Source organism: Mucilaginibacter sp., assembly GCF_028287845.1.
Classification (GTDB): Bacteria; Bacteroidota; Bacteroidia; order Sphingobacteriales; family Sphingobacteriaceae; genus Mucilaginibacter.
This window is the reverse complement of sequence record NZ_JAQBOW010000162.1, coordinates 57,672-115,342: the sequence shown is the minus strand read 5'-3', so window position 1 is coordinate 115,342 and position 57,671 is coordinate 57,672. Positions and strand designations below refer to the sequence as shown.

Annotated in this window: 45 protein-coding genes (2 of these 45 cut by a window edge); 30 read left to right on the top strand and 15 right to left on the bottom strand. The window is 41.0% G+C overall.

Going from position 1 to position 57,671, the window contains the following annotated elements; genetic code table 11:
* On the bottom strand, positions 1-1,407 hold the 5' portion of the coding sequence (locus JWP71_RS16480; protein WP_299502207.1) for a hypothetical protein. The gene continues 1,380 nt to the left of window position 1, outside the view; 1,407 of the gene's 2,787 nt are visible here — the first part of the coding sequence; it begins with the start codon at positions 1,405-1,407; its stop codon lies beyond the left edge, outside the window.
* A gap of 71 nt (positions 1,408-1,478) precedes the next feature.
* Between JWP71_RS16480 and JWP71_RS16475 the strand changes: the two genes are divergently transcribed.
* The 8 genes from JWP71_RS16475 (at position 1,479) to atpG (ending at position 7,342) form a co-directional block, all read left to right on the top strand.
* Entirely contained in the window at positions 1,479-1,709 is a 231-nt protein-coding gene (locus JWP71_RS16475) for an AtpZ/AtpI family protein (protein ID WP_299502205.1), read from the top strand.
* A gap of 44 nt (positions 1,710-1,753) precedes the next feature.
* Complete coding sequence (locus tag JWP71_RS16470) at positions 1,754-2,092, top strand: hypothetical protein (RefSeq protein WP_299502203.1); 339 nt, start codon at positions 1,754-1,756, stop codon at positions 2,090-2,092.
* A 32-nt stretch (positions 2,093-2,124) separates the two neighbouring features.
* Entirely contained in the window at positions 2,125-3,204 is a 1,080-nt protein-coding gene (gene atpB, locus JWP71_RS16465; RefSeq protein WP_299502201.1) for a F0F1 ATP synthase subunit A, read from the top strand.
* Between the two features lie 46 nt (positions 3,205-3,250).
* Positions 3,251-3,460: an ATP synthase F0 subunit C gene (atpE, locus tag JWP71_RS16460; protein ID WP_299502200.1), complete on the top strand. Its 210-nt coding sequence runs from the start codon at positions 3,251-3,253 to the stop codon at positions 3,458-3,460.
* A 95-nt stretch (positions 3,461-3,555) separates the two neighbouring features.
* Complete coding sequence (gene atpF, locus JWP71_RS16455; protein ID WP_299502198.1) at positions 3,556-4,047, top strand: F0F1 ATP synthase subunit B; 492 nt, start codon at positions 3,556-3,558, stop codon at positions 4,045-4,047.
* A 125-nt stretch (positions 4,048-4,172) separates the two neighbouring features.
* Positions 4,173-4,718, top strand: a complete 546-nt coding sequence (gene atpH / locus JWP71_RS16450) for an ATP synthase F1 subunit delta (RefSeq protein ID WP_299502195.1) — start codon at positions 4,173-4,175, stop codon at positions 4,716-4,718.
* A 34-nt stretch (positions 4,719-4,752) separates the two neighbouring features.
* Entirely contained in the window at positions 4,753-6,330 is a 1,578-nt protein-coding gene (gene atpA, locus JWP71_RS16445) for a F0F1 ATP synthase subunit alpha (RefSeq protein ID WP_299502193.1), read from the top strand.
* Between the two features lie 124 nt (positions 6,331-6,454).
* A complete protein-coding gene (gene atpG, locus JWP71_RS16440; RefSeq protein ID WP_299502191.1) occupies positions 6,455-7,342 on the top strand; it encodes an ATP synthase F1 subunit gamma in 888 nt (295 codons plus the stop codon).
* Positions 7,343-7,568: 226 nt separating this feature from the next.
* Here the strand turns inward: atpG and purD are convergent, their stop codons facing one another.
* Positions 7,569-8,843, bottom strand: coding sequence for a phosphoribosylamine--glycine ligase (purD, locus tag JWP71_RS16435; protein WP_299502189.1), 1,275 nt, complete (start codon positions 8,841-8,843; stop codon positions 7,569-7,571).
* 202 nt (positions 8,844-9,045) lie between these two features.
* On the opposite strand from purD, the gene secA reads away from it, so the two are divergent.
* The 5 genes from secA to JWP71_RS16410 all read left to right on the top strand — a co-directional run bounded on the left by secA (position 9,046) and on the right by JWP71_RS16410 (position 16,386).
* Entirely contained in the window at positions 9,046-12,360 is a 3,315-nt protein-coding gene (gene secA, locus JWP71_RS16430; protein WP_299502187.1) for a preprotein translocase subunit SecA, read from the top strand.
* Positions 12,361-12,458: 98 nt separating this feature from the next.
* Complete coding sequence (locus tag JWP71_RS16425; RefSeq protein WP_299502185.1) at positions 12,459-12,908, top strand: SPOR domain-containing protein; 450 nt, start codon at positions 12,459-12,461, stop codon at positions 12,906-12,908.
* Entirely contained in the window at positions 12,905-14,089 is a 1,185-nt protein-coding gene (locus JWP71_RS16420; RefSeq protein WP_299502183.1) for a M20 family metallopeptidase, read from the top strand. Before JWP71_RS16425 ends, JWP71_RS16420 begins: the two co-directional genes overlap by 4 nt.
* Before the next feature lie 43 nt (positions 14,090-14,132).
* On the top strand, positions 14,133-15,059 hold the full coding sequence (locus JWP71_RS16415) for a hypothetical protein (RefSeq protein ID WP_299502181.1): 927 nt from the start codon (positions 14,133-14,135) through the stop codon (positions 15,057-15,059).
* Between the two features lie 613 nt (positions 15,060-15,672).
* Complete coding sequence (locus tag JWP71_RS16410) at positions 15,673-16,386, top strand: hypothetical protein (RefSeq protein WP_299502179.1); 714 nt, start codon at positions 15,673-15,675, stop codon at positions 16,384-16,386.
* 586 nt (positions 16,387-16,972) lie between these two features.
* On the opposite strand, the gene asnS is transcribed toward JWP71_RS16410, so the two are convergent.
* The gene (gene asnS, locus JWP71_RS16405; RefSeq protein WP_299502177.1) at positions 16,973-18,409 is read right to left on the bottom strand and encodes an asparagine--tRNA ligase; all 1,437 of its coding nucleotides are present in this window, start codon (positions 18,407-18,409) and stop codon (positions 16,973-16,975) included.
* A gap of 117 nt (positions 18,410-18,526) precedes the next feature.
* Between asnS and JWP71_RS16400 the strand changes: the two genes are divergently transcribed.
* The 4 genes from JWP71_RS16400 (at position 18,527) to JWP71_RS16385 (ending at position 23,104) form a co-directional block, all read left to right on the top strand.
* Positions 18,527-19,387 (top strand): DMT family transporter, encoded by an 861-nt coding sequence (locus JWP71_RS16400; protein ID WP_299502175.1) that lies wholly within the window; start codon positions 18,527-18,529, stop codon positions 19,385-19,387.
* Positions 19,388-19,749: 362 nt separating this feature from the next.
* Entirely contained in the window at positions 19,750-21,669 is a 1,920-nt protein-coding gene (gene dnaG, locus JWP71_RS16395; protein WP_299502173.1) for a DNA primase, read from the top strand.
* Positions 21,669-22,043 (top strand): YraN family protein, encoded by a 375-nt coding sequence (locus JWP71_RS16390; RefSeq protein ID WP_299502171.1) that lies wholly within the window; start codon positions 21,669-21,671, stop codon positions 22,041-22,043. The genes dnaG and JWP71_RS16390 overlap by 1 nt, the downstream gene beginning before the upstream one ends.
* Complete coding sequence (locus JWP71_RS16385) at positions 22,040-23,104, top strand: glutaminyl-peptide cyclotransferase (protein WP_299502169.1); 1,065 nt, start codon at positions 22,040-22,042, stop codon at positions 23,102-23,104. The genes JWP71_RS16390 and JWP71_RS16385 overlap by 4 nt, the downstream gene beginning before the upstream one ends.
* 3 nt (positions 23,105-23,107) lie before the next feature.
* Here JWP71_RS16385 and tnpA read toward each other — a convergent pair whose 3' ends face one another.
* Both tnpA and pgi read right to left on the bottom strand, forming a co-directional pair.
* Positions 23,108-23,542: an IS200/IS605 family transposase gene (gene tnpA, locus JWP71_RS16380; RefSeq protein WP_299502167.1), complete on the bottom strand. Its 435-nt coding sequence runs from the start codon at positions 23,540-23,542 to the stop codon at positions 23,108-23,110.
* 205 nt (positions 23,543-23,747) lie between these two features.
* Entirely contained in the window at positions 23,748-25,394 is a 1,647-nt protein-coding gene (pgi, locus tag JWP71_RS16375; protein WP_299502165.1) for a glucose-6-phosphate isomerase, read from the bottom strand.
* A gap of 253 nt (positions 25,395-25,647) precedes the next feature.
* Here pgi and JWP71_RS16370 point away from each other — a divergent pair, with 253 nt between their 5' ends.
* The 5 genes from JWP71_RS16370 (at position 25,648) to JWP71_RS16350 (ending at position 29,913) form a co-directional block, all read left to right on the top strand.
* Positions 25,648-26,082 (top strand): hypothetical protein, encoded by a 435-nt coding sequence (locus JWP71_RS16370; RefSeq protein WP_299502163.1) that lies wholly within the window; start codon positions 25,648-25,650, stop codon positions 26,080-26,082.
* A gap of 244 nt (positions 26,083-26,326) precedes the next feature.
* A protein-coding gene (gene prfB / locus JWP71_RS16365; RefSeq protein ID WP_299502161.1) for a peptide chain release factor 2 occupies positions 26,327-27,419 on the top strand; the annotation gives its coding sequence in 2 pieces (ribosomal slippage) (positions 26,327-26,386 and positions 26,388-27,419; 1,092 coding nt in all).
* An 82-nt stretch (positions 27,420-27,501) separates the two neighbouring features.
* The gene (locus JWP71_RS16360; protein ID WP_299502159.1) at positions 27,502-28,407 is read left to right on the top strand and encodes an alpha/beta hydrolase; all 906 of its coding nucleotides are present in this window, start codon (positions 27,502-27,504) and stop codon (positions 28,405-28,407) included.
* 33 nt (positions 28,408-28,440) lie between these two features.
* Positions 28,441-29,346, top strand: coding sequence for an alpha/beta hydrolase (locus JWP71_RS16355; protein WP_299502157.1), 906 nt, complete (start codon positions 28,441-28,443; stop codon positions 29,344-29,346).
* Positions 29,347-29,433: 87 nt separating this feature from the next.
* Positions 29,434-29,913 (top strand): universal stress protein, encoded by a 480-nt coding sequence (locus JWP71_RS16350; protein ID WP_299502154.1) that lies wholly within the window; start codon positions 29,434-29,436, stop codon positions 29,911-29,913.
* Positions 29,914-29,940: 27 nt separating this feature from the next.
* Here JWP71_RS16350 and JWP71_RS16345 read toward each other — a convergent pair whose 3' ends face one another.
* Positions 29,941-31,230 (bottom strand): HAD-IB family phosphatase, encoded by a 1,290-nt coding sequence (locus tag JWP71_RS16345; RefSeq protein WP_299502152.1) that lies wholly within the window; start codon positions 31,228-31,230, stop codon positions 29,941-29,943.
* Between the two features lie 161 nt (positions 31,231-31,391).
* On the opposite strand from JWP71_RS16345, the gene JWP71_RS16340 reads away from it, so the two are divergent.
* Positions 31,392-32,126: a DUF4136 domain-containing protein gene (locus JWP71_RS16340; RefSeq protein ID WP_299502149.1), complete on the top strand. Its 735-nt coding sequence runs from the start codon at positions 31,392-31,394 to the stop codon at positions 32,124-32,126.
* Between the two features lie 73 nt (positions 32,127-32,199).
* Here JWP71_RS16340 and JWP71_RS16335 read toward each other — a convergent pair whose 3' ends face one another.
* Complete coding sequence (locus JWP71_RS16335; protein ID WP_299502147.1) at positions 32,200-38,568, bottom strand: putative Ig domain-containing protein; 6,369 nt, start codon at positions 38,566-38,568, stop codon at positions 32,200-32,202.
* Positions 38,569-38,612: 44 nt separating this feature from the next.
* Complete coding sequence (locus tag JWP71_RS16330) at positions 38,613-38,828, bottom strand: hypothetical protein (RefSeq protein WP_299502144.1); 216 nt, start codon at positions 38,826-38,828, stop codon at positions 38,613-38,615.
* Between the two features lie 332 nt (positions 38,829-39,160).
* Here JWP71_RS16330 and JWP71_RS16325 point away from each other — a divergent pair, with 332 nt between their 5' ends.
* Entirely contained in the window at positions 39,161-42,901 is a 3,741-nt protein-coding gene (locus JWP71_RS16325; RefSeq protein ID WP_299502142.1) for a S8 family serine peptidase, read from the top strand.
* A gap of 399 nt (positions 42,902-43,300) precedes the next feature.
* On the opposite strand, the gene JWP71_RS16320 is transcribed toward JWP71_RS16325, so the two are convergent.
* Positions 43,301-43,792 (bottom strand): hypothetical protein, encoded by a 492-nt coding sequence (locus tag JWP71_RS16320; RefSeq protein WP_299502139.1) that lies wholly within the window; start codon positions 43,790-43,792, stop codon positions 43,301-43,303.
* Positions 43,793-43,908: 116 nt separating this feature from the next.
* Between JWP71_RS16320 and ggt the strand changes: the two genes are divergently transcribed.
* The 4 genes from ggt to JWP71_RS16300 all read left to right on the top strand — a co-directional run bounded on the left by ggt (position 43,909) and on the right by JWP71_RS16300 (position 47,739).
* Positions 43,909-45,585 carry a gamma-glutamyltransferase gene (gene ggt, locus JWP71_RS16315; protein ID WP_299502136.1) on the top strand — a complete coding sequence of 559 codons (1,677 nt, stop codon included), beginning with the start codon at positions 43,909-43,911 and terminating at the stop codon, positions 45,583-45,585.
* Between the two features lie 67 nt (positions 45,586-45,652).
* On the top strand, positions 45,653-46,093 hold the full coding sequence (locus JWP71_RS16310; RefSeq protein ID WP_299502340.1) for a MarR family transcriptional regulator: 441 nt from the start codon (positions 45,653-45,655) through the stop codon (positions 46,091-46,093).
* 115 nt (positions 46,094-46,208) lie between these two features.
* Complete coding sequence (locus JWP71_RS16305; protein ID WP_299502133.1) at positions 46,209-46,733, top strand: FKBP-type peptidyl-prolyl cis-trans isomerase; 525 nt, start codon at positions 46,209-46,211, stop codon at positions 46,731-46,733.
* Between the two features lie 97 nt (positions 46,734-46,830).
* Positions 46,831-47,739 carry an FKBP-type peptidyl-prolyl cis-trans isomerase gene (locus JWP71_RS16300; RefSeq protein ID WP_299502130.1) on the top strand — a complete coding sequence of 303 codons (909 nt, stop codon included), beginning with the start codon at positions 46,831-46,833 and terminating at the stop codon, positions 47,737-47,739.
* Positions 47,740-47,837: 98 nt separating this feature from the next.
* Here JWP71_RS16300 and JWP71_RS16295 read toward each other — a convergent pair whose 3' ends face one another.
* The 6 genes from JWP71_RS16295 to dapF form a co-directional block, all read right to left on the bottom strand.
* Positions 47,838-48,758 (bottom strand): TIGR01777 family oxidoreductase, encoded by a 921-nt coding sequence (locus tag JWP71_RS16295; RefSeq protein WP_299502127.1) that lies wholly within the window; start codon positions 48,756-48,758, stop codon positions 47,838-47,840.
* A 93-nt stretch (positions 48,759-48,851) separates the two neighbouring features.
* Positions 48,852-51,743, bottom strand: a complete 2,892-nt coding sequence (locus JWP71_RS16290) for a DEAD/DEAH box helicase (RefSeq protein ID WP_299502124.1) — start codon at positions 51,741-51,743, stop codon at positions 48,852-48,854.
* A 207-nt stretch (positions 51,744-51,950) separates the two neighbouring features.
* Positions 51,951-52,514 carry an isochorismatase family cysteine hydrolase gene (locus tag JWP71_RS16285; RefSeq protein ID WP_299502121.1) on the bottom strand — a complete coding sequence of 188 codons (564 nt, stop codon included), beginning with the start codon at positions 52,512-52,514 and terminating at the stop codon, positions 51,951-51,953.
* 28 nt (positions 52,515-52,542) lie between these two features.
* Positions 52,543-53,820, bottom strand: coding sequence for an MFS transporter (locus JWP71_RS16280; protein ID WP_299502118.1), 1,278 nt, complete (start codon positions 53,818-53,820; stop codon positions 52,543-52,545).
* A 64-nt stretch (positions 53,821-53,884) separates the two neighbouring features.
* Complete coding sequence (locus tag JWP71_RS16275) at positions 53,885-54,502, bottom strand: TetR/AcrR family transcriptional regulator (RefSeq protein ID WP_299502116.1); 618 nt, start codon at positions 54,500-54,502, stop codon at positions 53,885-53,887.
* 324 nt (positions 54,503-54,826) lie between these two features.
* A complete protein-coding gene (gene dapF / locus JWP71_RS16270; protein WP_299502114.1) occupies positions 54,827-55,618 on the bottom strand; it encodes a diaminopimelate epimerase in 792 nt (263 codons plus the stop codon).
* Between the two features lie 197 nt (positions 55,619-55,815).
* On the opposite strand from dapF, the gene JWP71_RS16265 reads away from it, so the two are divergent.
* A complete protein-coding gene (locus JWP71_RS16265) occupies positions 55,816-57,363 on the top strand; it encodes a Do family serine endopeptidase (RefSeq protein ID WP_299502111.1) in 1,548 nt (515 codons plus the stop codon).
* Between the two features lie 78 nt (positions 57,364-57,441).
* Positions 57,442-57,671: the 5' end (the start) of a class I SAM-dependent rRNA methyltransferase gene (locus JWP71_RS16260; RefSeq protein WP_299502338.1), read on the top strand. Its footprint extends 958 nt past the window's final position; 230 of the gene's 1,188 nt are visible here — the first part of the coding sequence; its start codon is at positions 57,442-57,444; its stop codon lies beyond the right edge, outside the window.

Here is a 57,671-nt window from a genome sequence, read left to right as displayed (position 1 = left end):
AGCTGTGGCATTATAAAAATAAAAGCTGCTGCCTGTAGCTGGTTGGCCGGTTGGCGTAGCATTAGTATTAAGCGGCTTAGTTGCTGCAGCAATACTATTATTATTGGCTGTTATAGCCTGTTGCTGCAGAATTTGGGCATTAACCATATTGTCAATACGTACCGACCGTGTTTTTTCGTCTAGCTTAGCCAATATTTGCAAAGTATCTTCGCGGGCAATTATCTGTAATTTATCAACAATAATCTGCAGGTTATTGCTTTTCTTTTGTATGGTTTGATAGCCGGGATAGTTTGGCGAAAGATTAGTTAGCGTGCTGTCATAGTATTTTTTAGCACTTACATAATCGCCCTTGTCATTAAAGTCAATATCTGCTATGCGCAGGTAGGAGAGGCCCTTTTGGTTTTGATTTTTTGAGCTGTTACGTACCGATAACTTATAATATTTTATGGCATTGTTAATGTCTTTATTAACTTGGTAAAGCTGGGCAACCTGGTAATATATCTGGTCCTGGAAATCTTTATTATTCTCGTTTTTGAGCAAACTCAATAAAAGGCTTGTACGGTTCATCTTAATTCCGTTCCGCACATCCTCTATACGTATGCGATTAAGATTGGCATTAAATGCCATCTCGAACTCGGCATTGCTTTTAACAATACGGGTATAGCTTATTAAAGCCTCATTGTTTTCATGATTTAATTCTTGTAGTTGCCCAAGAATAAACGTCCAGCGTAATTTCTGACTGTTGTTTTTACAATAAAGTATAGCCTTTTTAGCTGCCGCTTCTGCGCCGACATAGTTTTTGGTATTAATATCATATTGTAGGGTTGCCGCATACACATCAGCCGGAATGGTTTTTTTAGGATTGGCGTTTTTATAAACCGTATCTAAAGCCAGTTTGGCTTCGCGCGTGTTATTTAAGTATAATAAGGCCCGTACCTTCCACGCTGCTGCTTGTTGTGTAAGGCTAACTTCTTCGGGGAATGAGCGAATTACGTAGCTAAAGAACTCGACAGCGTCAAAAAACTTTCCGGCCAAAAAATTGGCCTTACCCAGCACCATATATGCATCGCCCACATAGTGGCTCTGTTCTTTTTCGTTAATAATGGTGTTGGCTTTAATTATTGCGGCATCCAGATCTTTATCAGATGTGGTGCTATGTGGTATAGTGTCCCGGTAAACGCTTAATATACCGTCGTACGAATCAATATAACTGCCTGCATAGGTTTCCTGCTTTTGCCTTAACAACTCGTTTGCATTATATAATATATTATAATGAGCAGTTAAATTTTGCATGGCGCGGTTAAAGTTTGTCTTTCTCTCGAACGAGCAGCCTGCTATGGCAAATACCATTGCAAACAGAAAAAAGTTAACTTGCTTATTTACAGGGAATATGTAGTTTCGCCTCAAGATCGAACAGTGGTTTTAAAAGCCTTGCTAATTTAGTAAAGATTATGCAATAGGATTTAATAAATTTGCGCATGGCTAAAAATGAACCTACCGGCAATTCGGATGATAACGGCCCGGGAACCAATTATTCTAAGTTTATAGGCATTGCTTTCCAGATGATAGCTATTATTGGTTTGTTTACCTTTGCCGGCTATAAAATTGATGAAGCGGCAAACCATGCCACTAAATGGGCAACCGCCGCATTATCATTAACCGGTGTTTTTATTTCATTATTCATTATTATCAGATCTTTAAAAAATTGAAAATTCTTACTAAAATTTACCCTTTTATAATATTTACAATAATAATGGCAGCAGGGCCTTTGTATCTAATATATTCAGGCAATCAAAGTTATTTAATACCTCAGTTTTGGGGGCTGTTTGCATTTATATCTATATTAACATTAATTGTGTTGATAGCTATCCTTGTAGGGCAAGCCATAGATCCCGAAATGTATGCCCAATATTTTATGGGTGCTACCGCTTTTAAGCTGTTTGCCTGCTTAATTTTTATCCTGGTTTTTGTACTAAAACATAAGGTGGACAAGGCTGTTTTTATGGGTAATTTCTTTTACTTATATTTCTTAAATACGGCCTTTGAAGTTTATGTTTTGTTGCGTAACTTGCGCAACCAAAATTTAAAGTAAAAAACTTTATTTAGATGTATAAAAGGTCAATTTTGAAATCAAAAATTTTTACACTCCTGCAGATTTTCTGCGTTTTTTTAGTACTAACGGCGTTTTCTGCACCGGTATTTTCGCAAGAAAAAACCTCTGAAAGCGTTGAAAACGCGGTTGAAAAAAAGTTTGAACCAAGCGAGGTTATTTTAGAACACATTGCCGATTCGCACTCTTTCCATATTTTAGGAAACACGTCTGTTCCGTTACCGGTTATTTTGTATACCGATAAAGGTTTTGAGGTTTTTTCGGCAGCTCGTTTTGAGCATGGTAAAGCAGATTATGTTGGTAAATATTACACCTATCGTTTAATAAATGATAAAGTAAATATTGTTGGTGCAAATAATACTTTATTAGCAAGCGCCACCATATTAAAGTTGAATAGCTCGCTGATAGATTTTTCTATTACCCGCAACGTAATAAGTATGTGGATGTCTATCCTGTTTTTAGTTATTATATTTATTGCGGTATCATCAGCCTATAAAAAGCGCCAGGGTCAGGCGCCAAAAGGCTTACAGTCTTTTATGGAGCCAATTATTCTTTTTGTAAGGGATGATATTGCCCGCCCAAACATCGGTTATAAATACCGCAGGTTTATGCCTTTGCTGTTAACGGTATTTTTTTTTATATGGATAAATAACCTGATTGGCTTAGTGCCTTTCTTTCCCGGGGGGTCAAACCTTACCGGTAATATAGCAGTAACATTTGTACTGGCGTTAATAACTTTAATACTGGTTAATTTAAACGGCAACAAACATTACTGGAAACATATTTTTGTTCCGGCTGATGTGCCTGTTTGGATATGGCCGTTATGGTGGGTTATAGAGTTGGTAGGTATTATATCGCGTCCGTTTGCGTTAATGATTCGTTTGTTTGCCAACATTACGGCGGGCCACATTATTGTGTTAAGCTTAATATCATTAATATTTGTTTTCAAATCTTTATACATAGCACCGGTATCAGTTGCATTCGTAGTATTTATGGATGTGTTGGAATTATTGGTTGCTGCATTGCAGGCTTTCATTTTTACGTTGTTAACCGCCTTGTTTATAGGTACGGCAATTGAGGAAGCTCATCATTAATTAGTAAATAACTATAATACATATATTAACTTTTAAATTTAAAACAATGATTGGAAGTATCGCTGCACTTGGTGCAGGTTTATCAGTAATCGGAGCCGGTATCGGTATCGGTCAAATCGGTGGTAAAGCCGTTGAAGGTATTGCCCGCCAGCCGGAAGCTGCTTCAAAAATCCAAACTGCCATGATCATCGCTGCCGCCCTTGTAGAAGGTGCTGCTTTGTTTGGTGTGGTTGTATCATTCTTAGGCTTGAAATAATCAATCCTTAAAGAAGAAACATAACCTTACCTGTAGCGGTTGGCAACAGGTAAGGTTATTTAAAAAGTTGAATTAAAAATTTCTAAAATATAAAAATGGAATTAGTTACCCCCGAAATTGGCTTAGTATTCTGGACTACGGTATCATTTTTAGTGCTGTTTTTCCTGCTTGCTAAATTTGCCTGGAAGCCTATTATGGGCGCCATTGATGATAGAGAACGCTTTATTGAAGACTCATTGCGCAAAGCTGAAGCCGCTAAAGATGAAATGGCCCGTTTAACTAATGAAAACGAAGTGTTGTTAAAGCAGGCACGTGTTGAGCGTGATCTGATACTACATGAAGCTAAAAAAGTTAAGGACCAGATTATTGGCGATGCTAAAGAAGCTGCACATACAGAAGGTGCGCGCATGATAGAGCTTGCCCGTGTTGAAATTAACAACCAAAAAGCTATTGCTATGGCTGATGTTAAGAACCAGGTAGCTTCATTATCATTAGAAATTGCTGAGAAAGTATTGAAACAGCAATTTGCAGATCAGGCAAAACAAGACGAGTTGGTGAGCCAGCTTTTAAAAGAAGTAAAATTATAATATCGAATTTCGGATTTTCGATTTCGGATTTAGAAGTTGGAAATTGAAGTTTGAATAAATAATTAAATACGTGAATTAAAGGATAAGTAAATTCGAAATTGAACATCCGAAATCCGAAATAAAAAATGTCAGAATTAACGGTAGCAGCCAGGTACGCCAAATCATTGATTGATCTTTCGCAAGAGCAAAACGCTTTGGAAGATTTAAATAATGATATGGTATTTTTCCTGAAAACCTTAAAGGCAAACCCGCAGCTAATTGCAGTTTTAGGTAATCCTATCATATCTCATCAAAAAAAATTAAATATCCTGACCGGGTTATTTGAAGGTAAGGTGAATAAAATATCTATCGCGTTTTTTAAGCTGATGATAAACAAGGGTCGTGGCGAAGTTTTATACGCTACAGCGCACGAGTTTATTAACCAGTATGACTTTATAAAACACATTACCCAGGCTACAGTAGTATCAGCTACGCCATTATCAGCAGCTAACAAGGCTAAGATATTGGCCGAGGTAAAAGCAACGGTAGGCGGCGAAGTGGTATTAGAAGAAAGGGTAGATGCAACGCTGATTGGCGGTTTTGTATTAACCGTTGGCGACAGGCAGATAGATACCAGTATTGTAAGCAACTTAAAGAAATTGAAAAAGAACTTTGCCCAAGGCATTGTTTAATAAAATAAATAAAATCTCAAAATTAAAATAAACTATGGTAGAGGTAAGACCAGATGAAGTATCGGCAATTTTGCGTCAGCAGTTGGCGGGTTTCAAGTCAGAATCTGAATTAGAAGAAGTGGGTACCGTACTCCAGGTGGGTGATGGTATTGCACGCGTTTACGGTTTAACAAAAGTGCAATCAGGCGAGTTAGTTGAGTTTGACAATGGCTTACAAGGCATTGTATTAAACTTGGAAGAAGATAACGTGGGTGTTGTATTGTTGGGACAGAGCGACGAAATTAAAGAAGGCGATACTGTTAAACGTACCCGTAAAATTGCCTCTATAAACGTAGGTGAAGGTATGCTTGGCCGTGTTGTTAACACGTTAGGTGCACCTATTGATGGTAAAGGACCAATTGCCGGACAGACTTATGAAATGCCTTTAGAGCGTAAAGCTCCGGGTGTTATCTACCGTCAGCCGGTTACAGAGCCTTTGCAAACAGGTATTAAAGCTATTGATGCCATGATCCCTATCGGCCGCGGACAACGTGAGCTGGTAATTGGCGATCGCCAGACAGGTAAAACTGCGGTGTGTATTGATACCATCATCAACCAAAAAGAATTTTATGATGCCGGTAAGCCGGTTATCTGTATATATGTAGCTTGTGGCCAAAAGGCTTCTACAGTTGCAAACATTGTACGCGCGCTGGAAGAAAAAGGTGCTATGCCTTATTCTATCATTGTTGCTGCTAACGCTTCAGACTCTGCAACCATGCAATTCTTTGCTCCGTTTGCAGGTGCCGCTATCGGCGAGTATTTCCGCGATACCGGTCGCCCGGCATTAATTGTTTATGATGACTTGTCTAAACAAGCGGTTGCTTATCGTGAAGTATCTTTATTATTACGTCGTCCACCAGGCCGTGAGGCTTATCCGGGCGACGTGTTTTATCTGCACAGCCGTTTATTAGAACGTGCCGCCAAGATCAACGCCAATGATTCTATCGCGCAAGCGATGAATGATTTGCCGGAGTCTATCCGCAGCATAGTAAAAGGTGGCGGTTCATTAACAGCTTTGCCTATCATTGAAACACAAGCAGGCGACGTATCAGCCTATATCCCAACCAACGTAATTTCAATTACCGACGGACAAATATTCCTGGAGTCTAACTTGTTTAACGCTGGTGTTCGTCCGGCTATTAACGTGGGTATTTCGGTATCACGTGTAGGTGGTAACGCGCAGATCAAATCAATGAAGAAAGTAGCAGGTACTTTAAAACTTGACCAGGCACAATACCGTGAGCTGGAAGCTTTCTCAAAATTTGGATCAGACTTAGATGCTTCTACTAAAAACGTACTTGATAAAGGTGCGCGTAACGTAGAGATACTAAAACAAGGTCAGTATTCGCCGGTATCTGTTGAAAAACAGGTAGCCATTATTTACTTAGGTACTAAAAACCTTATGCGTGCTGTACCGGTAAATAAAATACGTGAGTTTGAAAGCGAATTTACAACCCAGTTAGAAATGCGTCATCCCGAAGTGCTTGCTGCATTAAAAGCAGGCAAGTTTGATGACCAGCTAACAAGCGTACTGGAAACAGTAGCTAAAGAACTGGTAGCGAATTACAATTAGTAGCTGGTATCAAGTAGTTAGTATCAAGTAACAAGATTTGATTCTTACTTGATGAATAAAGTGATTAGTATTGGGTATTTAAGTCTTGCTACTTGATACTCGATACTTAATACTCAAAAAAAGAATGGCTAATTTAAAAGAAGTAAGAAACAGGATATCGTCGGTATCGTCAACGCAGCAGATCACCAAGGCCATGAAAATGGTTTCGGCAGCTAAGTTGAAACGTGCTACCAACGCTATTGTACAATTACGCCCATATGCAAGTAAGCTGAAGGAATTATTGTCAAACTTGTCTGCAAGTTTAGAGGATGGTTCGTCGCCTTTTTTACAGCAGCGTGAGCCTGTTAAGGTATTGATAGTAGCAGTATCATCAAACCGCGGACTGGCAGGTGCTTTTAACGCTAACGTTATGAAAACTGCAAATAACCTGATTGCCGAGAAATACAGCGAGCAGTTAAAAGCGGGTAACGTTTCTATAGTTGCTATCGGTAAAAAATCGCAGGAGTTTTATGAGCGCCGTAAATACAATGTTATTGGTAACAATAATGAGCTGTACAATAACTTAAACTTTGCTAATGCCTCGTTAATTACCGAAAGCATTATGGAAGGCTTTTTAAAAGGACAGTATGACCGTGTTGAAATTGTGTACAACCACTTTAAAAACGCGGCAATGCAATTTTTGATAACCGAGCAATTGTTACCGGTACCAAAAACCGAGCTTAAAAAAGACGAAGTAAAAACAGCGCAGGTTGATTATATACTGGAGCCATCACAAGAAGAAATTGTTGCAGAGCTGATACCAAAAAATATCAAGATACAATTGTATCGCGCGGTATTAGATTCTGTAGCTTCTGAGCATGGTGCCCGTATGACCGCAATGGATAAAGCAACAGAAAACGCAGGCGACTTGTTGAAAGCATTAAAATTAGCTTACAACCAGGCCCGCCAGGCAGCTATCACCACCGAGCTTACCGAAATTGTAAGTGGCGCAGCGGCGTTGTCATCAAATTAAAAATAATAAGTTTAGATATTAGAAAGGCTTCCTGATTTCAGGAAGCTTTTTTTATTTTCACGCGTCATTGCGAGGAACGAAGCAATCTCTGCACATGCAAATCAAATTGCAGGATGTCTGTTAGTAGTATTATACAATAAATGAAATCTATCTTATTGAATGTCTGTTGTAGAGATTGCTTCGTTCCTCGCAATGACGCGGTTGTTATGGTTATGGTAAGGCTGGCTTATATCAAATCAAACCCAATATCTTTCCTAAAATAGCAGCCGTCATAATAGATCCTGCTGGCATCGGCAGTAGCTTGTTGCAGCGCATCAAACATATTATCTTGTAAGGATGTAATTGCTAAAACACGGCCACCGGTTGCTAATATATCTTCGCCTTGTTGTGTTGTACCTGCCTGGAAAACGTGCGAACCGCGTACATTCTCCATACCGCTGATAGCTTTGTTCTTTAGATATTCGCCGGGGTAGCCGCCTGCAACACAAACTACTGTTGCAGCAACTTTGTTGGATATGATGAGTTCTTTCTCGTTTAGGTTTCCTTCGGCTACGCCTAACAGCAGCTCAACAAAATCGGATTCTATGCGTGGTAAAACACTCTCTGTTTCCGGGTCGCCCATGCGGCAATTGTATTCTATCATGTAGGGGTCGCCGCCGCAATTCATCAGGCCAATGAAGATAAAACCCTTGTAAGGGATACCTTCCTGTTTTAAACCTTCTATAGTAGGGATGATCACCCTATCTTCAACCTTTTTAATAAACTCGGCATCCGCAAAAGGAACCGGGGAAACAGAACCCATGCCGCCGGTGTTTAAACCGGTGTCGCCTTCGCCAATACGTTTATAATCTTTGGCTGATGGTAATATTTTATAATTATTGCCATCGGTCAATACAAATACCGATAGCTCTATGCCTTGTAAAAACTGTTCAACCACCACTTTCGAACTGGCGTCGCCAAACTTGGCTTCGGTAAGCATTTCTATTAGCTCTTGTTGGGCCTCTTGTACGGTAAGGCAAATTAATACGCCTTTGCCCGCAGCCAATCCATCGGCTTTTAAAACTATGGGTAGGCCTATGGTTGGTAAATAATCAAAACCCTCCTGTAAAGTATCGCGGGTAAAGGTTTTTGATGTGGCTGCAGGGATGTTGTGCCTCTCCATAAACTGCTTAGAAAAATCCTTGCTGCCCTCTAACTGTGCACCCTCGGCCTGCGGACCAATAACCGGCACGTTTTTCAACTGTTCATCCGCCAGGAAAAAGTCATGAATGCCTCTAACTAAAGGTTCCTCAGGGCCAACCAATACCAAATCAATGCTATTAGTTAAAACACATTGTTTAATGCTTTCAAAATCGTTTACGGCAATGTTTACATTGGTGCCGTATTGACCGGTACCCGCGTTACCGGGCGCAATAAAAAGTTTACTGCATTTTGGGCTTTGTGCTAATTTCCAGGCGAAGGCGCTTTCCCTTCCGCCCGAGCCGAGGATCAGGATGTTCATAGGGGGCAAAGATAGAAGTTTAGTAACAAGTAGCTAGTATCAAGTAGCAAGATGATTATAATGTTAAAATACCTAAATTTTACCTGATACTTGCTACTAGTTACTTGATACTCCCCTGCAAAACCTTACCTTTGCCTGTCATAATGGCTTTATAATTACGCTGGCGCAATTATTGAGTTTATGCCATCATATCAAATTAAATATGTTAAATTTCATAAGTAAGCTTTTTGGAAGCAAATCAGAGCGCGACGTAAAGGCTATTTTGCCTTTGGTTGAAAAAGTTAAGGCCGAGTTTGCCAAGCTTGATCAGATAAGTAATGATGAGCTAAGAGCCAGGACATTGGATTTTAAGGAAACCATTAAACAGGGATTAGCTAAAATTGACGATGAGATACAGGCAATTAAAGATCAGACCGAGAACAACCCGGATATGGATGTGCAGGTGAAAGTTGACCTGTATACCCAGGCAGATAAGTTGCAAAAGGACCGTGATGCAGCGCTGGAAGTTATACTATTAGATTTATTACCTGAGGCTTTTGCCGTTGTAAAGGAAACTGCCCGCAGGTTAAAAAATAACGCGACCATTGAGGTTACCGCCACCCAGTTTGACCGTGATCTTGCCGCTAAAAAGCAAAATGTTATTATAAAAGGCGATAAAGCTATTCACCATAATAAGTGGCTGGCTGCAGGTAATGAAGTTACCTGGGATATGGTACATTATGATGTACAGCTAATTGGTGGTATTGTATTGCATCAGGGTAAAATATCAGAGATGGCAACAGGCGAGGGTAAAACACTGGTAGCCACACTGCCTGCTTACTTAAACGCTTTATCTGGACAGGGTGTACATATAGTAACGGTGAATGATTACCTGGCACGTCGTGACTCGGAGTGGATGGGCCCGTTATATGAGTTCCATGGTTTATCGGTTGATTGTATTGATAAACATGAGCCAAATACTGAAGAACGCCGCGCCGCTTACATGTCTGATATTATTTTTGGTACCAATAACGAGTTTGGTTTTGATTACCTGCGTGACAATATGACACGCAGCCCCGAAGAACTGGTACAGCGCAAACTGCATTATGCCATGGTGGATGAGGTCGATTCGGTTTTAATTGATGATGCCCGTACACCTTTAATTATTTCAGGCCCAATCCCACGTGGAGATGAGCACGAGTTTTATGAGTTGAAACCGCGAATTGAGCGTTTGGTTAACGCACAAAAAAGTTATGTAAATGGTGTTTTAAATGAAGCTAAAAAAGCTATAGCCGAAGGCAAAACAGGAATTGATGAAGGTGGTTTAGCTTTATTGCGTGCCTTTAGAGGTTTGCCGAAAAGTAAGGCTTTAATTAAATATTTAAGTGAAGGCGCTAACAAGCAGGTTTTATTAAAAACCGAAAACTACTACATGCAGGACCAAAATAAGGAAATGCCTAAAGTAGATGCTGAGCTGTTTTTTATTATAGATGAAAAAAATAACCAGGTTGAACTGGCCGAAAAAGGTATTGAACTAATCACCTCATCGGGCGAGGACCCTAACTTTTTTGTGATGCCTGACGTAGGTACGGAAATAGCGGAGATTGAAAAATCTGATTTGCCTGCCGAAGAAAAGATAGCCCGGAAAGACGAATTGATGCGCGATTTTTCTATCAAGTCTGAGCGTATACACTCGGTTAACCAGTTGTTAAAAGCCTATACTTTATTTGAAAAGGATACCGAATACATTCTTGACGATGGTAAGGTAAAAATTGTTGATGAGCAAACCGGCCGTGTGCTGGATGGCCGTCGTTATTCAGATGGGTTGCACCAGGCTATTGAAGCCAAAGAAAATGTGAAAGTAGAAGATGCTTCACAAACCTTTGCAACCATCACCCTGCAAAATTACTTCAGGATGTACCACAAGCTTTGCGGTATGACGGGTACTGCCGTTACTGAAGCAGGTGAGTTCTGGGAAATATATAAACTGGATGTGGTTGAAATTCCAACCAACACGCCAACCAGTCGTTCGGATATGCACGACCTGGTTTACCGTACCGTTCGCGAAAAATACAATGCCGTTGCCGATGAGATAGTAAAACTAACCCAGGCGGGCCGCCCGGTACTGGTGGGTACAACTTCGGTTGAAATATCCGAGTTGCTAAGTCGTATGCTAAAATTGCGCGGTATTAAACACAATGTATTAAACGCCAAAATGCACCAGAAAGAAGCCGATGTTGTGGCTGAAGCAGGTAAAACAGGCACGGTTACTATTGCCACCAACATGGCTGGTCGTGGTACGGATATAAAATTAGGCCCCGGCGTTAAAGACGTTGGTGGTTTGGCTATTGTAGGTACAGAGCGCCATGAGTCGCGCCGTGTGGATAGGCAGTTGCGTGGTCGTGCGGGCCGCCAGGGTGATCCCGGATCATCACAATTCTTTGTGTCGTTAGAGGATAACCTGATGCGTTTATTCGGGTCAGAGCGTATATCAAACCTGATGGTGCGTATGGGTATTGAGGAAGGCGAGGTTATTCAGCACTCTATGATATCAAACTCTATAGAGCGCGCGCAGAAGAAAGTGGAAGAAAATAACTTTGGTACACGTAAGCGCTTGCTGGAGTATGATGATGTGATGAACTCACAGCGTACCGTTGTTTATACCAAACGTAAAAATGCGCTGTTTGGCGAACGTTTAGATGTGGATTTAAACAACACCATTTTTGATGTGGTTGAAGACATCGTAACCGAATATAAAGAAGTAAACAATTACGAAGGGTTCCGTTTAGAGGTTATCCGTTTGTTTTCTGTTGATACTGAGCTTACGCAGGATGAATTTGCAGGCACTTCGTTAAACGCGTTGGTTGACAGAACGTTTGCCGACATTACCGAATTTTACAAACGCAAATCAGAGGCCATAGCCCAGCAAGCTTTCCCGGTTTTAAAGGATGTTTACAATACCCGTGGTAACATTATAGAAAACATAGTGGTACCGTTTAGCGATGGAGTACATGGTATACAAGTTGCTGTTCCGCTAAAAAAAGCTATCGAAAATAATGGTATGGAAGTGGTAAAATCATTCGAAAAAAATGTTACCCTGTACCTGATAGATGATGCCTGGAAAGAGCATTTGCGCGAAATGGACGAACTGAAGCAATCTGTACAAAACGCTGTATACGAACAAAAGGACCCGTTGTTGGTTTATAAGTTCGAAGCGTTTAATTTGTTCCGCCAGATGCTGGCTACCGTGAATAAAGAAATTGTAAGTTTCTTATTTAGGGGCGGCATTGCATCGCAACAAGCGCCGGATGAAGTGCAGGAAGCAAAGCCGCAGCCTAAAACTGATATGCGTAAAATGCGCACCTCGAAACCAGAATTGGTACACGAAGGTGCCGGTGGCTTGCCCATATTTGACGATACGCGCGAGCAGCAAAAATCAATGCCAATACGTGTTGAGCAAAAAATAGGAAGAAATGACCCTTGCCCTTGCGGTAGCGGTAAAAAATATAAAAGCTGCCATGGCGTAGGTCAGGCATAGGCAATATCTGAACCCTGATTAAAGGATTTAAGGATTGCCTGATTATTAATCGTGGTAATCAATTAATCACAAAAATCAAGGTTCAGAAAATTTAGACAATGAAAAACGCACCTGTATATAAAGCAAATTTTAGCAATATACTCAGGTGCATTTTTTTTATAGCTATTTTTGCCCCGGCTATAGCATACGCGCAAGAACGTGGTACGGTTGAAGTAGTGAAAGATCCACGGATAGATACGTTCATGGCCCGGCGAACAAATTTAAAAGGCAGCATGGCGGCGGTTTATGCATCAAGCTATGGTTACCGGGTACAAATTTATAGTGGTTCGAGCCGTAAAGACGCGTATGATGTGCAGGCAAGATTTACTGATACACACCCCGGTACGCGTACCTATATTAGTTATAGCGAACCCAATTATAAAGTACATGCCGGCGATTTTAGGACACGCCTGGAAGCCGAAAAATTGAAACAGGAACTGGGGCGCACATTTACCAGCCTTTTTATAATAGAAGAAAAAATAAATCCTCCAAAAGCAGATACCCAATGATTAAGCAGAAGATACAGGAGTTATCAAAAAATATTTTTAATGACGTTGTAGCAAATCGTCGCCATATTCACAGTCATCCTGAGCTTTCATTTCAAGAAGTAGAAACATCAGCGTTTGTTGCTAAAAAGCTGGACGAGCTGGGCATTGGGTGGGAGCGTATGGCCGATAACGGTTTGGTAGCATTAATAACGGGAGAAAAGCCATCAGATAAAGTAGTTGCCCTGCGTGCAGATATGGACGCTTTGCCAATAACTGAGGCTAATGATGTTCCCTACAAATCCCAAAACGCGGGTGTAATGCATGCTTGCGGGCATGATGTACATACGTCATCATTATTAGGCACAGCAAAAATTTTGACAGAGCTAAAGAGCGAATTTGGTGGTACCGTTAAACTTATCTTTCAGCCTGCCGAAGAAAGATTGCCCGGAGGAGCCAGCTTAATGATAAAAGAAGGCGTATTAGAGAATCCAAAACCTGATGCCGTATTGGGCCAGCACGTAATGCCTTTTATTGATGCCGGTAAATTTGGTTTCCGTTCGGGTCAATATATGGCATCGACAGACGAGTTATACGTTACCGTAAAAGGTAAAGGTGGTCACGGCGCGCAGCCCCAATCAAACATCGACCCCGTAATTATTACCGCGCATATATTAATTGCGCTGCAGCAAGTAGTGAGCCGTATGGCCGCCCCTACAAATCCTACGGTGCTATCATTCGGTAAAGTTATTGCCAATGGAGCAACCAATGTTATCCCTAACGAGGTTTATTTAGAAGGTACCTTTAGGGCGCTGGATGAAAAATGGCGTGCCGAGGCACATATCAAAATGAAAAAAATGGCCGAAGGCATTGCCGAAAGCATGGGCGGAAGCTGTGATTTTAAGATATTGAACGGTTATCCCTTTCTGATAAATGAACCTAAACTAACAGCGGCTACCCGCGCGCATGCCGAAGATTATTTGGGTAAAGAAAACGTGCTTGATCTGGATATATGGATGGCTGCCGAGGATTTCGCCTACTACTCGCAAGTGGCTGATGCCTGCTTTTACCGCATGGGTACCCGTAACGAAAGCCGTGGTATCACCTCTGCCGTACATACGCCAACGTTTGATATTGAAGAAAAAGCTTTAGAAAACAGTATTGGTTTGATGGCTTACCTGGCTGTTAAACAATTGGGTAATTAATAAGTACATGGTTCATGGTTAATAGATCATGAAATTCGACTAAATGAAAAATACTATATTCTTAGCTTTAAGCTTTCTGCTTTTAGCTTTCAGTTCAAAAGCCCAGCAGCGCCGTTTTAACCCCGATACGGTATTAACAGTGGTAATTGATTCGGCGGTAAACATCAGATCGCACCGGTTAAACGCGCAGGACTTTATTGATGCCGTAGTGGCCGATACCGGTTTTTACAAAGCCTTCCGCAATATGAAACGCTACGGTTTTACTGCCGAAAACGACATCTATACTTATGATAAAAACAATAAGATTGATGGTGAGTTACACCGGAAAGTAAAACATATTATAGTAGGGGGTAAGCATAAAACCGAATACTTGTTAAAGCAGGATAAAGGCAATGTTTATAAAAAGAACGGCAAGTACCAGTTGTATACAGTTGAGATGTTCGACTATATTTTTAACAATGCCTATAATTCTGATTTTACACATACCGACCCGTTGCCGGGTTCGGAAGGGAAGAATGGCTCCTATAAGGATAAGCTAAAAACACTGATATTCTCTCCGGGGCGAAAGGTGACAGGCATACCTTTCCTGAGCGGAAAAACCGAAATATTCGGGAGTGATATGCGGCAATATTATTATTATGAATTTGCCCGTGGTAAATATTTAGACTCCATACCCGTTTATCGTTTTAAGGTGATCAAGAAGCCAAGCGTATCAGACGATGACGTAATGATAAGGGAGCTTACCACCATATTTGATATGCGTACATTTAAAATATTGGGCCGTTATGTTGACATGAAATACAGCAATATCCTGTTTGATTTTGATGTGAAAATGAACATTGAGCTGCTACCCTATAATGGCGAATTGCTACCCGCCAAAATAAGCTACCAGGGCAACTGGAACGTACCATTCCATAAAGAAGAGCGGGCCAGCTTTTTGATCTTGCAAAAGGATTATCATCATAATTAATACATGAATTAAAAGCGTGTCACCCACCCTGTGAAGGGCGAACGTAGGCTTACTCAGGGAGAAATCATTGCGAATGTAGCGTGGCAATCTCTGCGAGTTCATTCAATAAATTGGCGGTATGCTTGGTTTGAGCATCGTCCCACTCAATCGCCGCGGGGTGGCTTTTTGTTCTTTTCCTTGATGAAAAGAACCAAAAATCAAGTCAGACGAGAGGCTTCGTTGCGCTCTGGGCCTTTACCCGGCAAAGCAAGTAAAACCACGGGCTACGTTCTTTTGCCCCGCTTTTGCTACGCACTATCCCACACTTCTGCAAAAGCCCTGATGCCCTCCAGCCCACAGCCCAACTTGTTTTACCTGCTTTCACCCGAAGCTTTTCGTCTGACGTTTTGGTAAAAACCAAGATTTTGGTAATGGTGAGCAATCAAAAAAGAAGCGATGGCCTGTCAGCCCACGCGGCGGGGAGTCTGGCCCAGTGAGCTGGCAGCGATTGGGCTGACTTGATCTTTTGGTTGCTTTTGTATCAAGAGGAGACTATATACCTGTTAGACCATGAGATATAATTCTTTATCAACTGATTTGGATTATTACATTAGTAGTCTAAATCTAAAAACACATGGATTTCCTCTTATACTTTTCTTACGTAGGCGCACTTTATGGACTTTTAAAAGTGATTTACGATATGTATAAATCTAAGAAATGGGTTGTAATTCGTAAAAGTCACGAATTTGTGATATTGATTATATCAGTCATTGTTGCTACATGTTTTTCTATTCCGTGGAGTAAAATACATTACGGGGATGAAAAACCGAAAATAATTTATGTCCAATTGCCTGTAAAAAAAGAAGGCTTATTTAAAAAATCGCCCGAAAAAAATCTAAAAGAAACCACCGATGTACCACACCAAATGTTTAAACCAAAATTAGTACACAAGGGAGCAATTGAAACCAAAAAGATTGCAGACACACCAAAAAGCACATCCAAATATGATTTAAGTCACGCTCAACTGAGCCAAAGTGCTGTTGGCGACCACGCTTCTGTAACTAACTATGGCAAGCCCCAAAGGCATTATGAAGAAAATGAACGAAAAATTAAAATCACATTGCAATCCATGAGCATAGACACCCTTGTAATAGATTTTGATATGGGGAATCCAGAAGAAAAAATATTAGCAATGGAGACCTATAACGCATTAAAACAACAAAAATATAAATTAACATGGTTGGCTATCATGTATGGTGGAATCCCTCCACAGTCTACAAATGGTGATGACTTTACAATTGATAAAGACAAAAAAGGGGTTTTACATTTAGTCGTAATGGCTAAATAGGAAGTTGCTTTTCTTTTTTTAACTGTTCGTGTGCCATAAAAAAAAGCTCTTGGGTAGGGCTTTTAAGTCTATAGGAATAAGTCTTTCGATTTAAAGAAACTCCTTTACATCCATACCTAACACATCCGCAATACTCTTTAAGCTAAGTATGTGGCAGTTTCTTTCACCTCGTTCTAAGAAAGAAAGGTTAGACATATCAATCTTGCTTAGCCATTTGATCTATAGGTATTTTCTTTGCTCTACGGGCTAACCTTATCTTTTGCCCCATTTCTAATAAGTATGCTTTGTTTTCCATTATTTAGCTGTTAATCTTTTCCTTTGTAAAGTACCCTCGCAGTTAGCTAAAGCATCTGCAAACCTTTCGTCTTAGTCTCCTATCAAGACAAAAGTAACAGCCATCCCGCGGCGATTGAGCGGGTGGATGCTCACATTGTGCACCAAGGCCAAATTACTGCAAGAACACAACGATGTAGTATTTTTATTACGTGTAGGGTGAACTATATACGTCGCGCGGCAGACTCTTCGCTATGCTCAGAATGATAGGAAGTAAAATCAACGAAATCCAATAATCACCCTAATCAACGGTCTAAAATTCCGCGTTCTTAGGGAACCTCGGGAAAGGTATCACATCCCTAATATTACCCATACCGGTTACAAACAGCACCAAACGCTCAAAGCCCAGGCCAAAGCCGGCATGTTCGCAGGCGCCAAAGCGGCGGGTATCTAAGTACCACCAAAGTTCTTCTTTTGGAATGTTCATTTCGTCCATGCGTTGCTCCAGTTTATCCAAACGTTCCTCGCGTTGTGAGCCGCCTACAATTTCGCCAATACCCGGGAACAAAATATCCATCGCACGTACAGTTTTACCGTCATCATTCTGGCGCATGTAAAAAGCTTTGATCTCTTTTGGATAATCGGTTAAAATAACCGGTTTTTTAAAGTGCTTCTCTACCAAATAACGCTCATGTTCTGATTGCAGATCGGTGCCCCAGCCTTCAATCGGGTATTGAAACTTCTTCTTTTTATTTGGGGTCGATTCCTTTAAAATTTCTATAGCTTCGGTATAGGTTAAACGTTCAAAATCGTTGCTCAAACAAAACTGTAATTTTTCGGTCAGCGTCATTTCGGAGCGTTCGTTTTGCGGCTTTTGTTTTTCCTCTTCCAGTAAACGCTGGGTTAAAAACTCAATGTCGTCTTTGTTCTTATCTAAAGCATAAGCAATTACATATTTAAGCAAGGCCTCGGCAGTATCCATATTATCTACCAGATCGCAGAAAGCCATTTCGGGCTCTATCATCCAAAACTCGGCCAGGTGGCGGGTAGTATTAGAGTTTTCTGCCCTGAAAGTTGGGCCGAAAGTATAAATATCGCTCAATGCCATCGCGCCCAATTCGCCCTCGAGTTGCCCCGAAACGGTTAAGTTGGTGGCGCGGCCAAAAAAATCTTGTTTATAATCAACTTCCCCTGTATCCGTTTTAGGGACATTCAGCAAATCGAAGTTAGTAACGTGGAAAGTCTCTCCCGCGCCCTCCGCGTCTGATGCGGTAATGATAGGCGTGTGCAGGTAAACAAAACCTTTATCCTGGAAAAACTGGTGCACCGCAAAAGCCAGGCTGTTACGCACACGGAATATCGCCCCAAAAGTATTGGTACGGAAACGCAGGTGCGCTATCTCGCGTAAAAACTCCAGGCTATGTTTTTTGGGTTGCAACGGGTATTTCTCGGGGTCGCTGTCACCTAATATTTCAATGGTATGGGCTTTAACTTCAACGGTCTGTCCCTTACCTAAAGAAGCAACCAAACGGCCAAATACACTTATGGCGGCACCGGTTGTTAAACGCTTCAGCAGGGCAGGGTCGGCGTTTTCAAAGTCGACAACTACCTGTATATTATTATTGGTTGAGCCATCATTTAAAGCTATGAACTGATTATTGCGGAAGGTTCGTACCCACCCTTTTACGGTTACATCAATATCGGTTGTTGTGCTTTCTAATAATGCTTTGATCTTTATACGCTGACTCATTTTGTAATGAAATTTAGAGCGGCTAAATTACGATAATTTGATGTATGTTCCTTGCTTAGACTTAGAAGTTTTATAAACTTCGTAAGTCTTTAACTTCTTTATTAAGTTTGCGTAATCATGAATCCCAAACTTAGCCTAGCTATCGGCATCCTCTGTATATCGTTTTCGCCCATACTGGTAAAACTGGCTGATGCTTCGCCGCTGGTTTGCGCGTTCTACCGTATTTTCTTCGCCTGGATATTTTTACTGCCCTATTGCCTGTATAAAAAAAACCTGAAAATGGAACGTAAAAACATCGTCCTTGCCCTAATAGGCGGCGTTGTTTTTGCCAGTGATATTGCCGTTTGGAACCTGTCGCTTAAACTGATAAGCGCTACTGTCTCCACCTTATTATCAAACCTAGCGCCGGTTTGGGTAGGATTATTAAGCTATTTGTTATTCAAAAAGAAATCAGGCTCGTTGTTCTGGATAGGTACAGCTATCGCTGTTACAGGTATGGTGATTTTAATAGGGATTTCTAACCTGCTGCACTTGCAATTTAATATAGGGATTGTACTCGCGGTTGCGTCAAGCTTACTTTATTCCATTTATATTTTAATAACCAAGGATATTTTAAAGCGCATCAGCACCATACCCTTTATGTTTTATAATATGCTGGCGTCAGGTGTTTTCCTGCTGATACTTTGCGGCGTATTTGGCAACGGACTGCTGCATTTTAATATAAAAACATGGGGTTGTTTTGCCGTAATGGGTATTATTTGCCAGTTAACGGGTTGGATAACCATTAACTACGCCATTAGTCACCTCGAATCAACCAAAGTAGCTTTAACGCTGCTAAGCCAAACTGTTATTGCCGGGTTATTAGCAGTGCTGATACTAAACGAAAGTTTGCAGCTAAAGGAGATCATCGGCAGTGTAATTGTGTTGGCAGGGATAGCGTTGACGTTTTTGAAACAGAAGGCCAAACAATCGATATAAATATTTATGAAAAGATATTCATTTTACTATGTTAGAATCTGTGGTTGATATTTAATAAAGACTATCAAAAATCTTGTTACATCACATTAAAATCAGTCTATTTGCAATTATTTGATTATCAGTGAAATATGGTAAAATTAAGCATAAAAATACTAACGAATAAGTTGTTACATTTTGTTACATCGCTTTTTCATAATTCACTCATAAACAATTAATTAACCTGAAATCTTGTTTCACTTGTTACATTTTGTTTCACACTCGCGTGTAACAAGCATGCCAGGGCTAATAAATAAATTGTAAATTAACGGTTCGAAAAAATTCAAGGCAATGGATGAATTGCCCTACATTTGCATTTTTAACGCATGATATTAAAATCAACCATCGACCGTATAATGGAAGCCACAGATATTGTGGAAGTGATAGGCGAATTTGTGCAGTTAAAAAAGCGCGGTGCCAATTACGTGGGCCTGTCGCCGTTTGCTAATGAGCGTACGCCATCGTTCACGGTATCGCCGGCTAAGGGCATCTTTAAAGACTTCTCATCAGGAAAAGGGGGCAGCGCCGTTACCTTTTTAATGGAGCTTGAAAAATACACCTATCCCGAGGCTCTGAAATGGCTGGCCAAAAAATACAGCATCGAGGTTGAAGAGACGGTAGAAACCGCCGAAAACAAAGAGGAAGAGAACCGCCGGGAAAGCCTGATGATTGTATCAGCTTACGCCGCCAAGTTTTTCCATGAAAGCTTATTGGATACCGACGAAGGCAAAGCCATAGGCCTGAGCTATTTTAAAGAGCGCGGCTTTAGTGCCGAAACAATAAAAAAATTCGAGTTGGGCTACTCGCCCGACCAATGGGAAGCCTTTACCGGCCAGGCGCTAAAAGAAGGCTATCTGGAAGAGTTTTTAACAGACAGCGGGTTATCTGTAAAAAGAGATAATGGGTCGCTGTATGACCGTTATCGCGGCCGGGTGATGTTCCCGATACATAGCTTTACCGGGCGTGTAATTGCCTTTGGGGGGCGAATGCTAAAAAGCGACAAGAATGTACCCAAATATGTAAACTCGCCCGAGTCGGAGATCTACCATAAATCCAACGTGCTGTATGGTTTGCATTTCGCCAAAAAATCTATCAGGGAAGAAGATAATTGTTATTTGGTTGAGGGTTATGCCGATGTGATCTCTGTACACCAGGCAGGTATTGAGAATGTGGTGGCATCATCGGGTACATCATTAACTGTAGAGCAGATAAGACTGATTGGTCGCCTCACCAAAAACATCACCATATTATATGATGGCGACGCGGCAGGTATAAAAGCCTCACTGCGCGGATTGGATATGATATTAGAGGAGGGGCTTAACGTAAAAGTGGTGCTGTTCCCTGATGGTCATGACCCGGATTCGTATGTACGGTTAGTGGGTACTAATGGCTTCAAAAAGCATATTGAAGATAATAAGAAAGATTTTATCCTGTATAAAACCAATCTGCTGCTTAAAGAAGTTGGTAATGACCCGATAAAGAAATCGGACGTTATAAGGGATATTGTAGAAAGCATTGCCAAAATACCCGATTCTATCAAGGCATCTGTATTTATAAAAGAATGTAGTCATTTGCTACAGATTGATGAGCGCGCGCTGTTATCAGAGCTCAACAAAATGCGTAATGCTAAAGCGAAGAAGGATTCGCAGCAGCAAACCAACAGGATGATAACCCCGGTTGAGGAGTACCCGGTTTATGAACCTGTTGAAGAGATAAAAGAAACCTCATCGCAAGAAAAAGAAATTGTGCGTCTGCTGTTACTATACGGCAATAAGGTGATAGATTGGGATGGCATTGCCAATACGTATATTGGTCCGTTTATGATTGCTGAATTGAATGATGTGGATTTTGAGCATCCTGCAAGTAAAGTGTTTATAGAAATTTATAGCAAGGAAGTAGAGAATGGCATATTACCCGAGGAGCAGCATTTTATACATCACCCGGATAAAGATATTGTAGATCTGGTAGTTACATTAATTGCCACAAAATATACGCTAAGCGACAACTGGTACGAAATGCACAAGATTTTGGTGCCCGATGAGCAGGCTAATATGAAAGCCACTATATTGGGTGCAATATTTCATTTAAAAAAGCATAAAGTGGGTAAAATGCTCGAAGACTTGCGCAATGAGTTACAAAAAGAACAAAGTGTAGAGGACCAGGAGATATTGCTTAACCAATATATGCGGATGAAAAAGGTAGAGAAAACTATATCAGATTACCTGGGCTCTGTAATTATAAAATAATGGCGCTGCATAATGACCTGGGCCGCAAAGGCGAAAGTATAGCAAAAACGCATTTAGAAGAGTCGGGTTACAAGATCTTAGATGAGAACTGGACGCATGGCAAACTCGAGGTTGACCTGATTGCTTATAAGGACCGGGTTATTATATTTGCCGAAGTAAAAACCCGTACCGGCAACAGGTTTGGCGAGCCCGAAGATTTTGTTGATATCCGTAAGCAGAAGCTGCTGGCTAATGCCGCTGATGAATACATTTATTTAATGGATCACCAGGGCGAGGTGCGGTTTGATATTATTGCTATTTTATTTAATAACGAAACAAATTATAAATTAAACCATATTGAAGATGCCTTTTGGCCATCTGCTGATAAATTATGAAATACAGACCGATATTATTTATAGCCGCGATAGCATTTTTTGTATATAGCTGTAACAGCAACACCAGTACCACAGGCGCTGATATTACCATCAGCCCGGAATCAGGCACCAATTATAAAGCAGGCGACGCGGTGAATGTAAAGGTGGGTTATCCATCATCGGTAAAGCCGGATTCTGTTGTATACTTATTAGATTCTGTTAGGCTGGCTTCTAAAAAAGATTCGTCGGCATTCAGTTTTAAAACAGATACCATGCCTTTGGGCGCAAGAGTAATTACTGCAAAAGTATACACAGGCGGCAAAAGCCAGGATGCATCAACCAATATAGTATTGATGGCCGCCAAAGCACCCGAGGAAATGACTTACAAGGTCGAAAAAATATTCCCGCATGATACCAGCGCGTATACCGAAGGTTTATTATATCAGGATGGTTATCTATATGAAACTACCGGTAACCTCGGCCACTCTGATTTGCGTAAGGTTGATGTTACTACCGGCAAAGTAGTGCAAAGGCAACCAATTGATCCAAAAGTATTTGGCGAGGGCAGCGCCATTATTGGTGATAAAATAGTAATGTTTACTTATCGCGAGAAAATTGGTTATGTGTTTGATAAAAACACTTTCAAGTTGCTAAAAACCTTTAACAATAATGTTGGCGTTGAAGGCTGGGGTGTAACTTACGATGGCAAGAAAATTTATTTAGATGATAGTACCAACCGTATATGGTTCCTGGACAAAAACGATTATCACCAAACCGGCTTTATAGACGTTTATGATAATAAAGGACCAATACAAGAGGTAAACGAGCTGGAATATATTGATGATAAATTATACAGCAATGTTTATACAACCGACATTATTTTAGTTATCAACCCTAAAACCGGTGCTGTAATGCAAAGGGTAAACATGGCTAACCTTTGGCCAAACTCAAAGCGCCCGGCAGATTTTGACAATACCAACAATGTATTAAACGGCATAGCGTGGGATGCAAAAGGCAGGCGCTTATTTGTAACGGGTAAAAAATGGCCTTTTATTTATCAAGTGTCTTTTGTAAAAAAATAAATGTTAAGCCTTTATTGGCGACCATCCATATTTTGTCATAAACTCATCTGCTTCCTCGTTAAATGATTTTTTGGCGTGATGTTGTTCCTGATTTTGTATGTATTTAGTAACTGATTCTAATTGAGATTCGCTTACCGAAACAGCAAAATAATCATCTTGCCACGCAAATTTTTCGGGCGTTAAATTGTTTTGATTGATCCAAAAGGATGATTCACCTTTTATGAGTTGACTAACTTTAGCGATGCTTTGGTCTTTCCCTAAAGAGATAAGGCAATGAATATGATCTGAGTAGCCGTTAATGGATTTCAGGAATATTTCTTTTTCTACGCAATTATCAGCAATATGCTTATACACATCATATCTAAATTCCTTTTTTAATAAGGGTTCGCGATGCTTTACAGCAAATACTAAATGAACCCAAATTCTTACGTATGACATGTCAGTTTTATTATTTTGGCTAAAGCCAATTGGTTTTTTTCCTTTATCCGTCCCATAAATGGGACGGCAATGAATTCTGGTTTTTAAATATAAAAAAACCGCTCAAATTTTGAAGCGGTTTAATCTCAAAATTATCCAATTCATTGCCGTTGGCTTTAGCCAACGGATAGCCAATAGACAGGAAATGGCTTTAGCCAAAACAGACCTACCGCCATGCTTTATATTGATTGATCAACCCATTAGTTGATGAATCATGCGATGATATCTTATCGGCAGTTCTTAGCTCAGGTAATATTTTGCCGGCCAGTTGCTTACCCAGCTCAACACCCCATTGGTCAAAGCTGTAAATGTTCCAGATAATGCCCTGTACAAATATTTTATGCTCATACATGGCTATTAATGAGCCAAGGCTATGCGGTGTAATTTTCTTAACCAGTATAGAGTTGGTAGGGCGGTTACCTTCAAACTCTTTAAATGGCGCAAGTGTTTCAATTTCTTCTGCCGATTTTCCTGCTGCTTTTAGTTCGGCAACCACTTCATCACGGCTTTTACCATTCATTAACGCTTCGGTTTGTGCGAAGAAGTTTGATAACAGCATGGTATGATGCTCGCCAAGCGGGTTATGTGATTGTGCAGGAGCAATAAAATCGCAGGGAATTAATTTTGTGCCCTGGTGTATTAACTGATAAAAGGCATGCTGCCCGTTAGTGCCCGGCTCACCCCAAATTATCGGTCCGGTCGAGTAGTCAACAGGTTTGCCGTTACGATCCACATGTTTGCCATTGCTTTCCATATCGCCCTGCTGAAAGTAAGCTGCAAAGCGGTGCATATATTGGTCGTATGGTAAAATAGCGTTGGTTTCGGCCTCGAAAAAGTTGTTGTACCAAATGCCTACAAGAGCTAATATAGTTGGCAGGTTTTGATCAGGCTCGGCAGTTTTAAAGTGGTTATCCATAGCATGGGCGCCGGCTAATAACTCATTAAAGTTATCAAATCCAATACTTAAAGCTATAGATAAACCAATAGCGCTCCATAAAGAATATCTGCCCCCAACCCAATCCCAAAATTCAAACATGTTCTTGGTATCAATGCCAAATTTTCCAACACCATCCGCATTGGTTGATAGCGCCGCGAAATGCTTGGCTACATCACCATCCTTGCCACCGCTGCTGATGAACCAGTCGCGTGCGCTATGGGCATTAGCCATAGTTTCCTGTGTAGTAAATGTTTTAGAGGCGATAAGGAAAAGCGTGGTTTCGGGGTTTAATCCTTTTAAAGTTTCTGCAATGTGAGTACCATCAACATTTGACACAAAATGCAGATTTAAATGATTTTTGTATGATTTCAAAGCTTCGGTAACCATTACCGGCCCCAGGTCTGATCCACCAATGCCGATATTTACTACATCGGTAATTGGCTTGCCAGTATAGCCCTTCCATGAGCCGGATATGATGGCTTCGCTAAATTCTTTCATGTGTTGCAATACCTTATTTACATCAGGCATTACATCTTTTCCGTCTACATAAATTGGCGTATTACTTTGGTTACGCAAAGCGATATGCAGCACTGGGCGGCCTTCGGTAGCATTAATTACCTCGCCGCTAAACATAGCTTTGATCGCCTCATTTAGCATACATTCTTTAGCCAACTGTAGCAATAAGGCTATAGTTTGGTCGGTAATTCGGTTTTTAGAGTAATCCAGCAATATGTCTTCAAATCGGGTTGAAAATTTAGCAAAGCGCTCATTATCAGTCTCGAAAAAACCTTTAAGGCTTTGCGCCACCACATCAATGTAGTGGTCGGCTAAATATTTATAAGATTGGGTGGTGGTAAAATCAATGTTTGGCAGCATAATTGTGTATTTTTTGACAACAAAAATAGAATTTAATATCAACGTGTATATTAAATTTTAAACTAAGTGACACAGGGGTTATATAACACTTGTTTAGATTATTTGTTTTGCATTCATTCGATTGTAAAATTTTCAACGATAATTATATATCGTTTACATATTTTAAATTTGTATTTAATATATTTGCGCTATTGATAAATAAAAGGCTTATTTATCATCATTTTGATAACCAAACTTTAAATGTATTTGTATTATGTTTGAAAAACTTTTTATGCTTGTTAAAAGTAACGCCGGGATGGCTGTTATTGATAACCCTGTAATTCCTGTAAAATATCATGAAGCAGTGATAAATGAAGCGTCGAGCTCGATTATTGAAGTATTAAAGGGCCAGGTGGAAAATGGTAAGCTAAAAGATTTGATCAAATATTTTCAATTCCCCGGCATTTATAACAACCCGCTAATTAACAGCACCGTTAATAAATTTGCCAATAAACTTAATAACTATTATGGTATTGAGCCTGTTGCAGCTTTGCAAGTTGCTAAAGAGCTTATCCCGCCGGTTATGCAGGAAATGATACAACAATCAAAAAGCCCGCAAAACAATGATTTTGCATTAAGCAAGTTATTGGCTATGCTAAGCGGTAATTATAACTTGAACAATTTATTGAGCGAGTTGGCTGTGGCTTAAAAATATCCTCATTTACCTATTAAGGGCCTGTTTGCTAATGCGAATAGGCTTTTTTTATTTAGGGGAACTGATTTAAACGCGCCGATTACTCATCAGGTCTAAGCTTCGCGGGACCACCCTTCGTTCTTGGCGGAAAAGGGGCTTTTTGGGGACTAATTTCCCCAATCCTCTTTCCACGCAGATGTCAGGGAGTAATCGCCGCTAAGTTGTTATTATAACAATTGCATTTTTCTATATTTGCCCCATGACTAAAGAACAGATCCAGGATTTAAGGGATAGATTAATTTCCCTGAGGAGGCATCTTTGACATCGACAAGAAGCTTGATGCATTAAAAATAGAACAGGATATAACTCTCGACCCCCATTTTTGGGATCATCCTAAAGAAGCTGAAAAGGTTTTAGCTTCCATCAAAACAAAGAAAGTCTGGACAGACGAGTATCAGAAAGTATCATCGGTAATTGAAGATACTGGTGTGCTGTTTGAATTTTTTCGGAGCGGCGATGCTACCGAAGCCGAAATGCAGGAACAATACAATACGGCCATAAAAGTGGTTGAAGAGTTGGAATTTAAAAACATGCTATCGGCCGAAGAGGACCAGTTTAATGCCGTGATGCAAATAACAGCAGGCGCGGGTGGTACCGAAAGCTGCGACTGGGCCGGGATGCTGATGCGGATGTATATTATGTGGGGCGAAAAGAATGGTTACAAAGTAACCGAGCAGGATTTCCAGGAAGGGGAGGCAGCCGGTGTAAAAACCGTAACCCTGCAATTGGAGGGCGAGTTTGCATACGGTTATTTAAAAGGCGAAAACGGGGTACACCGCTTAGTACGTATATCGCCGTTCGATTCGAACGCTAAGCGCCATACTTCATTTGCATCGGTATATGTTTATCCATTGGTTGATGATACTATCGAAATAGAGATCAATCCTGCGGATATTGAGTTTGAAACCTTCCGCTCGGGCGGTGCTGGCGGACAAAACGTAAATAAGGTAGAAACTGCTGTGCGTTTGTATCACAAACCTTCGGGCATTATCATTAAGAACCAGGAGTCGCGCTCGCAATTGCAAAATAAGGATAACGCCATACGTTTACTAAAATCGCAATTGTACGAGGCCGAAATGCGTAAACGTGCTGAAGCATCAAATAAAATTGAAGGCAACAAAAAGAAAATAGAGTGGGGATCGCAAATACGTAACTACGTATTGCACCCTTATAAGCTGGTTAAAGATCTGCGTACCGATCACGAAACATCAAACGCCGCTGCGGTTTTAGATGGCGATCTGAACGATTTTCTAAAAGCTTACCTTATGGAGTTTGGCGGGCCGAAGAGTTAATTTTACTCCAATTAGACTTACGAAGTTTAAATTACTTCGTAAGTCTCTTCTAAAAGATTTATTATTGTATAAATCTTTTATTATGAAATTTTTCTGCACCACATTGCTATTAATGGCCATGGCTACTATAACCTATGCGCAAGGCACGGCACCTGTAATTCCATTATACCCTAACGGTGTCCCCAATTCAAAACCAACCCCGGCAACTTATATTGAAAAGAATGGCGATGGCCATGCATCAGCAACCAGTGTTCCAACCCTAATTCCATTTTTTCCGGAGAAAGGTAAGGCTACCGGTACTGCTGTAATTATTTGTCCGGGTGGCGGTTACAGTGGTTTAGCCATTGATAAAGAGGGCTATGCGGTAGCTAAAGAGTTTAATAAAATAGGTATCACCGCGTTCGTATTAAAATACCGCTTGCCAAGCGATTTGATAATGGTAGATAAAACCATTGGGCCGCTGCAGGATGCACAAGCTGCTATCGTGATGATACGCAAAAATGCCGCAGCCTGGGGCGTTGATCCGGCTAAGGTTGGCATTATGGGATTTTCGGCAGGAGGGCATCTGGCCTCGACCGCCGGAACACATTTTGATAAAGCGGTTGTCGATAATAAAGATAACACCAGCGTTCGTCCTGATTTTATGTTGTTGCTTTACCCTGTAATTAGCTTTGGCGAATTTGCACATAAAGGATCGCGGAATAACCTGGTAGGCTTAACCCCAACACCCGAACAAATAGAATTTTATTCGAACGAAAAGCAAGTTACAGCAAATACACCGCCAACCTTTATTGTGCAGGCCGGTGATGATAAAACTGTACCCGTGCAAAACAGCCTGTTGTTTTATGAGGCACTGCTAAAAAATAAAGTTAAGACAGAGATGCATCTTTACCAGGCGGGAGGGCATGGCTTTGGGCTGAATAACCCCACAAGCAAAGAACATTGGTTTGAGTGGTGCGCCGGCTGGATGAATGCTAACGGCTTTTAACAATATCCTACCTTGTTATTTAATAATTTATTCATGAAAAAACTATTTATTACAGCATTCATATTCATTACCGCTATTTCATTAGCTCATGCGCAGGAAACTGCTATTCCGTTATATCCTAATGGTGTGCCTAATTCAAAGCCAACCCCTGCTGATTATGCAGAAACCATAGTTAGAAAAGGCTGGGTTACAAATGTGAGCATACCTACCCTTACGCCTTACTTTCCCGAAAAAGGTAAAGCTAGCGGTACCGCAATAATTATTTGCCCGGGTGGTGGATATTACCAGCTTTCTATGGATAATGAAGGCACAAACATTGCCGTAGCTTTTGCCAAAATTGGTATAACAGCTTTCGTATTAAAATACCGCTTACCCAGCGATTTGATAATGGTAGATAAAACCATTGGGCCTTTGCAGGATGCCCAACAAGCATTAATAATGGTGCGCACCCGTGCAGCCGAATGGGGTATTAATCCGGCTAAAGTTGGTATGGCGGGTTTTTCGGCAGGGGGGCATTTGGCTACAACAGCAGCGGCGTGGTCTAATAAACCAGTTGTCGCTAATTTGGCCAATATTAATTTACGGCCCGATTTTATGGTGCTACTTTACCCGGCTACCACTTTTAGCAATGCAGAACATCATGATTCTAAAGATCATTTACTGGGCCTTAATCCAACGGCAGAGCAAATAGAGTTGTACAGTAGCGAAAAGCATATCACGGCCAATACACCGCCCACTTTTATGGTACAGGCCGAAGATGATCCATTGGTAACCATACAGAGCGCTTTAAATTTTTATAGTGCTTTGGCTAAAGCAAACGTAAAGGCCGAAATGCATATTTACCCGGCAGGCGGGCATGGCTTTGGCCTCATCAATAAAAAAAGCAACGAGCATTGGCTGGACTGGTGCATAAGCTGGATGAATACCAACGGCTTTTAATAAATCTCCCCTACCAGGGGAGATTTAGAGGGGCTCAAAACATATTGCCCTTAGTTTGTTTATATATCTACACTAACCTTAATAACCATGCTCATCAAGAAAATACTCATCGGGATAGATAATAGTAAATATGCCGAACACGCTGCCAAATACGGATTTGATATTGCCCATAAATTTAAGGCCCATGTTGGGTTGGTAAATATTGTTGAACCTACTATAATGCCTTACAATAATTCGGGCGATGTTATATTGGGATCAACTATGCAGGATATGGGGGTGGCTGATATAGATATAATTAATATCCAAAATGAGCTTTCAGAAAGCATCATAAATGACGCCATCAAAAAATTTGCCGGCGACTTGGATGTAACGCATTTTAGCGAATTTGGTGATACCGCCGGTGGTATTATAGAATGCGGCAAACAGTTTAAAGCAGATCTGATAGTTATTGGTACCCATAGCCGCACCGGATTTGACCGCCTGATAATGGGCAGCGTTGCAGAGCATGTAGTGCGCCACTCAGAAGTGCCGGTTTTGGTGGTGCCGTTTCCGGATCATAGTTCATAGTGTGAATTTTAACCATGAACCACCAACTTAATACAGCAACCTGAACTTAATAGTATGTTCGATAGCTTTAAGCTGATTTAATACCTCGGTATCATAACCGGTATTAACATCAGTTATTACATAGCCAATCTGCTCGTTAGTAACCAAAAATTCGGCAACTATATTAATGTTATGGCGGGCAAATACGTCATTTATTTTGGCCAATATGCCTGGTACATTTTTATGGATGTGTATTAACCGGTGCGCATTATTTATACGCGGCGGCTGCAAATCAGGAAAGTTACAACTGGTATGCGTTTTCCCCTCGTTCATAAAAGCAATAACTCGTTTCGGTAAAAAATCGTCATTACGCGGATTATGCTTAGGGTCGTCAAAAATAATGATGCCGCTCTCGCAAGCTGTTTCTGATAGTTTGCGGTTTATCTTACCAAAACATCCAATAACTTTTAGCCTGCCTGCATTTTGTACCTGCTCTGGCGTTGGTTGGTTCTCTTCATCACAAAGTAATACACCGGCTTCATCCAGGTATTTTTCTTCAATGCTATCGCGTTGGCGTATATTATAACCCTCTTTTTGCATTTGGGTTAATACATCCTCTTCAATATTGCCTACAACAAGGCATTTAATGCGGTTTTTGGGGTAGGATATAGCACGGGGCAGCTTATTGATATATAAAAACTCATCAAAGCTTGGAGTGATGTGGTCTGCTTTTTCGGCGACAGATTTGCGCTCTATATTTTCTGTAAAAGCGAAGAATTTTTTGATCATGCCTGATTCCTTTAATTGGAAATCAGAGTAACCATCGCCAATGCCATAAATATCGCCTTCCAGTTTAAGCTCCTTTAACAGCTTAACTTTGCCGCCTTCCTGCGATAATGGGTTTGCGCGATCATAGCCAATAATGTTACCCTCTTCGTCAAACTCGAAAGTATTTGCATAAATGTTTTCTCTTTTGATATGATATTCGGTAACTACCGGTATAATAAATTCTTTAAAACCGCCCGATACGATCAAAACCTCGTCCTGGTGATTTTTAAAAAATATAGTATTGCGCGAAAATGAAGTAGAAACCTTTTTCTTCAAGTGAGTTATTAGCTGCTTTAAATGTTCGCGGTTGGCTTGTAAAAGTTTTACGCGCGATTCAAGGCTTTGGCTAAATGACAATCGCCCTTCCATTGAAGCGTTAGTCAGGTCCTCTATCTGCTGATATATTTTTTCTCTGTCGGGATGATTTTTTAGAGATATGCGGGCAAGCTCATCTAAAGCTTCTACCTGTGTAAATGTACTATCGAAATCTATTATAAAGTATTGGCTCATTCTCCTTAATATGGGATGTGCAAATGTGCGATTTTTGATTGGCTTTTTTTAAACCAGATAGCATTAAGTTTAATAAATTTTATACTGTAAAAAAAACTTAATTTATATTAAACCTTTTATATATCGGCAGTCTAATGAAATAATTTAGATGGAAAATAGCTATGAAAAAATCAATTTATGTAGTACTGGTTGCTTTGCTGGTATCTGGTATATCATCTTGTACCAGTTATGATTATTATGTTGCGGGTTTAAACAGAACAAATTTAAGCAGGTATCACACTTTTGCCTGGATGCCTGTGGCACATGATAACAGTAAGGCAAACACCAATATGGTTGCTGATGCTAAAATTAAAGATGCGGCTACCGCTGCATTGGTAACTAAAGGGTTAGTATTAAACCAGCGCGACCCCGATGTATTAATAAGTTACTCATCAATAGTAGGCAGGGGAGTGCGTACTTATTATTACCCTACTTATTATGGCAGTGGCATATATCCTGGTATGGGTTTGGGTATGGGTTTTGGTTTTGGTTTTGGATACGGCGGTTGGGGAGGCTGGGGTGGTTTCTACCGGCCATATTACTATGCTTACGGTGCGCCGTTTGCCTATTACGGCGGATATACAGCCTCCGGACAGGAACATTACAAAGAAGGAACTTTAATCATTGATATAATAGATCGCAGAAGCAAACAGGTAGTTTGGCGCGGATTTGGAGTTGGCGAAGTGCATCGTAATCATCAAAAAGATATTGACGATTTACCTAAGGTGGTAAGCGGTGTTTTAGATCAACTAAGCATGGCGCCATCAATTGCTCCGCCCGCAGGTGGCCGGTCCGACCGCAGAGGCCCGCGTGGCAGAGGCGCGGTAGTTAGCCCAACTTCAAGCAAATCAATATAAATTAAAAAAAGTAAAACGTTTTATAGCCTTGCAAAATTTTTAAGATTTTGCAAGGCTTTCTTATGCGGTGATATTATAGTTTTATAAATGCACTTCGGCCGGTTAAGCTATTGGTTTTTGTATTTACCACTTCTATAAAGTAAGTGCCCGGCAATAATGTGCTTACGTCGGTGTGCCATTCGGGCTGTCCGGATGTACCTGTTTTTACAACAATGCCTGTATTATTAGAGATGCTTATTTTGTAAGGTGCAGAGGCAGAATCACCTTGTTTTATAGCTAAGTTTATTACAGATTTTGTAGGGTTAGGGTAAACATTAATATTACTAACAACAGGAGCATTGGGCTGTGTAAACGTAATAACTACATTAGTTGAATAGGTTATATTTCCATTAATATCAACCATTTTTAACCTGTATAGATTTTGGCCTGTCACCGGGTGTGGGTCAAGATCATTATAAGTGCCCAAGCCTGCTGATGTTAAACTATCAAGGACGGTAAAGGTGCTGCCGTTATTTATGCTCCGTTCTAAAACAAATGTGGTGTAATTGCCTTCGTTTTCTGCAGACCAGTTTATTTTTACATCAGTTGTGCCTTTAGTAGCATTAAAGCTTAAAAGATGGACGGCATTGGCTAAGTTTTGACGTATAACCAAGCTAAATCTATGTGATCCGGTGGTGCTGGTATCGGCGGTTACCATAAAGCTGTAATTAGGATTATGCTTTATGTCTAACGAATCCTTTTTATAAGCATCCATTAACCAAACATCATATATGGCAGGTATATTTTTAGCTTCGGTTAAATTTAACTGATAAGTTCCAGTAGCTGTAACGCTGATATTTAACGGAATAGTTTGCGATTGCTTTGGAAGCGGTGTTTGATAAAGTGCCAAAGCCAGTTTATTGCTTGACATTGCCGACAAGCTTACTAAGCCCGATCCTTTTAAGTATAAGGCATCATCGCGTTGTGAATAAGCGGTAGTAGCTGCATTGTTAAAAACAATTACGGCTTCATCCTTATTAATGGCATCCTTCGTTAACTGAAGGCGCAAGTGCTGATCAGCAACCGGGGTAGCAGCATTTAATAATAAAACAGCTGGCTGGTTAGTTACTTTTGCCGATTCATTAAATATAAGCTGCGCACTTGAGGTAAGTGCCCGAACAAAAAATCCCTGGCCCTGCGGAATAATGTTTGATGCACCGGGAGCACCTGTTGCAAAACCTGCTGATGAACTTGTGGCGGTATAAACCGAGTAATTTTTTGTAGCCGTATTATAGATATATATAGAATTACTTAAATTGGTTGAGCAGCAAATGCCGGTTGTTGTAGTTGTGTTGTTATATATCGTATTCCAGTCAATAGAACTTGCGTATGGATTGCCCACCAGGTTAAATCCCTGAATGGATGTTGAACCACTTAAAGTAGAATTAGCTAAAGTATTTGAGCCCGAGTTAAACCAATCTTTAACCACAACCTGCCCCTGGTTTAGATGGCCTAATGTAGTTAATATAACATCATTTGGAGCTATACTGGCATTGGTGCTGTTATTTCCTCTAAAAAAGAATAATATACCGTTACCAACAGGTAGGTTAAAGTCGCCATCAATTGTGCTTATATTATAGTTTGGATTATTGTTTATTTTAGTTATTGCTCTGTAATTGCCGGCATTAAATGATGCAACACTTGGTACTTTGTCTTCGCGATATAAATAAATTGTAGGGTTGCCAGAAACGTCAAAACCACCCGCTACACCACCCGCTCCGGTTATGTAAGTACCACTGCCAAAAAAGTAAGATAGGTTGTAAAAACCCGTTGCTGTTACATCAGACACCGGTGATGAAAATAACCGGTAACCACGGTTGGTTAAATCACCGCCGCCGGTTACAAACCGTTGTACATTTACAGTACCATTAATTACTCCGGTAACTGTACCTGCTGGGTTTAATGATGCTATAGTTGCAGAACCCGCCGCGTCTGAATTTAAAGTTAATGATCCCGCTCCGGCATCTAAAGTTGTAGAGCTGGTTCCGTTAAAGGTAATAGCGCTTTGGTTATCCTCGTTAAATTTGCCGCTCATGGTTTTGGCGCCACCTGTAAAAACGGTATTAAAAAGTGTTGTACCTGTACCGCTGCCGCCGGCTAAACTTTGGCCCGAGCCCGTAAAGTTTACGGTTGGCCCACTTAAATCTACAAAAGTAGTTGTGCCATTGCTGGTAAGCGAGTTAGTAAAGCTGCCGCTGATGTTTAAATTCTTTGTATTATCACCCTGAACAGTTTTTACACCAGAGCCGCTAAATAATATATTAGCATAGCTAATACCAGTTGTTAAATTTGAGTTAGGGACGGCCATATTTGAATAAACAACCTGGTCATTGGTTCCGGTATAACCTATAGTTACTCCTGTGCCTATAGTTATAGTGTTTGTACCCGTTGATGAAAGGCCCGATAATGGCGTAGCGCCTGTAAACTGCAACGTTGTATTATTACCTATTGAAATATTAGGCGAATTATTTACAATGGCATTACTTGTTTGTATACCCGACACTGTCATTATGCCTGATGTCAAATTAAAAGCAGCATCATCATACCTGGTTCCTGAAGGGTGTGTTGAGGTAAGAGAAAGGTTACCGCTTAAGCTAAGGTTAGCAACAGATGAGGCCAGTGTTTCTGGATAAGAAGGAGCACTAAAATTATTTACTACATTAAGATTGGCAGCATTTATAGTACCCGCTCCCGAAAGTGTGGCTACTTGAACAGTGGCGCTGAGGTTTTGATAGGTAATATCGCCGGTAACTGTTAAAGTAGCACCGCTGCTTACAGAAATTGACGGGGCTGTGGTAGCGCCATTTTGCATCACTATCGAACCTATTTGAGTTACCCCTGCAGCGGATATAGTAGGGGTAGATAAGGTACCGGTAGCACCAATAATAATTTGGTCGGCAGGTCCGGGTACACCACCGGTCCAGTTACCTGCAGTGATCCATGAAATGTTGGCGCCTGTGCCTATCCAGGTCTTTTTTTGATAGCAGGTTATATTGATAATCCCGCTGCCGCTGCCAGCCGCATTCCAGGCGGTAACGGTATAATCAGTCGCAGCGCTTGATACCGATGGTGTTCCGGCAATGGCACCCGAAGTAGCAGTAAAAGTTAAACCTGCAGGTAAGGTTTTGTTTAAAAAATATCCGCCCGATGGCGAAAATTGATAAACCTGGTTACCGGTAAAATTTGCAGAATAGACGGTACCTGTTAAATCAAGAGCTAAACCACGGCAATCAGTAGCGTTACTTATGGTATATAAGGTAGTGGAGGTGGCTGGCGTGCAAACCAAAATATTATTACTGCTTGTATTGCCTATATACATCAGGCTGTTTACTTTATCAATTTTTAATGAAAAGGGAGTACTAAGTCCGGTTTTGAAACTTGAAGCTACAAACGCGGTAGTGTATTTTTCAACTGTATTGTTACCCTGGTTTAAAACAAAAATATTCCCGGCTGCATCTATATCAACGTCAACAGGCGTACTTAAACTTGCAGTTATTATTGAGGCTCCAACGCCGGCGGTAGTATATCTATATATTGCAGTTGATGTTCCATAGCTGGTAATATAAAGTCTGTCCGATGCGTCAATAGCCAAACCATAAGTAGTACCCGCTCCGGTTACAGTAATAGTACTTTGATATGCGCCTGTTGAATTGTATTTATATATGGTGGCGTTTGCATTTAATACATAACAGTTACCGGCCGAATCAAAGACTATTCCCATCGGGTTGACAAGGGCAGGAGCACCTGTACCATATGAAGTGGTTATCAAGGTAGTACCATCCGATGCATATTTAACTATATTATTTCCGCTAAAATTGGCTATATAGATATTGCCCGAAGCGTCAACGGCCATACGTGAAGGGTTGTTAAACGTTGTGCCGAAAGGCTGTGCTGCTGTGCTGCTGTACCCAACAGTGGTTACAACCGGGCTGCCTGCGTTTGTAAGGGTTGGGCTGGTAATAACCGCACTAACAAAATAAGAAACAGGTGTGGTATAGCTAATATCGGGTGCTAAAAGTTGTATTGAAATATTGATCTGCGTGGTTGAACTGCCTCCCGCGTTGCTTGTATTATAAGCAGTTACGGTATAAGTAGTCATGGCGGTTACCGCTGTAGGCGTACCCGTAATATTACCGGTTGTACTGCTAATGCTTAAACCGATAGGTAAATTAGGACTTATAAAATAGCCGCCGTTTGGTACATATTTATATAGTTTACTGTTGGTAAAATCTGATACATATAGCATACCCGCGTTATCAGTTATAAGGCCACGTGAGCCGGCTTGGGTAATACTAAAAAGAGCGGTGCCGCCGGCTGGGTTATAAACCTTAACTGTTCCGGCTCCCGGATCACCAACATATATATGGCCCGCGCCATCAACACATAATCCGTATGGGGCTCCGGTAGTTGTTATAAGGGATGATTGAAATGTTCCGGCTGAATTGTATTTAACAACAGTATTGTTTCTAATATTTAGTATATAAATATTCCCCGCATTATCCAGTGCCACATTAACCGGTTGACTTAAGTTGGTTGTTGACGCTATAGTTAACAGTGGGCTACCCCCGCTGGTACTGCATTTATAAACTTTGTAGGTATTAGTAGTTGTGCCACTATAATTAGTAATATATAAATTATCAGCGGCATCAATTGCAATGCCGAATGAAGTTTGCAGCGCAGTGGCGCCAAAAGTTAAAAGTGTACCGGTTGATCCGCCGGTTGAAGGGTATTTGTATACCTTACTGGCGGCAGCATTACTTAATACATAGCAATTACCGGATGAATCAAAAACTAAACCTACCGGATTGATTACCCCTGTAATAAATGCGCTTATTGTGCCCCCTGTACTGTATTTAATAATATTGTTAGCCGCGCTGTTAGCCACGTAAATATTGCCTGAGGCATCCTTGGCTATGCCAAATGGGCTGCTTAAAGTTACACCGGTAACCTGGGTGCCTATACCATATCCGGTAAATGAAGCAATTGCACCGCCGGATGAAGTAGGCGAATAAGTGCTGATAGCATGGTTAAGAGAGTATGTTTGTATTGCAGGGCTATAGCTAATAGAGGGCACCGTAACTACACTTAATGTAATAGTTGCAGACGAACTGCCCGTACTGTTAAACGCTTTAATGGTATAGGCTGTTGAGGTAGCAATGGCTGTAGGTGTGCCGCTTATTATACCGGTAGTGCTATCAAAAGTTAAACCCGCGGGCAATGTAGGGCTAATACTATACCCGGTAGCAATAATTTTTCTGATAACGTTATTGTTATAATCTGCTAAAAATATATTGCCGGTAGTAGGATCTACTTTTAAAACCCTTCCGTCAAATTCGGCCGCTGTGCCAACAGCGTCAATTAAACCAGCGGTCCCGTTGCCTGCTATTGTAGTTACAACTCCGGTAGGAGTTATCATTCTGATAGTGAAATTACCACTGTCATTAATATATACGTTGCCTGATGCGTCAACTGCTACTCCTCTGGGGTTGTTAAAACTTGCAGCTGAACCTGTTCCGTCTGCAGAACCGGCGGTGCCTGCGGTATTACCGGCAAACAAGGTTACAACGCCTGCAGATGTTATTTTTCTTATTTGGTTATTGTTTTGGTCGGCCACATATATATTACCAGCAGCATCAACTGCTATTCCGGTAGGCCCGTTAAATCTGGCAGCTGTAGTTGTACCGTTAGTATTTCCGGTTACTCCGGTTGTACTTCCCGCAAGTAGCGTTACCACGCCGGCTGATGTTACTTTTCTTATCTCATTATTAGTATAATCAGACACGTACATTGCGGTAGCAGTAGAACTGTAGGCAATGCCGGCAGGGCCGTTAAAAAGTGCAGCGCTTCCTGTTCCATTGGTAAAGCCGGTGGCTCCGGTTACGCTGCCGGTCAGCAAAGACACTACGCCTGCAGAAGTAATTTTTCGTATTTCGTTATTTGCATAATCGGCAACATATACGTTGCCTGAGCCGTCTACGGTCACATCATACGGAGTGTTAAAGCTGGCGCTAGTGCCAGTGGCGTTGATTTTACCGGCAACGCCGCTTCCGGCAAGTGTTGTTACCACTCCGGCGGCTGTTATCTTCCTTATCGCGTTATTAGATTGATCGGCAATGTACATATTGCCCGAAGCATCTATAGTCATACCTCTGGGTAAAGCAAATTTTACGTTAGTGGTTCCTGTTCCATTCACAAAGCCACTTGTTGTGCCTGCAAAAGTTGAAACGGTGCCGTAAACAGTGGCAGGAACGGCTCCCCCGGTATTAGTGGGAGATAGTGACACCGCGCTGCCCACAGCAAGTATCTGTGGAGTGTTATAAGTAATAACAGGCGCCTGGGCGAACAATTTGCTGGTTGAAAGTAGTAAAAACAGCAAAAAAATAATATGTTTTGGCTTGTTCAATGTTTAAATTATTAGTAAAATAATTACAAGGAAAAATGATTAATTCAAGAAAGCAATTGGCGTGAAGCCTTTTGCTTATTATTTAAATACAAAACGGTAATAATTAAACCGCATCCAGCTAATAACATCACCCACGAGTCAAGCGGGCAGTCAGAAAGATCCGGATCACCGCCACCACATGCAGGAGCGCCGGGATCTTGGGCAACAACCGTCATGGCCATAACTAAAAATAATAAGGTTAAAGCGATTGTTTTTTTCATTTCTAATTGTTTATAGCTCAACTGGTATTGGTAGCTATTAAACAAAAGTTATGCTAGGAAGACTTTGTTAAAACAATCTGGAATGATATGACAAATTTTATCCCTCTATATGTATAATTTGATGATGTTGATTTGTTTTAATTAAAAAAACTATAAAAAAATTTCTTTATAGTTAGTAGAAATAATTCCCCTAACTGGGTTTGTTTTTTCTCGTTAAAGAGTTTTAAGCTTTAATCTGCTACGGTATCCATCATCGAAAATTTTTATAAGTGATTAAAAATGCGGGAAACTTGTTTAGCTGCTTTTAGTAAACTAAATTGCCTCCTAATTATATGAACAAAATTTACACAGCCGCTTTTTGGTGTTTTCTATTAGTGTTTGCCAACCAGGCATTTAGTCAGCAGGTTTTGGTTACCGGCACTAAAAAAACAGAACTTGATAATATTTTTACACAATCAAATAACTTATATCAACAGGGGCATCAAAAAGCATTATCCCTTGCAAAAAGCCGGGGGTGGTTAATTAACCGCCGCACCCGCAATGGTGGTTTGATTTCATTACAGGGTGTAAACAGCTTAGGCTTCCCGGTATATTTAACCACGCATAATAATACTACCGCTGCAGCAACTACAGGTACCAACCAGGTGCAGCCGGGCGGTTCAACAGGGTTAAATTTATCGGGTTCAAGTACTTTCTTAAATAACAAACTGGCTATTTGGGATGGTGGCTGGGTATATAGTGCGCACCAGGAGTTTGCAGGTAAAACCATATCACTTAAAGATACCTCAACTATAATTGACCATGCTACACACGTGGCAGGTACAATGTTGGCTAAGGGTATTTATGCACCGGCTAAGGGCATGGCATTTAATGCCGCCACATTACTATCATACGATTTTAATAATGATGTTGCCGAAATGAGTCGCGCCGCGCCGGGATTGCTGCTATCCAATCATTCTTATGGTGATGTGGCAGGCTGGAACTATGACGAAACAACATCAAGGTGGGAATGGTATGGCCTGCCCGGAGATTCGGTTGATTATAATTTTGGCTTTTATGATTCGCGCACCCAATCATGGGATAAAATAGCCTACAATGCACCTTATTATTTAATAATCGAGTCAGCAGGTAATAGCCGCGGTTATCCCGGCCCTGCTGTAGGGGCAACTTATTATGGTTATACCAGCCGTACTGATCAAACATTTGTAAATAAAGGGCCAAGGCCTGCTACTATAAGCAGCAATACGGGTTATGATGTTATTAGTACCACAGGTACGGCAAAAAACATATTAACGGTCGGCGCTGTAAATTCACTGCCTAATGGTCCGTCAAGCAGTGCTGATATTATCACTGCCTATTTTAGCAGTTGGGGGCCTACTGATGATGGCCGGGTCAAGCCCGATCTGGTAGCCGATGGGGTTAATATTTTATCCTCAAGCAGTAGCGGCGTTGCCGCTTATAGCGCTGAAGATGGCACCTCTTTTTCTGCACCAAATGTTACCGGATCATTATACTTATTACAAGAGTATTACGCGCAAAAAAATGCAGGTGCCTTTATGCGTGCCGCAACTTTAAAAGGATTGGCCTGCCATACCGCTTTTGATGCGGGCAACCCCGGCCCCGATTATATTTTTGGCTGGGGATTATTAAATATGCCCAGAGCCGCGCAGGCAATTACAGATAACAATATAAAAAGCCTGATCAAAGAAAATACGCTTACACAGGGGCAAACACAAACTTTTACCACTGTAGCATCAGGCAATGGACCTCTTATGGCTACTATATCATGGACAGACCCACAGGGGACGCCAACTGTTGACGGCACAATAAACAGCCGTACCCCCAAATTGGTAAATGACCTGGATATAAGGGTTACAGATGGTACAACTACTTATATGCCATGGGTACTTGACCCGGCAAACCCCGGCGTAGCGGCAACCACTGGCGATAACATAAGAGATAATATAGAACAAGTTTATTTAGCTAACGCGATACCGGGTCATACATATACCATAACCATTTCGCATAAAGGTGCGCTGCAATCAGGTTCGCAAGCATATTCACTTATTGTTACAGGTGCAGGCGGTACGGCGTATTGTGCATCGGCACCAACATCAAACGCCGATTCGCGGATTAATAATTTTACTTTTTCAAACATAAACAACACTCCGGCTGCTGGCTGCACTTCATACTCAGACTATACTAACTTAACAGCACAGTTAGAAAAGGGAAAAACTTATCCGTTAAGTATTACTTTGGGTACATGTGGCAGTAATTTTAATAAAGCTGCAAAAGTATTTATAGACTGGGACGGTAATGGGATTTTTGATGCGGGTGAATTGGTTGCAACTACGGGTATAATTAGTACTCCGGGCACTTATACAACAAGTGTTACCGTACCGGCAACTGTGGTGCCCGGCAATTACAGCATGATGCGGGTAGTGCTAACAGAAACAAACGACACTACAACCATACAACCCTGCGGCAGCTATGGCAAAGGCGAAACGCAGGACTATCGCGTACAATTTTTACAAGCCAGTACAGATGCCGGGGTTACAGCAATTGTAAATCCTCAGGCTACGGGTACCTGTAATGGCACAACAACGGTTACCGTTACAATTAAAAACTTTGGAGCATTGGCAATTTCTAATATACCGGTTACTGTATCTATAAAAGCACCCGATAATACGGTAACAATCATTAGCGAAACTTATACAGGTACGCTTACCCCACTGCAACAGGATGACTTTACCTTTAGCAATACCTTTAATGCTGTCGCGGGTTCAACCTATACCATTACTGCTTCGACAGCGCTAACCGGTGATGCAATTAGTGCCAATAACCAAAGCAGCCAAAATGTGTTAATATTTACGCCTGGCGCACCCTACAATCTTGCCGCGCTTTACTGTATCAATGCCAACAACTATTTGTTAACTGGTGCAGGCGATGGTCAATTATTATGGTACCAAAACAGTACAGATGCTGTTCCGTTTGCTTATGGCACATCGGTTTCAACTGGAGTAACACCGGTTAGTAGTACATTTTATGCCGGGTTAAATGATTTTAGCGCTACTGTAGGCCTTGCTACTAAAAATGTTTTTTCGGGCGGTGGTTATAACCAGTTCTCGCCCGCTGTGAAGGTGTATACCGCTATCCCTATGATTATTCAAAGTGCGCGTCTGTACATTGGCAATGCCGGGGTAATAACCTTTAATGTAACCAATGCAAATGGGCAAGTTGTAGCAACAACAATTATACACGCTACCGCCACCCGCGCCAACCCGCAACCCGGCGCGCAAGCCGATGATCCGACCGACCAGGGTAAAGTTTATAATCTTAATTTATTATTACCTGCCGCAGGCAATTATACCATTTCGGCAGTTTATGATGCAACGGTAACTATTTTTCGTAATAATAACGGTGTAAGCGGTTATCCGTTTAAAATTGGCAACCTGTTTAGTATTACCGGTAATGATGCCGGCCCAACTACAGGTACAGATACAACTTATTACAAAAGTTTTTACTATTACTTTTATAACATGCAGATAAAAAGCGCGGGCTGCCCTTCATTATCCCGTGTGGCAGTAACGTTATCAAAACCTGTTATAACACAAACCGGCAATATATTAAACTCCAGCTTTGCATCAGGCAACCAATGGTATTTAGATGGTAAGCCTATAAGCGGGGCAACAGGGCAAACGTATGCACCTTTGCAAAGTGGTAATTACCAGGTAGATGTTACTTTAAGTACGGGTTGTGTATTGCAATCGGATGCGTTTGTATATGCATTAATAGCCCTTCATCCGGGTACTGATACAGACATTGGGTTGGTTACTTTCCCCGAGCCTGCAAATAAGCAGCTAAATGTACTTTTCGTTGCTAAAACAGCCAGTCAGTTAACACTCTCATTAATAAATAGCGGAGGGGCAATAGCCTATTCCAAAACACAGGCTGCCGCGGCAGGTAGCTTTAGCACGGTAATAAATGTTGCTGATCTGTCGGCTGGTACTTATGTGTTAAGGGCAGTGCTGGGATCAAAAGTTTATGCGCAGAAAGTGATCATTATACGGTAGGTTAGGTATGCTGCCTCGCATCGGAGACTCACCCCCTAACCCTGATCCAGCTGATCTACCCTGGTCTCAATGTCATTCGGTAGAATAATAAATACCAAAATAAATGCCGTGTTGTGATTCCGGCCCATCTCACTTAAAACCCCAGGGAAATCGCTTTTAAAAATTGACTGTACCAAAGGGGTCATTTACCCATAAGGGCGATTTTTGGGCTAAAGCCGGTACTAATTCTTTTACGGGTCCGTCACATAAATGTGACGGCAATGATAGCAAAATAGTTTTTTTTATTGCCGTTGGCTTCAGCCAACGGACTAAGATTATAATCATATACGGGCTTTAGCCAAAACCGGTAGTTATATTTTGAAGCTATGTCTGCCTGAATTTTAAAAGCGATTTCCCTGTTTAAAACGTATACTTTAAACCAAGCCCCGGTGCAATATCAAAATATGGCCCTGAAGCCAGCTCTATCCTGGGGTTAAGGTCAAGGCTTATGGCAATGGGCGAAGCAGGGATAAGATACTCCAGGCCAACAGTTGCATCGCCACCCAACAACAGCTGTGGATGCGTATAAGTATAGTCATTACCATTAAATGTTCTGTAAGTACCCTGGCCCACAGAGCCAATATGCCCGCCAAAGCCATAATAAAATTTTAAAGCGGGCACATTAAAGGCTTCCTGGTTTATTTCATATAGCCCGGTAATCACTATGCCATTCTGCCTGAAACCTAATAGAGCTTCGTAGGCTATGCTGTTATCTACAAACACTTTACCCGATATGCCATTTTCATAACCGCCAAATTTTAACCCGACAGCTGATTTATAATCCTGTGCGCTGGCTTTACCAATAAATAAAAAAAAGGCTAAAAAGAGTAAGGTATAAGTTGCTTTTTTCATGATGTTATAACGTGGTTTTTTCTTTTTTATGGTAAAGACAAAAAAAAGGCCATATTGTTTAACTAAACTTTAGGCAATTATTTAATAGCTTAGATGGGTAATTAAATAAGGTTGCCATGAATGTTACTTGCAGAAAAGTGAATTTTATACTGTTTTTTTTATTGTTGGCTAATTGCTTAAAAGCGCAAAATAACCAAAACGGGATGGTAGTTTGTGCCTATCCGGATGCCAGTAAAATTGGGGTTGACATATTAAAAAAAGGTGGTAATGCGGTTGATGCCGCGGTAGCGGTACAATTTGCGCTGGCGGTTGTTCACCCTTCGGCCGGTAATATTGGGGGCGGTGGGTTTATGGTTTTCCGCTCATCAAAAGGAGAAACTAACACACTTGATTTTAGAGAAAAAGCGCCGGCCCGGGCCACAACCAATATGTACCTGGATGCAAAAGGTAATATCATACCAGATCTAAGTCTTGCATCGCATCTGGCATCGGGTGTGCCCGGATCAGTGGATGGCATGGTAGAGGCTCATCATAAATATGGTAAGCTAAAATGGGCAGATTTGGTGCAACCTGCCATTAACCTTGCAACCAACGGTTATAAAATTACTGCCCGCCTTGCAGGCGAATTGAATAGAACGCATGATACATTTATAAAAGCTAACCCCGGTAAACCTTATGCCCTTGTAAAAGATGAGCAGTGGAAAGAGGGCGATGTGCTTGTACAGGCAGATCTGGCTAAAACGCTAGTGTTAATACGCGATAATGGCCGCGCCGGGTTTTATGGAGGGAAAGTTGCCGATGAGATAGTTGCAGAAATGAAATCAGGGAACGGACTGATATCAAAAGCCGATCTGGCCAATTACCATGCTGTATGGCGCAAGGCCATAAAGGGCAGTTATAAAAATTATAATATTATTACTATGCCGCCACCGTCAAGCGGGGGTATTGCTTTGCTTCAATTACTAAAATCTGTAGAGAAATATCCTTTACATAGGTGGGGGTATAACCAGGACTCGACCGTAAGGCTGATTGTTGAGGCAGAGCGCCGGGTATATGCAGACAGGTCAATATATCTTGGCGACCCTGATTTTTACAAAGTGCCGGTTGATAGTTTACTGCGCCCCGCTTATATTGATTCGCGTATGAGCAGCTTTAGCTGGAACGCCGCAACACCAAGCAGCAGTATACAGGCAGGTAAATTTGTTGGCTATGAAAGTGACCAAACAACACATTACTCCATAGTTGATAAGGAGGGGAACGCGGTTGCAATTACAACTACTTTAAATGGCTCATACGGGTCGAAAATATTTGTGGGCGGCGCCGGATTTTTGCTGAATAATGAAATGGATGATTTTAGTTCAAAACCAGGTACGCCAAATATGTATGGATTAATTGGAGGCAGGGCCAACAGTATACAACCCGGCAAACGTATGCTATCCTGCATGACGCCTACCATTGTTGAAAAAGATGGCAAGTTGTTTATGGTAGTTGGTACCCCGGGAGGCGCTACAATTATTACTTCGGTATTTCAAACCATACTAAATGTTATTGAATTTGATATGAATATGCAGGATGCCGTTGCGGCAAAACGCTTTCATCATCAATGGCTGCCTGATAATATTCAAGCGGAGAGAGGCGCGTTAAGTGAAGGCATCCGTACTAAACTGGAAAAAAACGGATACGCGGTAAAAGAACAGGGAGCTATTGGCCGGGTTGATGGTATTTTAAAAACCAAGGATGGCTACCAAGGCGGTGCCGACCCAAGAGGCGATGATACCCAATTAGGCTGGTAATTTTTTTAATAAAATTTACTTACAATTGCGTAATACAAATGATAAGCTTATTAACATGCCCGGGAGTATAAAACACCAGGAAACCATTGATTATTTTTTAAAAGTAGTTTGGCAAACTGTTGCTAACAGATATAATGCCCTGGTTACTGATTTTGGTATAACCCAGTCAATAGGTTACTTGCTAATTAATATTGACGAGGAGGAGGGGACCACGGTTTCGCAGGCTGCGGCATTACTGGGACTAAAATCAACCAGTCTTTCACGTATGTTGAACCAGCTGGAAAAAATCGGCTTGATATATCGTGAATCAAATTTAGGTGATAAACGGTCGGTTAAAATATATTTAACACCATTAGGTAAAGAAAAACGCCAGCAGGCCCGTGCGGTAGTGAAAGAGTTTAATAACTATTTAAACACGCACATCAGCGAAGCGGATAAAGTATATTTAACAGATATGCTAAAAAAAATAAACCAACTCACGCTCAATTATAAGCCCGAAACCCGCTGATAAATAGTGGATAACGACCAATATTAAAAGCATGAGCCTTATTATTAAATGTTAAAAAGTGTTAAGCTGCTGTTTTTGAATTATAAAAGAATAAATTTGCTTTTTGTAAATGTAAATGAACAGGGCAGCGTTAATTATATTGCTTTTATGTGCTTGTTTTGCAGCTTGTATAAAAGCGCCGGGCACCAGTTTGGTTGCATACAAGCAACAAGCAGCAGTTGACGATAAGATAATTACCGATTATTTAGCGGCTAACCCCGGATTAAATGCAAAGAAAATTGATACTTCGGGAGTTTATTATATTGTGAAACAGCAGGGTACAATAAATGCGCTATATACAAATTCAACCCTGGTTACGGTTGGTGATACGGGTAGGGTACTATCAGTAAGCGGTGACCCGGTTTTTACGCAAACTAATGAATTTCATCCGTCATTTGTATTGGGAAGTGTAATACTGGGATGGCAGTTAGGTATTCCTCAAGTTAAAAAAGGCGGGATTGTACGATTGCTGATACCCTCACGTTATGCATACGGCCCAAATGCACAACCGCAAATAGGGGTATCATTTGGATTAACGAACGGTTTACCGGCAAATGCCGTGCTTGATTTTGATATACAATTATACGATGTAAGCAATTAAACATATTAACCTAATACAATACAACTACTGAAAAAGGCAACGCACTCTCTCAGAAGTATAAATTAAACTACTGAGCGATACGAAACAATAATTACAAATGAAACAAACTATTTTTACTTTTTTATTTTTCACTGTTATAGCACTGGTTTCTTGCAAGAAAAATCAATATAATCCAGATATTTTACAGTATGATGAGGACCAGATAACCGCCTACATTAAAGCCAATGGATTAACCGGCATGGTGCGCGATACTTCGGGCATTTATTATAAAATAATTACACCGGGTACAGGTACACCATTACAATATACCGATAGTCTGGCAATGGTGTACAGCTTTAGCAGCTTTGACGGAAAATACCTGTCTCCTGATACTATACAAAATCATTTTGAGGATTTTATGGGGCATATTTCTACCCCCGATAATTATCCTTATGGCTTACAATTTATTATTCATAACGTAATAAATCAAAAAGGCGCGGTAGCGCGGATACTTATTCCATCGCATTTGGCTTATGGCGTTAGTGGCATTGGATCAGGCAGCTCCTCCGTAACAAATGGAAAAATATTAGGCAACCAATGTTTAGATTATAATATCCATATCATTGCTAATCAGGACGCCTATGACCAAACGTTGATTACAAAATATATTTCAGACCAGGGTTTAAGCAGTAGTATGAAATACGATCCTGCCGGTTTTTGGTATTCTATAAGTATACCGGGTACGGGTACTGTACCTATAACTAATAATACCACCGTTACTGCTACTTATACACTTAGAACGCTTAACGGCATTGTTGTTGCTGAGGCTAATTCAAATACTGTTGCAATTGACATACCTGATATTATGAGGGGTATGCAAATAGGGTTGGAAAAATATGGCTCCACAGGTGCGTTAATGTCATTTATTATACCATCATCATTAGCTTATGGGAAAAACCTTACCGGATCGATACCGGCCAATAGCGTTCTTAGATATGATATACAGATTGATGATGTTACTCCTTAATATAATTTAACCACCAAACATAAAAATTCTAAATATTTACGAAGTGAAATTCGTAAATATTTTTCTTTTCAAGGGTTCCTTTTACCAAAATGGAACACCTATTTATTGATATCCTTTTTATAGATATCTTTTAATGCCCAGGTTAAGGTAGGGTATTGAAACTTAAACCCCGCCTCCTCAATTTTTTGTGCCGATACTTTTTGGCTGTCCAAAATTATGGTGCTCATTTCGCCCAACAACAAATCTAAAGCAAATGCAGGTACCTTAGGCAACCACAATGGCCGGTGCAGCTCTTTAGCAACCGCTCTGGTTAATTGTTTATTGGTAACCGGGTTTGGCGCTGCCATATTGTAAATACCGCTTAAATTGTCGTTTTCTATGCTGTACAGGTATAGATTAATTACATCCTGCTCATGTATCCACGGTATCCATTGTTTACCATTACCTAAGGGCGAGCCCAAACCAAATTTTACAGGCGCTGCCAATTTTGATAAAGCTCCGCCTTTAGCATCAAGCACTACCCCCGTGCGTAATTTTAATACGCGTAAACTCAAACTCTCGCCTATATCAACCGCGTGCTCCCATTGCAGGCAGCAGTTAGCCAGGAAATTGCTTCCCGGTGCGCTATCTTCAGTAAGTAATTCATCACCCCTGTCGCCATAATAGCCGGTGGCTGATGCAGAGATGACGGTGCTAACCTGGTGGCTTTTTCGTTTAAGCAATTGATAAACAAGGCCGATTGATTTGGTGCGGCTTTCTATTATTTCTTTTTTCCGTTTATTGGTCCAGCGTCCTCCGGCAACACTTGCGCCCGCCAAATGCACTATGGTGTCAACCCCTTCAATACAACGTTCATCTATTTGCCATTTGCTAACATCCCATATATAGGTTTTAACCTTAGGGTCGTTTCCATGTTTGCGGCTTAAATGGCTCACAGCGTAACCTTTATCCAGCAAGAGTTTAGTTAGTTTGCTTCCAACTAAGCCCGAACCGCCGGTTAATAAGATGCCTTTACTCATTTAGCTGTAATAAGTTATAATTTATAAATGGTAACAACGTATTGATAAAGGTGTTTCAAAAACTATATCAGGCAATATGCCGGATAAAAAGTTTTATCCTAAAATCTCTTTTATATCGTCGGCTGTTAACGACTTAATAAAGCTTTCCTCGGTAGTTATTAAAGCGCGCGATAAACTTAGCTTGCGTTGCTGCAGGGCCAATATTTTTTCCTCTACCGTATCTTTAGTAATGAATTTATAGATAAACACATTTTTAGTTTGGCCTATGCGGTGGGTACGGTCAATGGCCTGTTGCTCAACGGCAGGGTTCCACCACGGGTCCAGAATAAAAACGTAGTCGGCCTCGGTAAGGTTAAGCCCCACACCACCGGCTTTTATCGAGATTAAAAACACCCTTGTTTTTTCATCTTCCTGGAACTGTTTAACCACATCGCCCCGGTTTTGTGTACTGCCATCCAGGTAAACGTAAGGAATATGTTGCTCATCAAAATGATTGCGATAAATACTCAGCTGTTTTACAAACTGCGAGAAAATAAGCACTTTATGTCCGCCATCAAGTACAGTATTTAAGGTGTGGGTTACGTTTTCAAACTTGCCCGAGTCGCCTTCATAATCCTGGTCTATCATGTACGGGTGATTGGCTATCTGGCGTAATTTGGTTAAACCTTGCAATACTTGTATCTGCGTTTTAGCAAAGGTGCCATCCTCCAGGCTTTTTAACAGCTCGTTACGGTATTCTGATTTTACCTCTTCATAAACCGCCGCCTGCTCCTCGCTCATCTGGCAATAAAATAGGTTTTCGGTTTTTGGCGGCAACTCTGTGGCTACCTGCTCTTTGGTGCGGCGCATTACAAAAGGCTTAATTAAAGCCTGTAGTTTGCGGGCCTTATCTTCATCCTTTTTCTTTTCGATGGGTGTTACAAACTCATTCTGAAAATATTGCTGCGTACCCAGCAAGCCCGGGTTAATGAACGACATCTGTGTCCACAGGTCATTAACCGAATTTTCGACCGGTGTGCCGCTTAATATCAGCTTAAAACGAGATTTTAACTGTTTAACAGAATGAAAAGATTTTGATGATGGGTTTTTAATATTCTGGCTCTCATCCAAAATAACATAATCAAAAAAGTAGGCTTTAAGCAGTTCAATATCTATCCGGCTGATGCCGTAGGTGGTTATCACCACATCATAATTAGCAAACACCTCGGGCGATTTATAGCGGAAGGTGCCGGTATGTACCATTAATCTTAACTGCGGGGTAAACTTTTTAGCCTCGTTAAGCCAGTTATATATCAGCGAGGTTGGCATAATAACCAACGAGGTGCTTTTGCTTCCTTCAGCCACGGTATCTTCTTTGTGTTTTTGCAATAAGGCTAAAGTTTGTATGGTTTTTCCTAAACCCATATCGTCGGCCAGGCAACCCCCAAAATGATAATCCTTCAAAAAGTGAAACCAGTTGTATCCTGCCTGCTGATAATGCCTTAAGCTGCCCGAGAAGTTTTGTGGCATGCTTATTTCATCCAGTTGTTCAAAATCGGTTAGCTTTTGCAGCTTACGGCTCATGGTAACTTCGGCCATTTCGCCGGCAAGATCATTTACCAGGCCTATGTGGTGCCTGCGCAGTTTAAGTCCGTTGCCGCCCTCGCTAAAATGCAGCAGGTTGCCATATTGTGAAAACCATTTTTCGGGAATTACGGCTATCTCGCCGGATGGCAGGGTAAATTCTTTTTTATGGTTGAGGATATGGTTTTTAAGCTGTATAAAAGGTATACGGTACGGCCCGAAATAAACAATGGCATGAATGTCAAACCAGTCATTATCTTCCTTAACCTCCAGATCAATTTTGCTGGTACCAAATACATAGCGTTTTTGCCCCTCGGGTTGTTCAATCTCAAAGCCATCTTCTATCAATTCATCATGGTGCTGGTTAAGCCATTCGAATATTGAGAAGGCGTGGTTGGTATCTTCATCATTATGCGCTACTTCCAGGTTTTGAAAAAGAGATGAAACCGTTTTTAATCCTAATGCTTCTAATTGATTCAGTTTGTTTTTTTCCCAGGTTACAGAGCGTTTAATGCGATGGAAAGTGTAGTTATCACCCTCGCGCTCAATACGTACAGAAATGGTCCTGCCATCCCCGTAAGGGAAAATATACCCCGAATATTTAAAATAAAGCTGCAGCTGTGAGGTGCCTGCTTCAATATATATGGGCTTTAATATGGGTTGGGCCTCGTGTTTTTCGGTATCAATGGTAAAGCCCTCGGCATATACATTATGCTTTTCTATAAGCGGGGCCACAAACTTTTCAAAGTATGATTGCTCTGACGAACGCGGGATGGCGATATACCGTTTATTTAAAAACGGCAGCAGCTTTTTACCTTCTATCTCTTTATCAAAATGATACAAGATATCGTCCATCAGCATCCAGGCGGGGTGGTTGCAAATTATCTCGGCATTTTTAAACATAAATTCAATACGCATCCCCTTGTACTTAATAGTAGGGAAGTAACGTATTTCCTCTTCATTACGGCGAAAGTGGAACAGTACAGATGCCGGTTCATCCGCAATTTGCAGTTTGCGCTCGGCAGGGTAGCCTTCCTTGCTCATTTGGTAAACCTTTTTGTTGCCAAGCAGGATGAGCGCGTCGGCCATGCGCTTTTCTATTTTTGGGCGGATGGTTTCAAAAAGCTGCTCGTTAAATATTTTAGCAAAGAACTCTGATGGGCGGATAGGCTTTTTATAGAATTTTTTAATAACATTCCCCTGCTCAATTTCTTCTAAAAGCTTAATCAGCTTTAAATCGGTATCATCAATACAATGAACAAACTCTGTAGCAGTATTTGAGAATAAACGCTGGTGGGTTAAAGAAAATTCGCCGTTTGGATTTAGCTGAACTATGTGTGGCTCAATAACATAACCCAAATATTCATGCCGTGCAATGGCATAAATTATCTGGCAGGGTTTTGAACTATCAACACGTAACATTAGCTTCTTGCAAAAAATTTAAGAGAAGCTACATCAACAAAAAATTCAAACCTAAACAGAATTTATAGCAAGTGGAAATATTTGGAGTTAAATAATTATTAACAGTGTGAGTTGAGCTGTTATTTGCACCTACAGTATATACGCATTTAGCTGGTTAATTAAACCCCCACCTTCAGGTAGGGATTTAATTAATTTGGATAATAATTATTATATTTTATTCCATTCATCAATAGTAAGTACTTCTGCCTGGCGCGGGAAGATCTTGGTTGTAAGCACGCTGTGTACTTCCTCGTCTCCATCGGCGCAGCAATCTGCCAAAATAGTGAGGCGATAGTCCTTATCGGCAGCTTCACGCACAGTTGACAATACTACACCGCTGGTAGCAATACCTGTAAGTACCATGTGCCCAATATTCAGTGATCTTAAAATCACTTCAAGGTCGCTGCCGGAAAATGCACTAACACGACGTTTTATCACCGTTATCTCATCTGCCTTCGGTGCTAAATCCGGATGGATTTTTATAAATTCATCGGCACTTAAGTTGGCAAACATTTCCTTGCTGGCGGCAAAGCCTTTATTGTTCATGTTTATTTCAGGGGCTCCCTGTCTAAATCCTACTACAACATATATAACAGGCATTTTTTTTTCGCGTGCATTGGCTATAGCTTTTGCAACATTACCGATAATCCCTGCGGCATCTGGCAACCGGCTAATTATGGCAATTTGCATATCCATTACCAATAGGGCGGTGTTTTTTGTAAGTTGTTCCATTTTTTTGTTTTTTATGATTAATAATTGACTAAATTTTTTCTATTTCTAATTCATGTGTTTTTTTAAACTGCTCCCTGTTTTTTCCACCGGGTTTATCCTTAATTAGTAATTTAAAAAACAGTGCAGCTATGCCAATGGCTATTATTCCCTGGCAAAGCATCGTTAAAGGGGCGGTTATTTTTTCAGAAATCGTTCCAATAAGCAGGCTTCCCAAAGGCAACATTCCAAAATAGCCCATGGCAACGTAACTCATTACGCGGCCCCGCATATGTGAAGCCGCCTCCATCTGTATAGTGGTAATGCAGGCAGTTGTGGGCATTAATGACCCAAAACCTATTAAAACGGCAAATGGCATGGCAACGGGAAAATAACTGATACGGGAAAAGATTATCAGTCCCACACCTAAAATAACGATACTCATCAATATAATGATTCGCATATTGGTTCCTTTTTTTAGCGAAGCGAAGAATAAACTGCCCATAATAGCCCCTAAGCCCATAAAACTGCTGATATACCCAAAAGTAGCCGCATTGCCTTTAAAAATGACTTTGGCAAAAACAGGCACCATCGTATCGTAGGGTAAAACCAGCAAGCTTAATACCACGATCAGTAGTATAATTGTGCCAATGGCGGGTGTCTGTTGTAGATACCGAAAGCCTTCGGCAAGCTCGTGGCTAACTTTCTTTTTTACCGCAGGCGGCTTAAATTCAGGCAACTTCATGAGCAATAGCGATGTGATTACCGCTACAAAGCTTAACGCGTTCAATGAAAAGCAGATGCCGGCGCCAAATACCTGCAATATGATACCTGAAAGCGCGGGCCCTACCAACCTGGCTATATTCACCATGGCCGAGTTGAGTGCAAGTGCATTAGCAAGATCTTCTTTATCGTTAATCATCTCATGCACCATCGGCTGTCTTGCAGGCACGTCAAAGGCATTGATGATGCCTAATACAACACTTAGTGTCAGTATTTCCCAAATTACATAATGATTGGTTAAAATTAACGCGGCCAACAATATGGCCTGTATCATTGAGGCTGTTTGGGTAATCAGTAATATTTTATGACGGTTGTACCTGTCAGAAACAACTCCTCCGGGCAGGGAAAGCAAAAAAGAGGGAAACTGCTGTGCAAACACGGCAAGCCCAAGCATAAATACCGAATGCGTAAGCGAGTATATGACCCAACTCACCGCAGTTCGTTGCATCCAGGTGCCTATTTGTGAAACGGACTGCCCGCTAAAAAACACGGCGTAGTTACGGTTCCGGAATGCACGGAATAGGCTGGATGTTTTGTCTGTCTTCATTAATATAATAATTATAAGCATTTCGACATTTTTTGTCATTGTGTCGAAATTATATCAAATTTTTTTATCTCTTTAATCCGTACATAATCATGTGGGTTAATGTATTAACCGCAGGTTCAATCCCTTCAAAATTATTTTCCATAACCATTTCGCGTTTTAAGCCGTGTAAACTGCTAAGCAGCACAAAAATCAGCACAGCCTGATCTTTTTCATCTATCGCACGTAATTCGCCCTTTTCAATTCCGCCTGTTAAAATTTGACTAAGTAAAGCGCCTTCCTGTTTCATAACTAGGCTATGATGGATAACCTTGGTTTTGTTAAAATGAGACATCGCATCGGCATCCATACCGGCATCTAATGTGTTATAAAATGCTCTTTTTTCGCGCAGCACCTTTAGTTTAGTAACACAAAAAGCATTTATCTTCTGTTCAACACCCGGTACCTCGCCTACAGCGCGGGCAATTGCCGTAAGCATTTCCTTAATTTCAATATCCATTACGGCGTCAAATATTTCATCCTTACTTTTATAATAGTAGTAAAGTGAGCTTCGGCTCTTACCAATGGCTTTGGCCACATCGTCCATTGTTACTTTATGAAGGCCGTATACCTGGAATAACCGTTTAGCCGCCTGCAGGATTTGCTCCTGGATAACATCTTCTTTTAAAGGGTTGCTGACGGACATGAAGAAATGAATATTAATTTATACAAATTTAATATTTTTTAGACATTTAAACAAATTATGTCAAAAAGATTAGAAAAAAAGGTGTTTCATATCAGGTGTTTCACTCTGTTTTTGCAAAAAATCGCCAAACAGCGTAAAGTACTTATTATAAATAACTTATGTGTCTTTACCTAAAGCTTTTGTACTGTTTCAAAGTGTTTCACTCGTTTTGTCAAATTACTAAATATCAATAGGTTAACCCAAAAGAGTGTTTCATGTGTTTCATATTTTGTGAAACACTTACATTGGTCTTTTTTAAAATCCCACGGTAATTATAAATCCAGATTAAACGTTAACCTCTACTTCTCCCTCAAAAACTTGCACTGCCGGTCCTTCTAAAAAAATATGGGTAAAGGTATTACCATCATAGCTAAAGCGGATATTTAAATCGCCGCCTAAAACTTTTATAGGGGTCTCAATGGTACCAGTTTGGTTGTTGTGTTTGGCCATAGCAAGCGCTACCGCCGTAACGCCGGTGCCGCAGGCATAGGTTTCATCCTCCACACCACGTTCAAATGTGCGTACAAAATAACCGTTGCCGTTTGGTTCAACAAAATTTACGTTGATGCCGTTGGCGTGGTAAGTTTCGTTATTACGGATGGCGTGGCCTTCGGTATACACATCTTTATTAGCTAAATTATCGGCAAGAGTTACATAATGCGGCGATCCGGTATTTAAAACATACGCGCCGGCATCATTGGTAATGGTGTCCACATCAATCATTTGCAGGCTCACCCAATCGCCGGTTTCTGAAATTTTGGCATGATGCGGGCCATCAACTGCCAAAAAATCTGTTTCGTTTTTTATAATGTCTAAAAATTTTGCAAAGGCTACAATACAGCGCCCGCCATTGCCGCACATGCTGCTTGGCTGGCCGTCGGCATTATAATAAACCATCTCAAAATCAAAGCCTTCTTTATTCTGAAGAAACATAATGCCATCGCCGCCAACTCCAAAACGGCGGTCACATAAATGTGCAATTAGCTTCACATTGTGATGGTTTATACGGTTTTCGCGGTTGTCAACCAATATAAAATCATTGCCGGCACCCTGGTATTTATAGAAATGTATCTTCACAATATATTATATATAATAGTATTTTTTATTTTTAGGCGACAACCACAACAGTCAATTACAACGTATAAAGCTGTAAGGTTAAATTTAACATTTTTTAACAAAAGTTATTATAACTTATCATTGCAAATACCGTCTTATTGGTATTAAATTTGAACTACAAAAATAAATATAACAAACAGAATAATAAGGATAATAAGATGAAAAGAATTGGTTTAACATTATTAACGGCTTTTGTAGGTGGCGCCATGGCATTGGGCTCGTACAAACTGATCGAAAAGAAGTATGCTGATAACATGAGCATTGATGATAAGCAAAAGGTTTACTTTGCAAGTAACCACTTATCGCCGGCTATTACATCATCAGCGGGCGAGGTTGATTTTACACAGGCTGCGGCAGCGGTAACGCCGGCGGTAGTTTACATTCGTACAACTTACCCCAGCCAGGCAGGCAATAGCCAGCAAGATATGATGCAGCAAATGTTTGGCGATATGTTTGGACAGCGCACGCCGCGCCAAAACACGCCGCAAATGGCTTCAGGTTCGGGTGTAATTATATCGCCTGATGGCTATATCGTTACCAATAACCACGTTGTAACAAGAGCTGATAAAATTGAGATCACAACAAATGATCACCGCCATTTTACAGCCAAAGTAATAGGTACAGACCCTAATACAGACCTTGCTTTAATAAAAATTGATGCTTCAAACCTGCCTATTGTAAAGTTAGGTAACTCTGACGATGCAAAAGTAGGAGAGTGGGTGTTGGCAGTTGGTAATCCGTTTAACTTAACTTCAACAGTTACAGCGGGTATCGTTAGCGCAAAAGGCCGTGGTATTGGCATCATCGGAAGAGAAGATGACCAGGATGATAACCCGTTTGGCCCAACCCGTATGCGTTCGCAAGATCCTAAGCCAAACACAGGTATAGAATCATTTATACAGACAGATGCTGCCATTAACCCCGGTAACAGCGGCGGCGCGTTGGTAAATACTAAAGGCGAACTGATAGGTATTAACTCGGCAATTGCATCGCACACAGGTTCATACGAAGGTTATGGGTTTGCTATCCCTATTAACCTGGCTAAAAAGGTATTGAACGATATTCAAAAATATGGCGCGGTTAAACGTGGTTATATAGGCGTTTCTTTTGTAGATCTTAGTGATCCTGCAAGTGCCGAAAAAGTAAAAAGTGATAAAACCAACGGATTATACGTTGATGAATTAGTTGCCGGTGGAGGCGCAGAGGCTGCAGGATTGAAAAAAGGCGATATCATCACTAAAGTGGAAGGCGTTACCGTTTACGAATCATCAGATTTGCAGGAACGTGTGGCCCGTTTACAGCCCGGTGATAAAATTCATTTAACCGTTATGCGCGATGGTAATGAAAAAACCTTTGATGTTCTGCTTAAGGCTGGTGCTCCGGTTGTCCGTACTGCTGTGGTTTCAAAATCAGCAACAGAACTGTATAACAAATTAGGTGCAAGCTTTATGCCGGTTACACCTGCACAAAAAAGTAAATTCCATTTGAATGGCGGTGTAATAGTAACACAAGTACGTGATGGCGGTATATTTGATAGTTTTGAAGTTCCGGTAGGCTCGGTTGTTACCAAGATCAATCAACAACCAATAAACAGCGTTGCTGACATTGACAAAGCAATAACTAACCTTAAAAACGGCAACGTAGTTATTAGCGGTTACTATCCTGATGGTGGAAGCTTTAATAACAGCTTTATGGTAGGCCAGTAATTAAATAATATTATAAATAGAAAGACCCGGCTTATGGCCGGGTTTTTTTGTTTATGCCTTATTGATACCTTTGCAGCCATGATTGATGTAGTATTAAAAAAGGGTAAAGAGAAAGCGGTTCTTCATCGCCATCCGTGGGTATTTTCGGGGGCGATAGAGGCGGTAAAAGGTAAGCCTGCAAATGGCGATATTGTGCGCCTGCTGAATGCCAAAGGCGATTTTATGGCTTATGGGTTCTATAACGATCAATCGCGCGTTGCGCTGCGTTTGCTGGAGTGGGATGAGCAAGTTACTGTTGATGAGGATTG

What these genes read in the sequence shown, in the direction of transcription:
- JWP71_RS16475 (WP_299502205.1), top strand. Translation starts at nt 1,479, where the DNA reads ATGGCTAAAAATGAACCTACCGGCAATTCGGATGATAACGGCCCGGGA.
- JWP71_RS16470 (WP_299502203.1), top strand. Translation starts at nt 1,754, where the DNA reads ATGGCAGCAGGGCCTTTGTATCTAATATATTCAGGCAATCAAAGTTAT.
- atpE (WP_299502200.1), top strand. Translation starts at nt 3,251, where the DNA reads ATGATTGGAAGTATCGCTGCACTTGGTGCAGGTTTATCAGTAATCGGA.
- atpF (WP_299502198.1), top strand. Translation starts at nt 3,556, where the DNA reads ATGGAATTAGTTACCCCCGAAATTGGCTTAGTATTCTGGACTACGGTA.
- atpH (WP_299502195.1), top strand. Translation starts at nt 4,173, where the DNA reads ATGTCAGAATTAACGGTAGCAGCCAGGTACGCCAAATCATTGATTGAT.
- atpA (WP_299502193.1), top strand. Translation starts at nt 4,753, where the DNA reads ATGGTAGAGGTAAGACCAGATGAAGTATCGGCAATTTTGCGTCAGCAG.
- atpG (WP_299502191.1), top strand. Translation starts at nt 6,455, where the DNA reads ATGGCTAATTTAAAAGAAGTAAGAAACAGGATATCGTCGGTATCGTCA.
- purD (WP_299502189.1), bottom strand. Translation starts at nt 8,843, where the DNA reads ATGAACATCCTGATCCTCGGCTCGGGCGGAAGGGAAAGCGCCTTCGCC.
- secA (WP_299502187.1), top strand. Translation starts at nt 9,046, where the DNA reads ATGTTAAATTTCATAAGTAAGCTTTTTGGAAGCAAATCAGAGCGCGAC.
- JWP71_RS16425 (WP_299502185.1), top strand. Translation starts at nt 12,459, where the DNA reads ATGAAAAACGCACCTGTATATAAAGCAAATTTTAGCAATATACTCAGG.
- JWP71_RS16420 (WP_299502183.1), top strand. Translation starts at nt 12,905, where the DNA reads ATGATTAAGCAGAAGATACAGGAGTTATCAAAAAATATTTTTAATGAC.
- JWP71_RS16415 (WP_299502181.1), top strand. Translation starts at nt 14,133, where the DNA reads ATGAAAAATACTATATTCTTAGCTTTAAGCTTTCTGCTTTTAGCTTTC.
- JWP71_RS16410 (WP_299502179.1), top strand. Translation starts at nt 15,673, where the DNA reads ATGGATTTCCTCTTATACTTTTCTTACGTAGGCGCACTTTATGGACTT.
- asnS (WP_299502177.1), bottom strand. Translation starts at nt 18,409, where the DNA reads ATGAGTCAGCGTATAAAGATCAAAGCATTATTAGAAAGCACAACAACC.
- JWP71_RS16400 (WP_299502175.1), top strand. Translation starts at nt 18,527, where the DNA reads ATGAATCCCAAACTTAGCCTAGCTATCGGCATCCTCTGTATATCGTTT.
- dnaG (WP_299502173.1), top strand. Translation starts at nt 19,750, where the DNA reads ATGATATTAAAATCAACCATCGACCGTATAATGGAAGCCACAGATATT.
- JWP71_RS16390 (WP_299502171.1), top strand. Translation starts at nt 21,669, where the DNA reads ATGGCGCTGCATAATGACCTGGGCCGCAAAGGCGAAAGTATAGCAAAA.
- JWP71_RS16385 (WP_299502169.1), top strand. Translation starts at nt 22,040, where the DNA reads ATGAAATACAGACCGATATTATTTATAGCCGCGATAGCATTTTTTGTA.
- tnpA (WP_299502167.1), bottom strand. Translation starts at nt 23,542, where the DNA reads ATGTCATACGTAAGAATTTGGGTTCATTTAGTATTTGCTGTAAAGCAT.
- pgi (WP_299502165.1), bottom strand. Translation starts at nt 25,394, where the DNA reads ATGCTGCCAAACATTGATTTTACCACCACCCAATCTTATAAATATTTA.
- JWP71_RS16370 (WP_299502163.1), top strand. Translation starts at nt 25,648, where the DNA reads ATGTTTGAAAAACTTTTTATGCTTGTTAAAAGTAACGCCGGGATGGCT.
- JWP71_RS16360 (WP_299502159.1), top strand. Translation starts at nt 27,502, where the DNA reads ATGAAATTTTTCTGCACCACATTGCTATTAATGGCCATGGCTACTATA.
- JWP71_RS16355 (WP_299502157.1), top strand. Translation starts at nt 28,441, where the DNA reads ATGAAAAAACTATTTATTACAGCATTCATATTCATTACCGCTATTTCA.
- JWP71_RS16350 (WP_299502154.1), top strand. Translation starts at nt 29,434, where the DNA reads ATGCTCATCAAGAAAATACTCATCGGGATAGATAATAGTAAATATGCC.
- JWP71_RS16345 (WP_299502152.1), bottom strand. Translation starts at nt 31,230, where the DNA reads ATGAGCCAATACTTTATAATAGATTTCGATAGTACATTTACACAGGTA.
- JWP71_RS16340 (WP_299502149.1), top strand. Translation starts at nt 31,392, where the DNA reads ATGAAAAAATCAATTTATGTAGTACTGGTTGCTTTGCTGGTATCTGGT.
- JWP71_RS16330 (WP_299502144.1), bottom strand. Translation starts at nt 38,828, where the DNA reads ATGAAAAAAACAATCGCTTTAACCTTATTATTTTTAGTTATGGCCATG.
- JWP71_RS16325 (WP_299502142.1), top strand. Translation starts at nt 39,161, where the DNA reads ATGAACAAAATTTACACAGCCGCTTTTTGGTGTTTTCTATTAGTGTTT.
- JWP71_RS16320 (WP_299502139.1), bottom strand. Translation starts at nt 43,792, where the DNA reads ATGAAAAAAGCAACTTATACCTTACTCTTTTTAGCCTTTTTTTTATTT.
- ggt (WP_299502136.1), top strand. Translation starts at nt 43,909, where the DNA reads ATGAATGTTACTTGCAGAAAAGTGAATTTTATACTGTTTTTTTTATTG.
- JWP71_RS16305 (WP_299502133.1), top strand. Translation starts at nt 46,209, where the DNA reads ATGAACAGGGCAGCGTTAATTATATTGCTTTTATGTGCTTGTTTTGCA.
- JWP71_RS16300 (WP_299502130.1), top strand. Translation starts at nt 46,831, where the DNA reads ATGAAACAAACTATTTTTACTTTTTTATTTTTCACTGTTATAGCACTG.
- JWP71_RS16295 (WP_299502127.1), bottom strand. Translation starts at nt 48,758, where the DNA reads ATGAGTAAAGGCATCTTATTAACCGGCGGTTCGGGCTTAGTTGGAAGC.
- JWP71_RS16290 (WP_299502124.1), bottom strand. Translation starts at nt 51,743, where the DNA reads ATGTTACGTGTTGATAGTTCAAAACCCTGCCAGATAATTTATGCCATT.
- JWP71_RS16285 (WP_299502121.1), bottom strand. Translation starts at nt 52,514, where the DNA reads ATGGAACAACTTACAAAAAACACCGCCCTATTGGTAATGGATATGCAA.
- JWP71_RS16280 (WP_299502118.1), bottom strand. Translation starts at nt 53,820, where the DNA reads ATGAAGACAGACAAAACATCCAGCCTATTCCGTGCATTCCGGAACCGT.
- JWP71_RS16275 (WP_299502116.1), bottom strand. Translation starts at nt 54,502, where the DNA reads ATGTCCGTCAGCAACCCTTTAAAAGAAGATGTTATCCAGGAGCAAATC.
- JWP71_RS16265 (WP_299502111.1), top strand. Translation starts at nt 55,816, where the DNA reads ATGAAAAGAATTGGTTTAACATTATTAACGGCTTTTGTAGGTGGCGCC.